This window comes from Shewanella sp. 1311, from assembly GCF_059338235.1.
The window spans coordinates 1,326,442-1,382,584 of sequence record NZ_CM181686.1 but is presented as its reverse complement, the minus strand read 5'-3'; the positions used below and the strand labels follow the sequence as shown (position 1 = coordinate 1,382,584).

61 protein-coding genes and 9 tRNA genes (2 of these 70 running past the window's edge) are annotated in these 56,143 nt (G+C 46.2%); 53 read left to right on the top strand and 17 right to left on the bottom strand.

Going from position 1 to position 56,143, the window contains the following annotated elements; translation table 11 throughout:
* Both AC5YB3_RS06275 and AC5YB3_RS06270 read left to right on the top strand, forming a co-directional pair.
* Positions 1-400, top strand: the end of a protein-coding gene (locus AC5YB3_RS06275; protein WP_494526760.1) for a hypothetical protein. 1,361 nt of this gene lie to the left of the window's left edge; only the last 400 of its 1,761 coding nucleotides appear in the window; the start codon falls outside the window, past its left edge; the stop codon is at positions 398-400.
* A gap of 25 nt (positions 401-425) precedes the next feature.
* Positions 426-638 carry a hypothetical protein gene (locus AC5YB3_RS06270; RefSeq protein WP_011847761.1) on the top strand — a complete coding sequence of 71 codons (213 nt, stop codon included), beginning with the start codon at positions 426-428 and terminating at the stop codon, positions 636-638.
* On the opposite strand, the gene AC5YB3_RS06265 is transcribed toward AC5YB3_RS06270, so the two are convergent.
* Positions 635-1,699: a site-specific integrase gene (locus tag AC5YB3_RS06265; RefSeq protein WP_494526759.1), complete on the bottom strand. Its 1,065-nt coding sequence runs from the start codon at positions 1,697-1,699 to the stop codon at positions 635-637. The two genes, AC5YB3_RS06270 and AC5YB3_RS06265, sit on opposite strands and share 4 nt — an antisense overlap.
* 555 nt (positions 1,700-2,254) lie before the next feature.
* Between AC5YB3_RS06265 and AC5YB3_RS06260 the strand changes: the two genes are divergently transcribed.
* From AC5YB3_RS06260 to AC5YB3_RS06210, 11 genes are all read left to right on the top strand, one after another.
* A complete protein-coding gene (locus tag AC5YB3_RS06260) occupies positions 2,255-3,517 on the top strand; it encodes an FAD-dependent monooxygenase (RefSeq protein WP_413494757.1) in 1,263 nt (420 codons plus the stop codon).
* A gap of 152 nt (positions 3,518-3,669) precedes the next feature.
* Positions 3,670-4,257 carry an aminoacyl-tRNA hydrolase gene (pth, locus tag AC5YB3_RS06255; RefSeq protein WP_006082736.1) on the top strand — a complete coding sequence of 196 codons (588 nt, stop codon included), beginning with the start codon at positions 3,670-3,672 and terminating at the stop codon, positions 4,255-4,257.
* A 128-nt stretch (positions 4,258-4,385) separates the two neighbouring features.
* Complete coding sequence (gene ychF / locus AC5YB3_RS06250) at positions 4,386-5,477, top strand: redox-regulated ATPase YchF (RefSeq protein WP_006082735.1); 1,092 nt, start codon at positions 4,386-4,388, stop codon at positions 5,475-5,477.
* Positions 5,478-5,685: 208 nt separating this feature from the next.
* A tRNA-Met gene (locus AC5YB3_RS06245) sits at positions 5,686-5,762 on the top strand.
* 95 nt (positions 5,763-5,857) lie between these two features.
* Positions 5,858-5,942 (top strand) — tRNA-Leu (locus AC5YB3_RS06240).
* 75 nt (positions 5,943-6,017) lie between these two features.
* Positions 6,018-6,092, top strand: a tRNA-Gln gene (locus AC5YB3_RS06235).
* Between the two features lie 24 nt (positions 6,093-6,116).
* A tRNA-Gln gene (locus AC5YB3_RS06230) sits at positions 6,117-6,191 on the top strand.
* 1 nt (position 6,192) lies between these two features.
* Positions 6,193-6,269, top strand: a tRNA-Met gene (locus tag AC5YB3_RS06225).
* Positions 6,270-6,344: 75 nt separating this feature from the next.
* Positions 6,345-6,429: transfer RNA gene (locus tag AC5YB3_RS06220), tRNA-Leu, on the top strand.
* Between the two features lie 39 nt (positions 6,430-6,468).
* Positions 6,469-6,543: transfer RNA gene (locus AC5YB3_RS06215), tRNA-Gln, on the top strand.
* Between the two features lie 328 nt (positions 6,544-6,871).
* A complete protein-coding gene (locus tag AC5YB3_RS06210) occupies positions 6,872-7,003 on the top strand; it encodes a hypothetical protein (protein ID WP_268649666.1) in 132 nt (43 codons plus the stop codon).
* 22 nt (positions 7,004-7,025) lie between these two features.
* Here AC5YB3_RS06210 and AC5YB3_RS06205 read toward each other — a convergent pair whose 3' ends face one another.
* Entirely contained in the window at positions 7,026-7,721 is a 696-nt protein-coding gene (locus tag AC5YB3_RS06205; RefSeq protein ID WP_494527170.1) for a hypothetical protein, read from the bottom strand.
* Positions 7,722-8,192: 471 nt separating this feature from the next.
* Between AC5YB3_RS06205 and AC5YB3_RS06200 the strand changes: the two genes are divergently transcribed.
* From AC5YB3_RS06200 to secF, 7 genes are all read left to right on the top strand, one after another.
* Positions 8,193-8,789: a PepSY-associated TM helix domain-containing protein gene (locus AC5YB3_RS06200; RefSeq protein WP_006086949.1), complete on the top strand. Its 597-nt coding sequence runs from the start codon at positions 8,193-8,195 to the stop codon at positions 8,787-8,789.
* Positions 8,790-8,805: 16 nt separating this feature from the next.
* On the top strand, positions 8,806-9,318 hold the full coding sequence (locus AC5YB3_RS06195; protein ID WP_006086948.1) for a DUF2271 domain-containing protein: 513 nt from the start codon (positions 8,806-8,808) through the stop codon (positions 9,316-9,318).
* 54 nt (positions 9,319-9,372) lie between these two features.
* Positions 9,373-10,191 (top strand): DUF4198 domain-containing protein, encoded by an 819-nt coding sequence (locus AC5YB3_RS06190; RefSeq protein ID WP_494526758.1) that lies wholly within the window; start codon positions 9,373-9,375, stop codon positions 10,189-10,191.
* A 371-nt stretch (positions 10,192-10,562) separates the two neighbouring features.
* A complete protein-coding gene (gene greA / locus AC5YB3_RS06185; protein WP_006082729.1) occupies positions 10,563-11,039 on the top strand; it encodes a transcription elongation factor GreA in 477 nt (158 codons plus the stop codon).
* 417 nt (positions 11,040-11,456) lie between these two features.
* Positions 11,457-12,080, top strand: coding sequence for a hypothetical protein (locus AC5YB3_RS06180; protein WP_494527169.1), 624 nt, complete (start codon positions 11,457-11,459; stop codon positions 12,078-12,080).
* A 227-nt stretch (positions 12,081-12,307) separates the two neighbouring features.
* Complete coding sequence (gene secD, locus AC5YB3_RS06175; protein ID WP_494526757.1) at positions 12,308-14,122, top strand: protein translocase subunit SecD; 1,815 nt, start codon at positions 12,308-12,310, stop codon at positions 14,120-14,122.
* A 2-nt stretch (positions 14,123-14,124) separates the two neighbouring features.
* A complete protein-coding gene (secF, locus tag AC5YB3_RS06170) occupies positions 14,125-15,027 on the top strand; it encodes a protein translocase subunit SecF (protein WP_494526756.1) in 903 nt (300 codons plus the stop codon).
* 83 nt (positions 15,028-15,110) lie between these two features.
* On the opposite strand, the gene yhbY is transcribed toward secF, so the two are convergent.
* Positions 15,111-15,410, bottom strand: a complete 300-nt coding sequence (gene yhbY / locus AC5YB3_RS06165; RefSeq protein ID WP_006082725.1) for a ribosome assembly RNA-binding protein YhbY — start codon at positions 15,408-15,410, stop codon at positions 15,111-15,113.
* 90 nt (positions 15,411-15,500) lie between these two features.
* Here yhbY and rlmE point away from each other — a divergent pair, with 90 nt between their 5' ends.
* The 14 genes from rlmE (at position 15,501) to rpsO (ending at position 28,891) form a co-directional block, all read left to right on the top strand.
* Positions 15,501-16,130 (top strand): 23S rRNA (uridine(2552)-2'-O)-methyltransferase RlmE, encoded by a 630-nt coding sequence (rlmE, locus tag AC5YB3_RS06160; RefSeq protein ID WP_006082724.1) that lies wholly within the window; start codon positions 15,501-15,503, stop codon positions 16,128-16,130.
* 29 nt (positions 16,131-16,159) lie between these two features.
* Positions 16,160-18,133, top strand: a complete 1,974-nt coding sequence (gene ftsH / locus AC5YB3_RS06155) for an ATP-dependent zinc metalloprotease FtsH (protein ID WP_011847519.1) — start codon at positions 16,160-16,162, stop codon at positions 18,131-18,133.
* 210 nt (positions 18,134-18,343) lie between these two features.
* Positions 18,344-19,177: a dihydropteroate synthase gene (gene folP, locus AC5YB3_RS06150; RefSeq protein WP_432362422.1), complete on the top strand. Its 834-nt coding sequence runs from the start codon at positions 18,344-18,346 to the stop codon at positions 19,175-19,177.
* An 80-nt stretch (positions 19,178-19,257) separates the two neighbouring features.
* On the top strand, positions 19,258-20,595 hold the full coding sequence (gene glmM, locus AC5YB3_RS06145; protein WP_011847518.1) for a phosphoglucosamine mutase: 1,338 nt from the start codon (positions 19,258-19,260) through the stop codon (positions 20,593-20,595).
* A gap of 194 nt (positions 20,596-20,789) precedes the next feature.
* A complete protein-coding gene (gene tpiA, locus AC5YB3_RS06140) occupies positions 20,790-21,572 on the top strand; it encodes a triose-phosphate isomerase (protein WP_006082720.1) in 783 nt (260 codons plus the stop codon).
* A 1-nt stretch (position 21,573) separates the two neighbouring features.
* On the top strand, positions 21,574-21,909 hold the full coding sequence (secG, locus tag AC5YB3_RS06135; RefSeq protein ID WP_006082719.1) for a preprotein translocase subunit SecG: 336 nt from the start codon (positions 21,574-21,576) through the stop codon (positions 21,907-21,909).
* An 11-nt stretch (positions 21,910-21,920) separates the two neighbouring features.
* Positions 21,921-22,007 (top strand) — tRNA-Leu (locus AC5YB3_RS06130).
* An 82-nt stretch (positions 22,008-22,089) separates the two neighbouring features.
* Positions 22,090-22,166: transfer RNA gene (locus tag AC5YB3_RS06125), tRNA-Met, on the top strand.
* Between the two features lie 173 nt (positions 22,167-22,339).
* Positions 22,340-22,795, top strand: coding sequence for a ribosome maturation factor RimP (gene rimP, locus AC5YB3_RS06120; protein ID WP_006082718.1), 456 nt, complete (start codon positions 22,340-22,342; stop codon positions 22,793-22,795).
* A gap of 29 nt (positions 22,796-22,824) precedes the next feature.
* The gene (gene nusA / locus AC5YB3_RS06115; RefSeq protein WP_006082717.1) at positions 22,825-24,324 is read left to right on the top strand and encodes a transcription termination factor NusA; all 1,500 of its coding nucleotides are present in this window, start codon (positions 22,825-22,827) and stop codon (positions 24,322-24,324) included.
* A gap of 25 nt (positions 24,325-24,349) precedes the next feature.
* Positions 24,350-26,992 carry a translation initiation factor IF-2 gene (gene infB / locus AC5YB3_RS06110; protein ID WP_006082716.1) on the top strand — a complete coding sequence of 881 codons (2,643 nt, stop codon included), beginning with the start codon at positions 24,350-24,352 and terminating at the stop codon, positions 26,990-26,992.
* A 57-nt stretch (positions 26,993-27,049) separates the two neighbouring features.
* The gene (rbfA, locus tag AC5YB3_RS06105; protein WP_226059925.1) at positions 27,050-27,508 is read left to right on the top strand and encodes a 30S ribosome-binding factor RbfA; all 459 of its coding nucleotides are present in this window, start codon (positions 27,050-27,052) and stop codon (positions 27,506-27,508) included.
* Positions 27,508-28,473, top strand: coding sequence for a tRNA pseudouridine(55) synthase TruB (gene truB / locus AC5YB3_RS06100; protein WP_006086939.1), 966 nt, complete (start codon positions 27,508-27,510; stop codon positions 28,471-28,473). The genes rbfA and truB overlap by 1 nt, the downstream gene beginning before the upstream one ends.
* Before the next feature lie 148 nt (positions 28,474-28,621).
* Positions 28,622-28,891 (top strand): 30S ribosomal protein S15, encoded by a 270-nt coding sequence (rpsO, locus tag AC5YB3_RS06095; protein ID WP_006082713.1) that lies wholly within the window; start codon positions 28,622-28,624, stop codon positions 28,889-28,891.
* Between the two features lie 169 nt (positions 28,892-29,060).
* On the opposite strand, the gene AC5YB3_RS06090 is transcribed toward rpsO, so the two are convergent.
* Complete coding sequence (locus AC5YB3_RS06090; protein WP_427613821.1) at positions 29,061-31,115, bottom strand: putative bifunctional diguanylate cyclase/phosphodiesterase; 2,055 nt, start codon at positions 31,113-31,115, stop codon at positions 29,061-29,063.
* A 195-nt stretch (positions 31,116-31,310) separates the two neighbouring features.
* Here AC5YB3_RS06090 and pnp point away from each other — a divergent pair, with 195 nt between their 5' ends.
* The 3 genes from pnp to AC5YB3_RS06075 all read left to right on the top strand — a co-directional run bounded on the left by pnp (position 31,311) and on the right by AC5YB3_RS06075 (position 36,074).
* Entirely contained in the window at positions 31,311-33,413 is a 2,103-nt protein-coding gene (gene pnp, locus AC5YB3_RS06085; RefSeq protein WP_006082711.1) for a polyribonucleotide nucleotidyltransferase, read from the top strand.
* A gap of 192 nt (positions 33,414-33,605) precedes the next feature.
* Positions 33,606-34,508: a lipoprotein NlpI gene (nlpI, locus tag AC5YB3_RS06080; protein WP_006086937.1), complete on the top strand. Its 903-nt coding sequence runs from the start codon at positions 33,606-33,608 to the stop codon at positions 34,506-34,508.
* A 360-nt stretch (positions 34,509-34,868) separates the two neighbouring features.
* Entirely contained in the window at positions 34,869-36,074 is a 1,206-nt protein-coding gene (locus AC5YB3_RS06075) for a tyrosine-type recombinase/integrase (RefSeq protein WP_173243273.1), read from the top strand.
* Positions 36,075-36,076: 2 nt separating this feature from the next.
* On the opposite strand, the gene AC5YB3_RS06070 is transcribed toward AC5YB3_RS06075, so the two are convergent.
* The 13 genes from AC5YB3_RS06070 to AC5YB3_RS06010 all read right to left on the bottom strand — a co-directional run bounded on the left by AC5YB3_RS06070 (position 36,077) and on the right by AC5YB3_RS06010 (position 41,913).
* Positions 36,077-36,307: a hypothetical protein gene (locus tag AC5YB3_RS06070; protein ID WP_254306298.1), complete on the bottom strand. Its 231-nt coding sequence runs from the start codon at positions 36,305-36,307 to the stop codon at positions 36,077-36,079.
* Entirely contained in the window at positions 36,304-36,429 is a 126-nt protein-coding gene (locus tag AC5YB3_RS06065; RefSeq protein WP_012089916.1) for a hypothetical protein, read from the bottom strand. The genes AC5YB3_RS06070 and AC5YB3_RS06065 overlap by 4 nt, the downstream gene beginning before the upstream one ends.
* A complete protein-coding gene (locus AC5YB3_RS06060; protein ID WP_311990680.1) occupies positions 36,426-36,746 on the bottom strand; it encodes a hypothetical protein in 321 nt (106 codons plus the stop codon). The genes AC5YB3_RS06065 and AC5YB3_RS06060 overlap by 4 nt, the downstream gene beginning before the upstream one ends.
* The gene (locus tag AC5YB3_RS06055; RefSeq protein ID WP_494526755.1) at positions 36,743-37,351 is read right to left on the bottom strand and encodes a hypothetical protein; all 609 of its coding nucleotides are present in this window, start codon (positions 37,349-37,351) and stop codon (positions 36,743-36,745) included. Before AC5YB3_RS06055 ends, AC5YB3_RS06060 begins: the two co-directional genes overlap by 4 nt.
* Entirely contained in the window at positions 37,348-37,578 is a 231-nt protein-coding gene (locus AC5YB3_RS06050; RefSeq protein WP_011847800.1) for a hypothetical protein, read from the bottom strand. Before AC5YB3_RS06050 ends, AC5YB3_RS06055 begins: the two co-directional genes overlap by 4 nt.
* The gene (locus tag AC5YB3_RS06045; RefSeq protein WP_263236788.1) at positions 37,575-37,853 is read right to left on the bottom strand and encodes a hypothetical protein; all 279 of its coding nucleotides are present in this window, start codon (positions 37,851-37,853) and stop codon (positions 37,575-37,577) included. Before AC5YB3_RS06045 ends, AC5YB3_RS06050 begins: the two co-directional genes overlap by 4 nt.
* Positions 37,854-38,147 (bottom strand): hypothetical protein, encoded by a 294-nt coding sequence (locus AC5YB3_RS06040; protein ID WP_494526754.1) that lies wholly within the window; start codon positions 38,145-38,147, stop codon positions 37,854-37,856.
* Positions 38,144-38,842, bottom strand: coding sequence for a hypothetical protein (locus tag AC5YB3_RS06035; RefSeq protein WP_494526753.1), 699 nt, complete (start codon positions 38,840-38,842; stop codon positions 38,144-38,146). The genes AC5YB3_RS06040 and AC5YB3_RS06035 overlap by 4 nt, the downstream gene beginning before the upstream one ends.
* The gene (locus AC5YB3_RS06030) at positions 38,839-39,429 is read right to left on the bottom strand and encodes an ead/Ea22-like family protein (protein ID WP_494526752.1); all 591 of its coding nucleotides are present in this window, start codon (positions 39,427-39,429) and stop codon (positions 38,839-38,841) included. Before AC5YB3_RS06030 ends, AC5YB3_RS06035 begins: the two co-directional genes overlap by 4 nt.
* A gap of 10 nt (positions 39,430-39,439) precedes the next feature.
* Positions 39,440-39,604 (bottom strand): hypothetical protein, encoded by a 165-nt coding sequence (locus tag AC5YB3_RS06025; RefSeq protein ID WP_006083880.1) that lies wholly within the window; start codon positions 39,602-39,604, stop codon positions 39,440-39,442.
* A 36-nt stretch (positions 39,605-39,640) separates the two neighbouring features.
* Positions 39,641-39,988 (bottom strand): hypothetical protein, encoded by a 348-nt coding sequence (locus tag AC5YB3_RS06020; protein WP_338727889.1) that lies wholly within the window; start codon positions 39,986-39,988, stop codon positions 39,641-39,643.
* A gap of 125 nt (positions 39,989-40,113) precedes the next feature.
* The gene (locus AC5YB3_RS06015; protein ID WP_494526751.1) at positions 40,114-40,476 is read right to left on the bottom strand and encodes a hypothetical protein; all 363 of its coding nucleotides are present in this window, start codon (positions 40,474-40,476) and stop codon (positions 40,114-40,116) included.
* A gap of 777 nt (positions 40,477-41,253) precedes the next feature.
* Positions 41,254-41,913, bottom strand: coding sequence for a LexA family protein (locus AC5YB3_RS06010; RefSeq protein ID WP_310803699.1), 660 nt, complete (start codon positions 41,911-41,913; stop codon positions 41,254-41,256).
* Between the two features lie 108 nt (positions 41,914-42,021).
* Between AC5YB3_RS06010 and AC5YB3_RS06005 the strand changes: the two genes are divergently transcribed.
* The 16 genes from AC5YB3_RS06005 to kdpB all read left to right on the top strand — a co-directional run.
* The gene (locus AC5YB3_RS06005) at positions 42,022-42,312 is read left to right on the top strand and encodes a helix-turn-helix domain-containing protein (RefSeq protein WP_310803700.1); all 291 of its coding nucleotides are present in this window, start codon (positions 42,022-42,024) and stop codon (positions 42,310-42,312) included.
* Between the two features lie 31 nt (positions 42,313-42,343).
* Complete coding sequence (locus AC5YB3_RS06000) at positions 42,344-42,967, top strand: toxin YdaT family protein (RefSeq protein ID WP_494526750.1); 624 nt, start codon at positions 42,344-42,346, stop codon at positions 42,965-42,967.
* 5 nt (positions 42,968-42,972) lie between these two features.
* Positions 42,973-43,299, top strand: coding sequence for a hypothetical protein (locus tag AC5YB3_RS05995; protein ID WP_310803702.1), 327 nt, complete (start codon positions 42,973-42,975; stop codon positions 43,297-43,299).
* 137 nt (positions 43,300-43,436) lie between these two features.
* Positions 43,437-44,159: a hypothetical protein gene (locus AC5YB3_RS05990; protein WP_494526749.1), complete on the top strand. Its 723-nt coding sequence runs from the start codon at positions 43,437-43,439 to the stop codon at positions 44,157-44,159.
* Positions 44,160-44,302: 143 nt separating this feature from the next.
* Positions 44,303-45,160: a helix-turn-helix domain-containing protein gene (locus tag AC5YB3_RS05985; protein ID WP_494526748.1), complete on the top strand. Its 858-nt coding sequence runs from the start codon at positions 44,303-44,305 to the stop codon at positions 45,158-45,160.
* Positions 45,157-45,840 carry a replication protein P gene (locus AC5YB3_RS05980; protein ID WP_494526747.1) on the top strand — a complete coding sequence of 228 codons (684 nt, stop codon included), beginning with the start codon at positions 45,157-45,159 and terminating at the stop codon, positions 45,838-45,840. The genes AC5YB3_RS05985 and AC5YB3_RS05980 overlap by 4 nt, the downstream gene beginning before the upstream one ends.
* The gene (locus tag AC5YB3_RS05975) at positions 45,830-46,054 is read left to right on the top strand and encodes a hypothetical protein (RefSeq protein ID WP_048908676.1); all 225 of its coding nucleotides are present in this window, start codon (positions 45,830-45,832) and stop codon (positions 46,052-46,054) included. The genes AC5YB3_RS05980 and AC5YB3_RS05975 overlap by 11 nt, the downstream gene beginning before the upstream one ends.
* The gene (locus tag AC5YB3_RS05970; protein WP_494526746.1) at positions 46,055-47,323 is read left to right on the top strand and encodes a tyrosine-type recombinase/integrase; all 1,269 of its coding nucleotides are present in this window, start codon (positions 46,055-46,057) and stop codon (positions 47,321-47,323) included.
* Positions 47,324-47,395: 72 nt separating this feature from the next.
* The gene (locus tag AC5YB3_RS05965; protein ID WP_006082023.1) at positions 47,396-47,611 is read left to right on the top strand and encodes a helix-turn-helix transcriptional regulator; all 216 of its coding nucleotides are present in this window, start codon (positions 47,396-47,398) and stop codon (positions 47,609-47,611) included.
* Entirely contained in the window at positions 47,601-47,960 is a 360-nt protein-coding gene (locus AC5YB3_RS05960) for a hypothetical protein (protein ID WP_006083861.1), read from the top strand. Before AC5YB3_RS05965 ends, AC5YB3_RS05960 begins: the two co-directional genes overlap by 11 nt.
* Before the next feature lie 513 nt (positions 47,961-48,473).
* Entirely contained in the window at positions 48,474-49,511 is a 1,038-nt protein-coding gene (locus AC5YB3_RS05955; RefSeq protein ID WP_494526745.1) for a sensor histidine kinase, read from the top strand.
* Positions 49,504-50,985 (top strand): TrkH family potassium uptake protein, encoded by a 1,482-nt coding sequence (locus tag AC5YB3_RS05950; protein ID WP_248280261.1) that lies wholly within the window; start codon positions 49,504-49,506, stop codon positions 50,983-50,985. The genes AC5YB3_RS05955 and AC5YB3_RS05950 overlap by 8 nt, the downstream gene beginning before the upstream one ends.
* Positions 50,986-51,037: 52 nt before the next feature.
* Positions 51,038-52,036, top strand: coding sequence for an FAD:protein FMN transferase (locus AC5YB3_RS05945; protein ID WP_169459009.1), 999 nt, complete (start codon positions 51,038-51,040; stop codon positions 52,034-52,036).
* Positions 52,037-52,464: 428 nt separating this feature from the next.
* Positions 52,465-52,545, top strand: coding sequence for a potassium-transporting ATPase subunit F (locus AC5YB3_RS05940; RefSeq protein WP_105252297.1), 81 nt, complete (start codon positions 52,465-52,467; stop codon positions 52,543-52,545).
* A gap of 8 nt (positions 52,546-52,553) precedes the next feature.
* Positions 52,554-54,278, top strand: coding sequence for a potassium-transporting ATPase subunit KdpA (gene kdpA / locus AC5YB3_RS05935; protein WP_169459008.1), 1,725 nt, complete (start codon positions 52,554-52,556; stop codon positions 54,276-54,278).
* 2 nt (positions 54,279-54,280) lie between these two features.
* Positions 54,281-56,143 carry the 5' portion of a potassium-transporting ATPase subunit KdpB gene (gene kdpB / locus AC5YB3_RS05930; RefSeq protein WP_169459007.1) on the top strand. 156 nt of this gene lie beyond the right edge of the window, so only the first 1,863 of its 2,019 coding nucleotides appear in the window; its start codon is at positions 54,281-54,283; its stop codon lies off the right edge, out of view.

Below are 56,143 nucleotides of genomic sequence, written 5' to 3'. Positions count from 1 at the left end.
GATCACCAATTACAGCGAATCAGTCTCCCGCAATCCTTTGTGTGATGTAGTGTGGCTGCGGGGTGAGCAACAGGGGATTAGCGCCAAGGTGAAACGCACCGGCAGCGCTGGCAATATTCCTGCCGCTGATATTAGCGCCCAGTTGATCGTAGATAACCAAGCGGCTCGCATCGCTGGCACCAATGCACTGGCAGATACAGGCGACAAGCTCAACGTCACGCTATCCTTGCCCGTTATGGTTGATTTGCCACCCGCAACGCCTGGCATGTTGATTGGTATCCGCGAAGGTGTCGAAGTCTTTAAAGGAACGTGTGACAGTTGGAGCATCCGCGCCAGCGTCAGTGATCGCGGTGATATCGATATCGAACAATCAATTACAGTGATCCGCTCAATCGCGTAACTCTGCTAACAGCCTGCGAGGCACCATGCTTAAACAACTTCAAACAGCGTTAGTATTGCCACGGATGATCATGACAGTAGCTGCCGTAAACGCCGATGGCACTGTCACCGCCAGCAGTGCCAGCGGTCACACTATCCGCGCCATTGGCTCAGGAACGGTTGGTGATCATATCTACGTACAAGATGGCAGGGTGCTAGGGACAGCACCCGACTTGCCATTTGTGGAGATAGAGGTTTAGACATCCTTATCATGCAATCGTTTAGGAAATAACTCGGTATACACTTGCCACAGAGTATTAATATTCCTATGCCCTGTCACCTGTGCCACTTCATCAATGCTATATCCCTTCTCAAATAGCCGGCTAGCACCTTCACGTCTCAGGTCGTGATAGCGTAAATCGGTTATCCCGAGTTCATTACGTACTTCTCTAAAGCCGAACGTAACACTTCGCTCGTTATAGGGGAAAATCCTCTCATCAATCCTCGGCTGCTTTTGCAGTATCTCCCAAGCCCCACCCAGCATAGGCACCAACATGTGATTACCTGCTTTTTTGCGCGGGTCCTTACGGTCACGAACTACCACTGACTTTTGTGCTTCATCTACATCTTCCCACCTGATTCTGCATACCTCACCAATACGCATGCAACTCAGTATCGAGAAATCAAGTAAGTCTAGATAAGGGATATGTGCACCACGTTTTTTTACTCTTTCTGCTAAACTGGCTTTCAATTTTTCAATTTCAATAGATGTTGGTCTACGTGAACGCTTCCCCGATTTAGCGATCAAGTCTTGGCTATACAGTGCATCGTAAGCCTCAATAACCGAAATTTGTGAAACCTCATGCCCAAAATTTGATTTAGCGATTCGTAGCAGCCAGCGGATTGCACTCACATCAATTGCCAAAGTTGAGGCGCCAGTACCTGAAGTTTTTCTCTGCTTGCAGTGTTCAACAATATGATGTGGCTTAATCTCATCTAGCTTTACTTTTGCTATGTCACAATCAGCAATTAGTTGCAAACAAAACCTTTTTGACCGGCCAATACTGCTACTAATATTTTCATCAGCAAATGATTTTGCAATGATATCTCCTAGTGTTACGACTGCCACCTCATCTTTCTCATATCCATTTACTTCTAGATGACTAACCCTTTGCTTACCCCATGCCTCGGCAGCGGCATTTTTGGTAAAAGTACGCTGCTCTGTGTATAATACTTTGCCACTTTTCTTTACGCGAATAAGACATCGATACCGAGTTTCCCCATCTGCTTTTTCACGTTTTTGGATGCTATATGATGCCATTTTTAAGGTTCCCCAATACGCCAAGTCCAATCTATTGTGGTTCCCTATTGGTTCCCTGATCAAGTTAAAATTAGTAAAAATATGCAAAAATTAGTAGAAATATGATTTTTTAAATAAATAGTTAATTTCAATGAAACCCTTTTACACCAAGGGTTGCATGCTAAATCAGTAAATAGAAAGTTTATCACTCGTCCAATACGGCTTAGGGCTAGGTGCTAGTTAAGTGATAGTGTTCAGCACGGATAACGCCAGCCAAATCACAAAATCTCGATTAAGTGATATTGGCTATGATGCCCGTGCCACTTGAGTTTAGTCAGTGTTGAAACGGGTAAGTTTTGTCTTTGTAAGCAACTGTGAGCAGACGGGCTGATAGCAACATTTGCTCACGTTTGAGTGCTAAGAGACATACTTTTGATACAAAGTTCGTGGCTTTCTCGTGCATCAGGTTTAGCCAATGCTATCTGGGTAAAATAGCTGGCGCATAGACTTGCGCATAGATAGTGTAAAGACGTCGCTTGGGTCGCAATAAACAAGGTAATAAAGGTGGTAAGTAAGATGAGCCAAATTGATGAAACAAGTGCACCGATGACATCCGATACAACTCATTCAGACGTCACTCATGTTAAAGGCACTCATGTTGAAGACGCTGAGTTCGATATCATTCTCGTCGGCGGCGGTATGGTCGGTGCGGCGACAGCAATTGGATTAGCCCAACAGGGCTTGCAAGTGGCGGTGATTGAATCATTTGCGCCAGAGGCTTATCAAGCCGAACAGCCGTTAGATGTGCGAGTCTCGGCCATCAGTGTGGCCTCTGAAACGCTGCTTGAACGTCTTGGCGCCTTGGACTCACTGCTGAAAATGCGCAATGTGCCTTATCTTGGCTTAGAAACTTGGGAACTCGATGGTTGCATCACCCAATTCCACTGCTCGCAAATTGGTGCTAGTCATTTAGGTCATATAGTTGAAAACCGTTTAATCCAACTTGCCCTGTGGCAACAGATGGCGCAATTGGCTGGCATCACCTTATATTGCCCAGATAAAGTGGTGGCATTTGCCCGTGATAGCGACGGTGTGAGTGTGCACTTACAATCGAATAGTAAACTTAACGCTAAGTTATTGGTCGGTGCCGATGGTGCGCACTCACAGGTACGCCAATGGGCGGGGATTGGGATTTCAGGTTGGGATTACGCTCAATCGGCGATGCTGATCAATATCAGCACCGCACAGGGCCAGCAAGATGTCACTTGGCAGCAGTTTACGCCCAAAGGACCGCGTTCATTATTACCTCTTCCCGGCAATAATGCTTCGCTGGTGTGGTACGACGATGCCAACCGAATAAAACAGTTAATGCAGCTTAACAACAAACAGTTGGCCGAACAGATACGTTTGCATTTCCCTGCGCGCTTAGATGCCGATTTCACCGTTGAGAATAAAGGCAGTTTTGGCCTCACTCGTCGCCATGCCCAGCGTTACTATAGTCAGAACGTGGTGATTTTAGGGGATGCCGCCCACACCATTAATCCGCTCGCTGGCCAAGGGGTGAACCTTGGGTTTAAGGATGTTGAAGCGTTTTTGGCGGTTATCAAGGATGCATTAGCCCAAGATAATATCTGGTGGTCGAATGAAGTGCTGGCCCAATATCAGCGCAAGCGCTATCGCGATAACAAACTGATGATGACGGCGATGGATTTGTTTTATGCAGGTTTTAGTAACGATATCCTGCCGCTTAAGCTGCTGCGTAATGGCGCGTTAAAGTTGGCAAACATCAATTCTCCGATCAAAAAGACCGTTCTTAAATATGCAATGGGGCTTAATTAATCCTGTGTTGTTCTGCGTTCTGACTCAGTGCGATGACGTGGCATTTGTTGACTTGGGCTTTGAGTGCTAAAATGCCGCGTTTTTAGCAGCTATGGTCAGTTCAGTCGGCGCTTTGCGCGGCTGCCATCGACGAAATAACGATATTGAGTGTCATGAGCGAAATAAAATTAATAGTTGGTCTGGCAAACCCTGGTGCTGAATATGCGCACACTCGCCATAATGCGGGGGCTTGGTACGTACTAGAGTTGGCTCGAATTTGCGGCGTGACTTTAGTGGCCGACAGTAAGTATTTTGGCTTGACCGCTAGAGCTGTATTGCACGGAAAAGATGTCCGCTTATTGATCCCGACGACTTATATGAATTTAAGTGGTAAAGCCGTGGGTGCTTTGGCGAACTTTTTTCGTATCACACCGGAAGAGATTCTGGTCGCTCACGATGAACTCGATCTGCCGCCTGGCGTGGCCAAGTTCAAGCTCGGTGGGGGTCATGGCGGCCACAATGGTTTGAAAGATATTATTGCTAAACTGGCTAACGATAAAAATTTCTACCGTTTACGCTTAGGTATCGGTCATCCCGGTGATAAAAACCAAGTGAGTGGTTACGTACTGGGAAAAGCGCCAGCTAAAGAGCAAGAGCTTATCGACGCGGCGATAGATGAAGCCGTGCGTTCTACCGAGATTTTGTTTAAGCAAGACATGGTGAAAGCCATGAACAGATTACACTCCTTTAAAGCGGAGTAGGTTTTGCCTTTGGCGAGACTCAAGTTAATTAACTAATTAATTCAGTAATGTGCTGCCATAGGGCAGGACGACTAAACCTCGCTGATGAGTGTGACTTGTCAGCCAATAATCGAGAGAAAGGTAAGCATATGGGTTTTAAATGCGGCATTGTTGGTCTTCCTAACGTAGGTAAATCAACGCTTTTTAATGCGTTAACTAAGGCTGGCATCGAAGCGGCTAACTTCCCGTTTTGTACCATTGAACCTAACACAGGTGTTGTACCTGTGCCGGATCCACGTCTGGATGCGTTAGCTGCGATTGTGAATCCACAACGTGTGTTACCGACCACTATGGAGTTCGTAGATATCGCAGGCCTCGTGGCTGGCGCATCTAAAGGTGAAGGCTTAGGTAACAAGTTCTTAGCTAACATCCGTGAAACCGATGCTATTGGTCACGTAGTGCGTTGTTTTGATGATGACAACATTGTTCACGTTGCTAACAAGGTTGATCCAGCTGGCGATATCGAAGTCATCAACACGGAATTAGCCTTAGCTGACTTAGACAGCTTAGAGCGAGCGGTTCAACGCCAGCAGAAACGTGCTAAAGGCGGCGATAAAGACGCTAAGTTTGAAGTGGAAGTATTAGAAAAAATGCGTCCAATTCTAGACGAAGCGAAAATGCTGCGTTCAATGGAATTATCTAAAGAAGAACTGGAAGCCGTTGCTTACCTTAACTTCTTAACCTTAAAACCGACCATGTATATTGCTAACGTGGCGGAAGATGGTTTTGAGAACAACCCACACTTAGACGCTGTTCGCGCTATTGCCGCCACAGAAAACGCTATCGTTGTTGCTGTGTGTGCCGCGATTGAATCTGAACTGGCTGAGATGGAAATCTCCGATCGCGATGAGTTTATGGCAGATCTGGGTATCGAAGAGCCAGGTTTAGATCGCGTTATTCGTGCTGGTTACCAATTACTGAATCTGCAAACTTATTTCACCGCAGGCGTGAAAGAAGTGCGTGCTTGGACTGTGCCAGTAGGTGCAAGTGCTCCACAAGCGGCGGGTGTTATCCATACCGATTTTGAACGCGGCTTTATTCGTGCACAAGTCATGTCCTATGAAGATTTTATTGCCCACAAAGGTGAAGCTGGCGCGAAAGAAGCCGGTAAGTTACGTGTGGAAGGTAAAACCTATATCGTTAAAGATGGCGATGTGATGCATTTCTTGTTTAACGTATAACAAGGATTATCCAAGTAGTCAGTCTCGATAAATTAAGCTAAGTACGAGCAATAGTGTGTTATTTAGCACATCTGTTGCTCACTTTGGTGAAGTAATAGCCGAACAGCTTGGCCCAAGGGAAATAGCGAAAAAAAGCTGTTGACCTAGATACCTCGAATAAGCATAATACGCCCCGTTCCTCGCTGAGAGGGGCGCGTAATATCGAAGTGGCAATGTAGCTCAGCTGGTTAGAGCACAGCACTCATAATGCTGGGGTCGCAGGTTCAAGTCCCGCCATTGCTACCATTTTATTTAAGAAGCATATTCTTATATAAAATAGACGTCGATTTTACTCTAGCATTGATTGCTAGCATCTGTTCAAGATGTAAACATGAAGCTGTGCGGGAATGGTGAAATTGGTAGACACGCCAGATTTAGGTTCTGGTGCCGCAAGGTGTGAGAGTTCAAGTCTCTCTTCCCGTACCATTATATTTAAAATATAAGTTTGATATATGAATTTAGAAACATCTGCGATAAGCGGATGTTTGAAACAGAGTTAGTTGGGGTATCGCCAAGTGGTAAGGCACCGGGTTTTGATCTCGGCATTCCAAGGTTCGAATCCTTGTACCCCAGCCATTTTTTCTCAGTTTCCAAGTTGATTGGGGTATCGCCAAGTGGTAAGGCACCGGGTTTTGATCTCGGCATTCCAAGGTTCGAATCCTTGTACCCCAGCCATGGCAATGTAGCTCAGCTGGTTAGAGCACAGCACTCATAATGCTGGGGTCGCAGGTTCAAGTCCCGCCATTGCTACCATATTTAACTCTGTTAAAGTGATTTATCAGAGAAAAATCCAAAGCTGTTGAATAGACAATTTTGGTACATTTTGATGCGGGAATGGTGAAATTGGTAGACACGCCAGATTTAGGTTCTGGTGCCGCGAGGTGTGAGAGTTCAAGTCTCTCTTCCCGTACCATCAAAATGCAATCTTCGATAGAAGATTAAACAAGTTTATTGGGGTATCGCCAAGTGGTAAGGCACTGGGTTTTGATCTCAGCATTCCAAGGTTCGAATCCTTGTACCCCAGCCAAAAGTTAAAAAGCCTGTCTTCAGACAGGCTTTTTGCTTTCTAGCTTTTCACTATATCCTTACTATTCGTTTTCACTCTCTATCTTCTTTCGCATTATTCGCAGTTTGGTTTCTTTCGTTTTCTTCGTTTAGCATTTCCCTTTTCTATCAATGTCCTTGCTATAGCTGGCTTGAATTTCTGTCGTTTGTTTTTATCTAGCCGTTTATAGAGCGGCTCAATAATGATGTATTGGATTTTAAGTCGTCAGCAAGCTGAATAAGCCTTATCCGTTTAGTTCTGGGATGCAGAGCGTCGAGTGAGGCTTAGAGTTAGCAGGCACAACTAATCTATGAGTGAGTATAAGAGTCAACATAAGCACCAGCATAATAGCAGGCATAAGAAGCAGGGCTTGAATCAGGATATCGAAGAAGGGGAGTTTGCACTGCTATATAACGACAGTGAATACCACAGTGCCAGTTGATTAGGCACTGTGGTGAGCTGTGTTATTGCTTTTTGACTTCTGGCACGACAGGCAGCGATTTTATTTCCGCTGGAACTGCTGGCATTGCTGGTGTGGCTACTTTTACTGCCGCATCAGTGATAGTTGCTGGCAATACAGCATGCTCAGTGACAGCACTTTGAACCGCGTTAACCTCACCCGTGGCAACCGCTTTGACGGCATTAGGCACAGCTAACTGTTGCTGCACTTGGTTCGCGCCCGCATCTAAGGCTTTTTGTTGTAACTTCTGTGGATCGGTATAGTCGGCTAATTCCTTCGGCCAGCTTGGGACTAGCTTTTCTGTCTGATTACTGAATTGCTCAGAGATCACTAAGGGCGCGCCGCCCTTCATTAGCATCACTGCCATTTGGTTGGTGTCTGAGTTCCACACTAGACCCGCTTTTTCTGCCATCTCAGGTACAGGAGTATAAGTTGACACTAAATAGATAAGTGGACCTTCCTGCTGGATCTTATCGGCCGTTTTAAGCAGCGACAGAGTAGTATCGTAATTTTTACCCAGCAATTCCTGCATACGGTTTTTGATGAGTGGCTGTTCGAATAAGCCGACATCATTTGGATCTAAACCGACAAGGGGTTTGAGCAGGGCCCACATTAGTTGACCTTGGGGTGACATTAATAAGAGTGGAGCAACACAGGCGTTGAGCATTAACGCGAGCCACAGAATATGCAGGCAGCGCATTTTTTTGAGCAGAGATGTACTCAAGATGATATTTCCTTGGGAGTACCAGCAAGTCGCCGGCGGCGGATTGTAGCCGATTGTAATGAGGTAAACGAGAGGGGGCCTAAAGTAAATTTTATGCCAAAAAGTTAGCGTGAATGTTGGATTTTATCCCTATGAATCCAATGAGTATTTACAGATGATACCGTAAATGACTTGCTGCTAATATAATCAAAGATAATGGCTTTTGAGTGTTAAATGCAGATTTGTCTTTAAGCGGTTTATTTTTCAGTCTTATTCTTCAATCCTATATTTCAGCTTCTTTTGCAGTATTGAATATGTAAAGTTTGTAAACTTTGTTCTATTTGATAATCGATCTCATTTAATCTCGCACATTAAATTAGTTTAATGCAGCTCATTTCAGTCTTAGGCTGCATAGGGAAAGCCGATTCTGGAGGCATTTCTCTTCGGGTTGCTTTTGAGAGTGCACCATTGAAATTAAGAGTCAGTAAGTCGTCTTTGTCCTTTGCTCGAATTATCCATGTATATGTGTCTATGGCGTTGTTGTTGCTGATGTTGTTTTTTGCGGTGACAGGCATAACGTTAAATCACCCTAATTGGTTTTCTCAAGCGGATCAGGAACCTAAACGGGAACAAGTGCCCATCCCTGCCTATTTATTACCCGTCGATACACAAGATGCCCAGTGGCGCTTGGCAACGGGCCATTGGCTGAAAAGTGAATGGGCTATGGATATGGCCACTGCCGACATAGATGAAGACGAAATTAGCTTAGTCAGCAAAGGGCCCGGCACTTACCGCAGCCTGACGTTGGACCTGCTCGACGGCCAAGCCTATGTCGAAACCTTAGAGTACGGTGTCGTAGCCGTAGTGAATGATTTGCACAAGGGGCGCAACACAGGCACTGCATGGGCTTGGATACTCGATCTTAGCGCCGTGCTGATTATTTTATTTTCGCTTACTGGGGCTTACTTATTATTGCCTCAAACCAAGCGCCTCAAAAAGTCATTGTTATACATGGTACTTGTCAGCGGTAGTTGCGGACTTGTGTATGTTTATTTCGTTCCATAAGGAGTGTAGACCGAGTATGCGTCATCTTATTCGTACCATTGCGGTGAGTGCTTTGTTTGTGAGTTCTGCTGCATTTGCGGCGCCACAAATGACTGTTGATTTAACTTTACCTGAAATTACCGAAGGCCAATATCACAGACCCTATGTGGCCGTGTGGGTTGAAAATACCCAAGGGCAACCGGTAAAAACCTTAAGCCTTTGGGTTTGGGATGAAGGCCATAAATGGCTTAAAGACATCCGTCGTTGGTGGCGTAAAGCGGGTCGTGACGATATGAGTTTTGTTGATGGTATTGCATCAGCCACACGTCCTGCGGGTCATTACAAAATCGATTGGGATTTAAAAGATGAAGCGGGAAAAGCGCTCGAGCCTGCTCGTTACACTGTGTTTATAGAAGTGGTGCGTGAGCATGGCGGTCGCGATCTCGTGCGACAAAACATCGATTTAGCTGCGGGGGACTTCTCAGTGCAGTTACCCGCCACCACCGAAACTGGCGTTATCGACATACGCTTAAGCGGCATGGCTCGCTGAGCCTGCTACTGAATATATTGCCCGTACATTACTCGTTAAACTTAAGGAAAAGGCATGAAATTACGTCTTATTGCATTACTTAGCACACTTTGTATTAGCCCGTTGGCAAGCAGCCACGATAGATGGATTTTACCTAGCCACTTTAACGTTTCGGCCGAAAGCCAAGAAGCCGTGTGGATCACCTCTGATGTGTCTGCCAGCAATCAAGTGTTTATGATGGATAAACCTTTTAGCGCCAGTGACGTACGTGTGTTACTGCCTAATGGCGACTTAAGTTCTCCAAGCTCAAGTTATACCGGCGGCCGTAAATCGGTATTTGATGTGCAGTTAATGCAAGATGGCACCTATAAGTTCGAGAAAGAAGTCACGCCGCGTTATTTCTCCCGCTATAAAGTGAAAGGCAAAGAAGGCTTTGTCCGCAGTCGTTTAGATAAAAAAGCGACCGCCGCTGTCATGCCAAAGGGCGCCTCTGAATTAGAAGGTTCTTTAAATGTGTCGCGGGTGGAAACCTACGTAACCCGAAATAAGCCAACGGATAAGGTTTTGGCTCCTAAGGGCGAGTACTTGGAACTAGTCCCTGTAACCCATCCTGCTGATATCGTTGAAAACGAACCTGCAATACTGCAGTTTGTTTATGATGGTAAACCCGTTGCAGGAGTGAGTGTTGCGATTATGAAAGACGGCAGCCTATACCGAAACAAGCCTGAAGAAATCGCTTTAACCTCAGATAAAGACGGTAAAGTGGCCATGACCTTGCCTGCGGCGGGACGTTATCTTTTGCATGCATCTATTGAACGTCCAAGCTCAGACACATCCCTTGCCGATAAAACCGTCAGTGAGATTTTCCTTACGTTTGAAGCTGGGCTTGAATAGGATTCAGTCTTCCGCTCAAGTGAGTAAGCGTTATAAGTGACTGAGTGTTAAAAATGATTTAGCGTTTATAAATGACGTAGCGTTCACCGTTAAATGCCCACAACCTCTACGGCGAGTGGGCATTTTTATATTCAAAACCCTTTATCTATACGGCTATTAATCAATGCAGCCACTATGATTCTATTTGGCTCGCGGATTTAGATTTCATTGCTGGTAACTCTGCTTAAGGTTGGGTAAGCTGCGTCAATGCATTGTTCTTGATGCATCAAAGGCGCATAACGATTAGAATAGCGCAATTCCACCCTCATTTGACTGTGTTGACCTTAGCGTTGGCACGGGTTGCTTTTGTTTTAAAGGAGACGAAAGAAGTTATGACTAAGGTTCCTATGACAGTTGTCGGTGCAGAACAGCTGCGTAAAGAGTTAGATATTCTCAAGTTTGACCGTCGCCCTAAGATCACTGAAGCGATTGCCTCTGCGAGAGAGCTAGGCGACCTGAAAGAAAACGCGGAATACCATGCGGCTCGTGAAGACCAAGGTATTTGTGAAGCACGTATCCGTGATATTGAAGGTAAGTTATCTAACGCGCAAATTATCGACGTCACTAAGATGGTGAACAACGGTCGTATTATTTTTGGCGCCACTGTGACTATTTTAAATCTCGATACCGACGTTGAAGTGACTTATCGCATAGTCGGCGATGATGAAGCGAATATTAAAGAAAACCTGATTTCAGTGAACTCACCGATAGCCCGTGGCTTAGTGGGTAAAAATGAAGGTGATGAAGTGTCGATTACCACGCCAGGTGGCATGACAGATTACGAAATCATCTCAGTACAGTATTTATAATCAGCGAATCGATTTAGCTATCGAGTCTGCTAAATCGTACCGAGAGTGTGATTCTCACTCGTTCTAAAACCGCCCTAGGGCGGTTTTTTGTTATTTGCTCATTGAGTTTGTATACGTGTCTAGGATTTGTGTTTTGCTTTCGAATTTAAGGTTTAGCCAAGGATGGAGAAGGCGCTTCAGGGTTGAACTCGAAAGATGGATAAAGATTAATTTGTCTCTTGGTGCACTTTTACTTAAGCTGCAACTCTAGAGCTTCATCAGAAAGTTTTATCAGAATTAACTCAGTATTGTGTAATTGATTTAGCGCGAGTTTCGCTTTATAAACCCACAGTTATGTAGCAAAAACTAAGTATGACTGGGTTTATCTTTCGTTTTATAAGAGGGCACGCTTTGGTAAAACATTGGCGTACAGGATTGATGTTAGTTTGCGTGGCGATCATGTTGATCGCGCACTCGGCTAGCTATACGCCAAAAACCTCAGTACAACGCAGTGATGCCACTCGTCATTATGTTCAGAAACACACAGCTCTGAAGCAAACGGCTCAGATACACACTGTGGGACTTGATAGCTCGACTCCCGATGCACAGCCAAGCGCTGAGCCTCAAAGCTTGTCCGATGCCGATGCTATCACCCAAGACAATGCACTGCTCAATGCCCAATCTAATATACAGTCTGATGCGCAAACCGTTGAAAGTTGCGGCTCATTGCATACTCATGATGCCAATCGCATCAATTCAGACTCAGCATCCCAGCCAGCACCTTGTCCAAGCTCCGATTACGTGAGTCATTCGGACGACTTAAATTTTGCCCCAATAAATTCGCCGCGCTTTATCAGTCTTGCCCAGCACGATGTGCGTGAGGTGAAACCGGTATATCTACTCGCGTTAGACTTCACCGCCGAACCGACACCCAATGTCGTTGAACCGACCGATCTGGATATCGCATCAGATTGGACGCTTTCAGCTGTATCTTCCCCCGCCCGAATTTCGGGTTGGAAAGTCTCAAATCTTCAATATCGATTTAGCCAACAAGCCGCTTAACCCACCTATTTAGGTGTGCTATCTACTGGAGTCTGCTCCCGTAGAACTTGCATGCCATTGTATTTTTGTTCTCACCGAAACCATCTCTATCGCGGCTACATTCGCTGTGATGACTTGAGTCTAACTGGCTAGATTTGCTGGTGCTCAATGATAGGTTTCGGACTGATATCAATATGTTCGCTTAGCTTTTGACTTAAAAGTTAGGTGATAAATAGCGAGTTAATCCCATGGAAAGAAAACCCAATAAACGGCTGCTAAATCACTATTCAGCTTGGAAATATATAGTTCTTATCGTCACCATCATAGTGATGTTATTCAGTGCCTTGCCAACATTTTATGGTGAGAATGCCGCGGTGCAAGTGGGCGCGAAGGCGGGGTTAACACTCACGCCCGTAGCCCTTAGAGATAAGCTGCAAGCTGAAGGCGTGACGGTAAAACGCATCGACCAAAAGAATGGCGAAACCCTGATTGTCCTCGATGCGGATAACCAACAAACCTTAGTCAAAACCTTGGTTTCGTCTATGGTGACAGAGCCAAAAGAGTTGACCTTATCCCTTGCCAGTGCCGCGCCGAGTTGGTTGCAAAACTTAGGTTTTCAGCCGATTAAACTAGGGCTCGACTTACGTGGTGGGGTGCAGTTTCTACTCGATGTGGATGTTGACCCTGTGTACCAAACTCAGGGTGAGGCGTTAGTTGATTCGCTACGCCAATTCATCCGTGAGCAGAAGATCCGTGGCGCCAGCGTCTATTTGGATCAAACTAACCAGTTAAACCTGACGCTGCCCGATAATGACGCCCGCGCTGCCGTGCGTCAGATGATGAAACAGTCCTATCCAAATTGGCAATTATCCAATACCGATGGCGCGGGTTTACAGATTAAGTTGAGCCAAGAGGAACAAACTAAACTGCGTAATTTGACTGTGCAGCAAAACTTGCAAGTTATGCGCAGTCGTATTGAAGAACTTGGCATCACAGAAGCCTTAGTACAGCGCCAAGGCGATCATCGAATTCGGATTGAGTTGCCTGGCGTGCAAGATCCTGCAGCCGCGAAAAACGTCATTGGTGCTACAGCGAGTCTGGCTTTCTTTGAGGTGAAAGAGTCAGGTTCTGTGAATGCCATGGTGCTTAACGACAAGTCGGGTAAGCCTATTTATGTGAGCCGCACGCCTGTGCTGGGTGGCGATCACATTGTCGATGCCAGAGCGAGTTTAGGTGAGATGGGCATGGCCGAGGTGAACATTAACCTCGACCGTGTCGGCGGGCAGAAAATGTCTGAGTTTTCCCGTACCAATATTGGCAAACCTATGGCGACGTCTTACAGCGAATACAGCCGCGATGAACAAGGTAAGGCTAAGCAAACTCAAGAGATTATCAGCGTTGCGACCATTCAATCCCAGCTTGGAGACCGTTTCCGCATCACTGGTGCGGGCACCTATCAAGAAGCGCAGCAATTAGCCCTGTTACTGAGAGCGGGCTCTATGACGGCGCCAGTAACGATTGTAGAAGAGCGCACTATTGGCCCGACGTTAGGCGCTGAAAACATTGAAAACGGTTTTGCTGCGCTTGGTCTAGGTATGGGTATTACCTTGTTGTTCATGGCGCTTTGGTATCGTCGTCTCGGTTGGGTGGCGAATATCGCGCTGATCTCTAACATGGTGATCTTGTTTGGCCTACTGGCGCTTATCCCTGGTGCTGTGCTGACCTTACCCGGTATTGCTGGCCTAGTGTTAACCGTGGGTATGGCTGTCGATACCAACGTGCTGATTTTTGAGCGAATAAAAGATAAGTTAAAAGAAGGTCGCAGTTTTGCGCTGGCAATTGATACAGGGTTTGATAGTGCGTTTTCGACCATTTTCGACGCTAACTTCACCACTATGATCACGGCTGTCGTGCTGTATTCCATCGGTAATGGCCCAATTCAAGGTTTCGCCTTGACCTTAGGTCTAGGTCTGTTGACCAGCATGTTTACCGGTATCTTTGCTTCAAGAGCCTTGATTAACTTAGTTTACGGACGTGATGTTAGTCGTCATGTGAGGGTATAACCATGAAAAATATCAATCTAACAAAATGGCGTTATGTCTCCAGTGCTATCTCAATTTTATTGATGATAACGTCATTAGCCATCATAGGTGTAAAGGGTTTTAACTGGGGATTAGACTTTACCGGTGGTGTGGTGACTGAAGTTCAGCTCGATAGAAAAATCACCAGCAGTGAGTTACAACCTTTGCTTAACGCTGCCTATCAGCAGGAGGTCTCTGTGATCTCGGCCAGTGAGCCGGGCCGTTGGGTATTACGCTATGGTGATATAAAGAGTGCTGATACTGAGCAAAGCAATGTCGATATTCAGCAGGCATTAGCGCCACTTAACTCTGAAGTGCAAGTCCTTAACAGCAGCGTTGTTGGGCCGCAGATTGGTCAAGAACTGGCGGAGCAGGGTGGGTTAGCGCTGTTAGTCGCTATGCTGTGTATTTTAGGCTATTTAAGTTATCGCTTCGAGTGGCGACTCGCATCGGGCGCTTTGTTTGCGCTGGTACACGACGTTGTGTTCGTACTTGCGTTTTTTGCGCTGACGCAGATGGAGTTTAATTTAACGGTACTGGCGGCTGTGCTGGCGATTTTAGGCTATTCGTTAAATGACTCGATCATCATTGCCGACCGTATTCGTGAATTATTGATTGCTAAGCCAAAGCTTGCGATTCAAGAAATTAATAACCAAGCGATTGTGGCGACATTCTCCCGTACTATGGTGACGTCAGGGACAACCTTAATGACGGTCGGTGCGCTGTGGAGCATGGGCGGCGGGCCGCTGGAAGGATTCTCGATTGCGATGTTTATCGGTATTTTAACCGGTACATTCTCATCGATTTCTGTTGGCACCTCATTGCCTGAGTTGTTAGGTTTAACGCCTGAGCATTATAAGGAACAAGTGATTTCTGATACGCCTTAGTGCTTTATTTTAATTTATAGCAAAAACAAAGAGGCCACTCAATTGAGTGGCCTCTTTGTTAACACAATAAAAATCAAGAAAAATTACTTTGCCTTTGGCAAAGCAATCTTCATTTCTGGTGATTGACGATAAATCACCAGAATATGACCAATAAGTTGCACTTTTGCGGATTGAGTTTCACGTACTATGGCATCAACGATGGCATTTTTTAGCTCTCTGTCAGCAGAGGCTACTTTCACTTTAATCAATTCATGATAAGCGAGTGCGCTTTCAATTTCAGCGAGTACACCTTCAGTCAATCCATTGGCACCAAGCAGCACCACTGGCTTTAGCGGATGCGCTAGACCTTTTAAATGCTGTTTTTGTTTGGTTGTTAAGTTCATTTCTACCAACTTTTGCTGAGTTACTGTTGAAAAACGGCTATTCTACCCTTATATAGCCTTTGTGTAACTCTCAATTGTTGCGGATTTTAAATGTCAGGTATAAAACGTACGGCCAGTTCTAATCGCTGGATGCTAGAACACTTTGATGATCACTATGTCAAACTCGCTCAAAAAATGGGCTTGCGATCTCGCGCTGCGTTTAAGCTTGAGGAGATCCAGCAAAAGGATCAATTGATTCGCCCAGGCATGACTGTGGTTGATCTCGGTGCTGCTCCAGGAGGTTGGTCTCAAGTGGCAGTTAAATTAGCGGGAGATAGAGGTAAAGTCATCGCCTGTGACATTTTGCCTATGGATCCCATCGTCGGGGTAGATTTTTTGCAAGGGGATTTTCGTGAAGATAAAGTCCTTCAAGCATTACTTACTCGCGTCGGTGATGCTAAGGTTGACGTTGTGTTGTCTGATATGGCGCCCAACATGAGTGGTTCAGATAGTGTTGATCAACCCCGTGCCATGTATTTAGTGGAGTTGGCGTTAGATATGTGCCATCAAGTATTGGCTCCTAATGGCTGTTTTGCGGTAAAAGTCTTTCAGGGGGAGGGCTTTGACGAATACATGAAAGCGGTAAAAGCAGTGTTTAAAGTCGTTAAAACACGTAAACCAGACTCTTCACGGGCGCGTTCCCGTGAAGTCTATCTTGTGGCGACTGGGTACAAGTTGTAGTAACCTAGCGTTAATAATCGCAAGACTTAATGAGGTCTAGTAATTTGAGTGACATGGCAAAAAATCTAATACTCTGGGTTGTCATCGCCGTTGTGCTGATGTCAGTGTTTCAGGGTTACTCCCCCTCTTCTTCGTCATCGCAGAAGATGGATTATTCTACCTTCTTAGATAATGTCCGTGATGGGCAGGTCGCAACTGTTGAAGTTAAAAGCGACCAACGTACTATTGAAGGTGCTAAGCGAACGGGTGAAAAGTTCACGACTATCATGCCGTTATATGACCAAGATTTAATTAATGATCTTGATCGTAAGGGCATCACCATGAAGGGCCAAGAAGCCGAAGAATCTGGGTTCCTAACCCAAATCTTCATCTCTTGGTTCCCTATGTTATTGCTTATCGGGGTATGGATTTTCTTCATGCGCCAGATGCAAGGCGGCGGTGGCAAAGGCGCTATGTCCTTTGGTAAGAGCAAAGCCAAGCTGATGAGCGAAGATCAGATTAAAACGACGTTTGCCGATGTTGCTGGTTGTGACGAAGCAAAAGAAGAAGTCAAAGAGTTAGTTGATTATCTGCGTGACCCAACTAAATTCCAAAAATTGGGCGGCCGTATTCCAACGGGCGTGTTGATGGTGGGTCCTCCAGGTACAGGTAAAACCTTGCTGGCGAAAGCCATTGCGGGAGAATCTAAAGTACCTTTCTTCACTATCTCGGGTTCTGATTTCGTTGAAATGTTCGTTGGTGTTGGTGCATCCCGTGTGCGTGACATGTTCGAACAGGCGAAAAAGTCTGCGCCCTGTATCATCTTTATCGATGAAATCGATGCGGTCGGTCGTCAACGCGGCGCGGGTTTAGGTGGTGGTCATGATGAACGTGAGCAAACACTGAACCAAATGCTGGTTGAGATGGACGGCTTCGAAGGTAATGAAGGCGTTATCGTTATCGCGGCAACTAACCGTCCAGACGTACTCGATTCTGCACTGCTGCGTCCAGGTCGTTTTGACCGTCAAGTGGTCGTTGGCTTACCAGACGTGCGTGGTCGTGAGCAGATTTTGAAAGTGCATATGCGTAAAGTACCGCTTTCTGAAGATGTGAAGGCGAGTGTAATTGCCCGTGGTACCCCAGGTTTCTCTGGTGCTGACTTAGCTAACTTAGTGAACGAAGCGGCCCTGTTTGCGGCTCGTGGAAATCGCCGAGTAGTGGGCATGGAAGAATTTGAGCGTGCAAAAGATAAAATAATGATGGGTGCTGAGCGCCGTTCTATGGTGATGTCTGAAGCTGAAAAAGAAATGACTGCATACCACGAAGCGGGCCATGCAATTGTAGGTTGTTTAGTACCAGAGCACGATCCTGTGCACAAGGTCACTATCATTCCTCGCGGCCGTGCGCTGGGTGTCACTTTCTTCTTACCCGAAGCGGACTCAGTGAGTCAGAGCCGTCGTAAGTTAGAAAGCCAAATTTCAGTCGCATACGGCGGTCGTTTAGCTGAAGAGCTTATCTACGGTACAGAAAAAGTGTCGACTGGCGCATCACAGGACATCAAATACGCGACCTCTATTGCGCGTAACATGGTGACTCAGTGGGGCTTCTCGGACAAGCTAGGTCCATTATTGTATGCCGAAGAAGACGGTGAAGTGTTCTTAGGTCGCAGCATGGGTAAAGCCAAAGCCATGTCCGATGAAACTGCAACTATCATCGACGCGGAAGTGAAAGTCTTTATCGACAAGAACTACGCGAGAGCGAGACAGATATTGACGGATAACCTCGATATTCTTCACTCGATGAAAGAAGCCTTAATGAAGTATGAAACCATTGATTCACTTCAAATTGACGATTTAATGAAGCGTCGTGAAGTGCGCCAACCTGCCGATTGGCAAGTGGATGACCATGGTTCTAACGACAAAGGTAGCGGTCATGGTGAGCCTGCTGAAAAAGCTGAAGATACTGTGACTACAGCATCTGCTGAACCAGACTTGAAAGAGCCTGATGAATCACCTGCTAAGTAATTTGTTGTGAGATAAAAGAAAACCCCGTAAAGGGGTTTTCTTGTTTTATCTTGTTAGCAATTTGACTGCGCTGTCATTTATCCACTTTGCCATTACTGATATTTCTCCTCTGACATCAGTCACCTCAGATAGAAAGTGAAGGCTAAAACTAATGACGCAAGTTATGCCTATAGGTAAAATCGTAAGTGTTCGTATTACTGGAGTAAATGCGTGTTTGAACTGATTGCTGGCACTAAACGCCTCGCGTTATCTTCGCCCATTGTGATGGGCATTCTGAATGTCACTCCCGATTCCTTTTCCGACGGTGGTCAATATTCTTCTTATGAACTTGCCTGTCAGCATGCCGATGACATGGTGGCTCAAGGCGCGGGGATGATTGATATTGGTGGGGAGTCGACAAGGCCCGGCGCCGCCGAGGTGAGCCTAGCCGATGAACTTGCGCGGGTGATCCCGTTAGTAAAATATGTGGCGACGCACCATGATGTGTGGATTTCGGTCGATACCAGTAAAGCTGAAGTGATGCGTCAAGCTGTCGCTGCGGGTGCACACCTGATTAATGATGTGCGTGCCTTGATGGAACCCGGTGCGCTCGAAGCTGCCGCAGAGTTGCACGTCCCGATATGTCTAATGCATATGCAGGGCGAGCCGAAGAGCATGCAGTCTTCGCCGACGTATTATGATGTTATTGAAGAAGTGTCTACCTTTTTAATCGAGCGGATTGACGCTTGTATACAAGCTGGGATCCCCCGTGAATTACTCATACTTGATCCGGGATTTGGCTTTGGTAAAAGCTTAGAGCATAACTATGAATTACTGGCAAAACTCGACGCTTTTACCAAGTTTGATTTACCCGTATTGATAGGCTTGTCTCGTAAGAGCATGATAGGGAACCTCTTAGCAAAACCGACCTCAGAGCGTCTTGCTGGGAGCCTTGCTGGCGCTATGATAGCGGCCCAAAAGGGAGCTCATATCATTCGCGTACATGACGTTGCTGAAACTGTGGATATGCTCAAAGTGTTACAAGCGACACAAGCGTATTTTTAAGCATCGTTATGCTCTCGTTAAGCATTTAATTAATATTATGATCCCAAATCATTGGGACACATTTGAGTTTGTGGGGCGATATGAAAGAACGTAAATTTTTTGGAACTGACGGTATTCGGGGAAAGGTCGGTTCAGGTCAAATGACGCCTGAGCTTGCACTGAAATTAGGTTGGGCAGCGGGTCGCGTATTATCCCGCAGTGGTACCAAAAAGGTGATCATAGGTAAAGATACCCGTATTTCGGGTTATATGTTTGAGTCGGCATTAGAAGCGGGTCTTTCTGCCGCAGGTCTTAATGTGATGTTAATGGGGCCTATGCCCACGCCTGCAGTCGCCTATTTGACGCGTACGTTTCGCGCCGAAGCAGGGGTGGTGATCAGCGCATCACACAATCCTTATTACGATAACGGCATTAAATTTTTCTCGACCGACGGCAGTAAGTTAGACGATAACTTAGAGCTAGAAATCGAAGCTGAGCTTGAAAAGCCCCTCGTTTGTGTTGAATCACATCTGCTTGGCAAAGTGTCGCGTATTGAAGATGCCCGTGGCCGTTATATCGAGTATTGCAAAGGTAACTTCCCTGCAGAACACACGTTAACTGGGTTAAAAATTGTGGTCGATTGTGCCCATGGCGCAACTTATCATATAGCGCCTGCCGTGTTCCGTGAGTTAGGCGCTGAGGTGATTGCCATTGGTGATAAACCCAACGGGATGAACATTAATGACAAAGTGGGCGCAACGTCCATGGGTAAGATTTGCGAAACAGTTATTGCCGAAAGTGCCGATTTAGGTATCGCGCTCGACGGCGATGGCGACCGCATTATGATGGTCAACAGTAAAGGCGAAGTTATCGACGGCGATCAGATTTTATATATTCTGGCCTGTGATGCGAAATCTCGCGGCGTATTGCGCGGCGGAGTGGTCGGCACCTTGATGTCGAATCTTGGGCTTGATTTAGCCTTGCAAGCATTAGATATTCCCTTTGCACGTTCAAAGGTGGGCGACCGCTATGTGATGGAATTACTGAAAGAACTCGATTGGCGTATCGGTGGCGAGAATTCAGGGCATATCCTTAATCTTGACCACGGCACAACCGGTGACGGTATTGTCGCGGGGATTTTAGTGTTAGCGGCCATGCGTCGCCAAAATGCCACACTAGAAGAACTGACTTCTGCGATGGAAATGTTGCCACAGGTGTTAGTCAATGTGCGCTTTGAGGGCGAGCATGACCCACTTAAGTCAGATAAAGTAAAAGCGGCGCAGGCACAGGTTGAATCTGAGCTTGGCGTGCGTGGTCGAGTACTATTACGTAAGTCAGGTACTGAACCTTTGATCCGCGTCATGGTAGAAGGTGACGATCATAGTGCAGTATTGGCGCACGCAAATTTGATTGCGGATGCCGTAAAATCGGCAAGCTAATATTTGCCTATTTTGTAATGAGTGCGGCTGATACCAATTTAAAATTAAGGTGTTAGCTGCACAAATGAACAGAAATTAGCTTTGGTGTGTAAAAAATAAGCATTCCAACCTGGTATCTGAAAAAAATCGAATTTAGCTATTGTAACTTAATAAGTGGTTCGCTATTATTCACGCCGCTTTCAGAGGAGACAGTGATGGCACTCAGACGTCCTATGGTAGCTGGCAATTGGAAGATGAACGGCAGTGCGGCATTAGCCCAAGAGTTGTTCAAAAAATTTGCCTCTAAGCTCCAAAATGATTCAGCTGAAGTGGTTTTATGCCCGCCTTCTATCTATCTAGAGAGCGTTAGGCAACTGCTAGAAGCAAACAAGGAAGCGTTAGACGGTTCACTTGTTAGGATGGGCGCACAAAACCTTAGTCAACATGACTTTGGCGCTTATACCGGAGAAGTTTCAGGTCAGATGCTCAAAGATTCAGGATGTCGATATGTGATTATCGGGCATTCAGAACGTCGCCGTATGTACGGAGAGACGAGTAATATCGTAGCGGAGAAATTCGCCGCTGCACAAAAGCATGGCTTAACTCCCATTTTATGTGTGGGTGAGTCAGGTCCAGCACGTGAAGCAAGACGCACCTTTGAGGTGATTGCGGAAGAGTTGGATATAGTGATCCAGAAAAATGGCACTATGGCTTTTGATAACGCCATTATCGCCTACGAGCCACTTTGGGCTGTAGGGACAGGTAAAAGCGCTACACCAGAGCAGGCACAAGAAGTTCATGCGTTTATTCGCAAACGCCTCTCTGAAGTGTCTCCGTTTATCGGAGAAAATATCAGGATTCTCTACGGTGGTAGTGTAACACCTAGTAATGCTGCAGATTTATTTGCCCAACCTGATGTTGATGGTGGACTGATTGGCGGTGCTAGCTTAAACTCTAGCGAGTTTTTAAGTCTGTGTACCATAGCGATGAGCGCATAATATGTATGAAGTTCTAGTAGTTATTTACTTGTTGGTTGCATTAGGTCTGATCGGCCTAGTATTAATTCAGCAAGGTAAGGGAGCTGACATGGGGGCCTCTTTTGGCGCCGGTGCATCAGGTACTCTGTTTGGTTCAAGCGGTTCAGGTAACTTCCTGACACGCACTACGGCGATTCTTGCCATTGCGTTTTTTACTTTAAGTCTGTTGATTGGCAACTTAAGTGCAAACCACGCAAAAAACGAAGATTCATGGAAAAATTTAGGTTCAGACACTGAACAGGTAACACAACCTGTTGAGCAAGGAACCCAAAAGTCAGAAACGAAAATTCCTGACTAGTAAAAGGTGTCGCCGAGGTGGCGAAATTGGTAGACGCGCAGCCTTGAGGTGGCTGTGACCTAACGGTCGTGCGGGTTCAAGTCCCGCTCTCGGCACCAAATATAACTAAGATAGACGATATAAGTTCTCTCTTAGTTATTGCAAGAAATGACGATAGTCAATATACTTGCACACAGTTGACGCGGGGTGGAGCAGCATGGTAGCTCGTCGGGCTCATAACCCGAAGGTCGTCGGTTCAAATCCGGCCCCCGCAACCAGCTCCTAGTAACGAATAGTGTTTGAATTCGTTATGGTTTACAGGTTCTTGAAATTAATGACCTCGTGATTACGGGGTTTTTTGTTATCTGGGACTTTTAAATTTGTCGCATGCTTCGTATGTGGCGTTGTACTAGGGCTATTAAGCCCTTTTTTGTTTTTTCGGGGGTCAATCTTGGCAACGTTAGAATTCAGACTGGCAGAAATGCTCAAAGTACCTGTGGAAGCATTAGGCTTTCAGCTATGGGGCATTGAATATGTTCAAGCGGGTAAGCATTCCACACTGCGAGTGTTCATTGATGGTGAGAATGGTATCAATATTGAAGATTGTGCCAATGCAAGTCGCCAAGTCAGTGCTGTACTCGATGTTGAAGATCCTATTTCTACAGAATATACCCTAGAGGTTTCTTCGCCAGGCGTTGATAGACCCTTATTTACTGCTGAGCAGTATGCGGGCTATGTGGGCGAGGATGTAAAGCTTCAATTGACTATGCCGGTTGACGGCAGTCGTAATTTAAAAGGCGCCATCACTGCGGTCGACGGGCAAATGCTCTCACTGAAAGTGAATGGTAAAGAGTTAGTTGTCGCATTGGATAATATCCGCAAAGGCAACTTAATCGCTAAGTTTTGATGGTTTCAAGGTGAACGAGGCAAGACGAGATGAATAAAGAGATTCTGCTAGTCGCTGAGGCGGTTTCAAATGAAAAGGCCGTTCCACGCGAGAAAATTTTTGAAGCGCTAGAGATTGCTCTGGCCACAGCAACCAAGAAAAAATACGAAGGTGATATTGACGTTCGTGTTGCTATCGACCGTAAAACCGGTGGTTATGATACTTTCCGTCGTTGGATGGTGGTTGATGATCACGGTGAAGCGTTAGAAAATCCTTACCGCGAAATCACGTTAGAAGCGGCACGATACGAAAATCCAGACATCCAACCTGGCGAGTTTATCGAAGACGATATCGAGTCCGTGGTGTTTGACCGTATTACCACTCAAACCGCTAAGCAAGTGATCGTACAGAAAGTACGTGAAGCTGAACGTGCTCAAGTGGTTGAACAGTTCCAAGATCAAGAAGGTGAGTTAATCACTGGTATAGTCAAAAAAGCAACTCGCGAAAGCGTAGTGGTTGACTTAGGTAATAACGCTGACGGCGTGTTGTTCCGTGAAGATTTAATTTCACGTGAATCTTTCCGTCCAGGCGACCGCGTACGTGCATTATTGTACTCAGTACGTCCAGAAGCTCGCGGCGCGCAGTTATTCTTAAGCCGTACTAAACCTGAAATGCTGATCGAGCTTTTCCGTGTTGAAGTACCTGAAATTGCTGACGAACTGATTGAAATCATGGGCGCAGCTCGTGATCCAGGCGCGCGCGCTAAAATCGCCGTTAAGTCGAATGACCGTCGTATCGATCCAATCGGTGCGTGTGTGGGTATGCGTGGTGCACGTGTACAAGCCGTGTCGAATGAACTGGGTGGCGAACGTGTTGATATCGTGTTGTGGGATGATAATCCAGCACAATACGTGATCAATGCCATGGCGCCAGCCGATGTTGCCTCTATCATAGTTGACGAAGATAACCATTCTATGGATATCGCCGTTGAAGCCGATAGTTTGGCACAAGCCATTGGACGTAATGGCCAGAACGTACGTTTAGCGACACAACTGACAGGTTGGGTTCTGAACGTTATGACAGTGGAAGATATGAATAAGAAACACCAGGCAGAAAGTGCCAAGGTGGTTGAATTATTCGTTAACTCACTGGATGTCGATGAAGATTTTGCACAAGTACTGGCGGACGAGGGCTTTACGTCGCTCGAAGAAGTTGCCTATGTACCTGTGTCTGAACTATTGGCGATTGACGGTTTTGACGAAGATCTCGTTGAAGCCTTACGTGAACGTGCAAAAGCGGCGATCTCAACTCGAGCTCTCGCTACTGAAGAAGCACTGGATGGTGTGGAGCCAAGTGAAGAGTTACTAGCACTTGAAGGTGTTGACAGACACTTAGCCTATGTTTTCGCTAGCAAAGGTATTGTGACTCTAGAAGACTTGGCTGAACAAGGCATTGATGATTTGATCGAAATTGAAGAATTGACAGAAGAAAAAGCAGGTGAGCTCATCATGGCAGCCCGCAATATCTGTTGGTTTGGCGAAGAAGCATAAGTCGATCAACAGGGGGATTTAACTGATGGCAGATACTACCGTAGAGAAATTGGCCACGGAAGTGGGTAAAAGTGTTGAACGTCTGATTGAGCAATTCTCTCAGGCTGGAATTAAGAAAGGCCAAGCTGATAACGTGACTGAAGCTGAAAAGCAGCAGTTACTGGATTATCTGAAAAAGCAGCACGGTGGCGAAAATGCGCCAACGAAAATGACGCTGCAGCGTAAAACCGTATCGACCCTGAGTGTGGCCGGTAATGGTGGTCAATCTAAAGATGTTAAAGTTGAAGTTCGTAAAACACGAACTTTCGTCAAGCGTGATGCTAATGAGGCTACTCTGAAGGCTGAAGAAGAAGCGAAAGTCGAAGCAGAAGCTTTGGCAAAAGCAAAGGCCGAAGCAGAAGCTGCTGCGGCAGTAAAAGCGAAAGCTGAAGCAGATGCGAAAGCAAAAGCGGATGCAGAAGCCAAGGCGAAAGCCAAAGCAGCAGCCGAAGTAAAAGTGGTTAAAGATATGTCACCTGAAGCAGAAGCGGCTCGTCTAGAAGCTGAACGTTTAAAAGCAGCACAAGAAGCGGCGACAAAACGTAAGCAAGACGAAGAAGCGGCTAAAGCGGCAGAAACTGCTCGTCTATTGGCTGAAGAACATTCTAAGCGTTGGGCCGAAGAAGAGCGCCAACGTCTAGAAGCCGAGAAAAACGGTGATCACCACATCACGACTTCTAAAGTGGCACGTGCTGCTGAAGATACTTCTGATCTGGATGAAGAAAAACGCGGACGTCGTGCTCGTAACAAGAGCAACGCCAAAAAACGTGGCGGCAAAGATGCCCGTGACGGCCGTGAAAAACACATGCGTAACCGCAGTACAGCACCTGAGTCTATGGCGCACGGCTTCAACAAGCCAGTTGCAGCGGTAAGCCGTGATGTGCGTATCGGTGAAACTGTTACTGTTTCTGAACTTGCGCATTTAATGGCAGTTAAAGCGACTGAAATCATCAAACAGATGATGAAAATGGGTTCTATGGTCACGATCAACCAAGTGTTGGATCAAGAGACTGCCCAAATGGTTGCCGAAGAAATGGGCCACAAAGTTGTGCTTATCCGTGAAAACGAACTTGAGCACCAAGTGCTTAAAGATCGTGACGATGAAGATGGCATCAAGCAAGAGTCTCGTGCTCCTGTTGTGACTATCATGGGTCACGTTGACCACGGTAAGACGTCATTACTCGACTATATTCGCCGCGCTAAAGTGGCTGCTGGCGAAGCCGGTGGTATTACTCAGCATATCGGTGCATACCATGTTGAAACTGAAAACGGCATGATCACTTTCCTTGATACTCCTGGTCACGCCGCGTTTACCGCAATGCGTGCCCGTGGTGCCAAGGCAACGGATATCGTTGTGTTAGTTGTTGCTGCCGATGACGGTGTAATGCCGCAAACTATCGAAGCAATTCAACATGCTAAAGCCGGTAACGTGCCATTAATCGTGGCTGTGAACAAGATGGATAAGCCGGAAGCGGATATCGATCGCGTTAAGAGCGAATTGTCACAACACGGTGTTATGTCTGAAGATTGGGGTGGAGACAACATGTTTGCCTTCGTTTCAGCTAAGACAGGTGAAGGCGTTGACGAACTGTTAGAAGGTATCTTACTGCAGGCTGAAGTTCTCGAACTGAAAGCGGTACGTGATGGTATGGCTGCCGGTGTGGTCATTGAATCACAATTGGACAAAGGTCGCGGCCCAGTTGCTACGATTTTGGTTCAAGAAGGTACGCTACGCCAAGGTGATATCGTTCTGTGTGGTCTTGAGTACGGTAAAATCCGTGCAATGAAAGACGAGAACGGTCGTTCAATCACTGAAGCGGGTCCATCTATTCCTGTTGAAATTCTGGGTCTGTCAGGCGTTCCGTCTGCAGGTGATGAAGCAACAGTAGTACGTGATGAGCGTAAAGCGCGTGAAGTTGCCCTGTATCGTCAAGGCAAGTTCCGTGATGTGAAACTGGCACGCCAGCAAAAATCTAAGCTAGAAAACATGTTCGCGAACATGACTGAAGGCGAAGTGAAAGAACTGAACATCGTTCTTAAAGCTGACGTACAAGGTTCACTCGAAGCGATTACTGACTCGTTAACCGGTCTGTCTACCGACGAAGTGAAAGTGAACATCATCGCTCGCGGTGTGGGTGCTCTTACTGAAACGGATGCAACCTTAGCGGCAGCGTCTAACGCTATCCTGGTTGGCTTTAACGTGCGTGCCGATGCACAAGCGCGTAAGACAATCGACAGCGAAAGTGTTGATTTACGTTACTACAGCGTTATCTATAATTTGATTGATGAAGTTCGTGCAGCGATGACAGGTATGCTGTCTCCTGAATTCAAACAACAAATTATCGGTCTGGCTGAAGTTCGTGACGTGTTCAAATCACCTAAGCTGGGTGCAATTGCTGGCTGTATGGTTACCGAAGGTACTATCAAGCGTAGCGCACCAATTCGCGTACTACGTGATAACGTTGTTATCTACGAAGGTGAACTTGAATCGCTACGTCGCTTTAAAGACGACGTTGCTGAAGTTCGCAATGGTATGGAATGTGGTATTGGCGTTAAGAACTACAACGATGTTCGCGTAGGCGACCAAATCGAAGTATTCGAAACCGTCGAGATTGCTCGTACTCTGTAACGATAATAAGGGCGGCTTTAGCCGCCCTTATCAATTTAAGCTATGGTAAGAAATATTATGGCAAAAGAATTCAGTCGTACTCGTCGAATCGCTCAGCAGCTTCAGCAAGAACTTGCTCAAGTGCTACAGCGCGACATGAAAGATCCTCGTATTGGCTTTGTAACCGTGAATGACGTCGATGTCTCACGCGACCTTAGCTATGCCAAAGTTTTCGTGACTTTCTTTGAGGAAGACAAAGCCGTTGTTCAAGAAAAGCTAAACGCTTTGATCAGCGCCGCTCCTTATATCCGCACTTTAGTGGCGGGCCGTATGAAGCTGCGTGTGATGCCTGAACTGCGTTTTATCTATGATAGCTCGCTCGTTGAAGGTATGCGCATGTCTAACTTAGTTAGCCAAGTGATCAACCAAGACAAAGCGAAGCAGCAGCAATTTGGCAGCGAAGACGCTTCGGTTGAAGATGAAGTCTTAGGTGATGATGTTGCCGATGAAGCAGATGAAACGGAAGGTAAAGATTAATGGCTCGTCGTCCAAAAGGTCGTTTTATTGATGGGATAGTGCTGCTGGATAAATCCACTGGCATGAGTTCTAACTTTGCATTGCAAAGGGTAAAGCGCTTTTTTAATGCGAACAAAGCAGGGCATACGGGCGCACTTGATCCGTTAGCAACAGGTATGTTACCTGTGTGCTTAGGCGAAGGGACTAAGTTTTCCCAGCATCTGTTAGATGCCGATAAACGTTATTTGGTCACCGCAAAGCTGGGCGAGCGAACGGATACCAGTGATTCCGATGGCGAAGTGGTGCAAACCCGCGCCATTGATTTTACTGAGGCGCAGTTATTAACCGCGCTTGATTTCTTCCGTGGTGAGACTCAGCAAGTGCCTTCTATGTATTCCGCGCTTAAATATCAGGGCCAGCCCCTGTATAAATATGCCCGTGAAGGTATTGAAGTGCCGCGCGAATCTCGCCCTATTACGGTATTTGAGCTTAATTTCATCGGTCTTGAAGGCGATGAGCTGACCTTAGACATTCATTGTTCTAAGGGCACTTATATTCGCACTATCATAGACGACCTCGGTGAAATGCTCGGTTGTGGCGCCCATGTCATCATGTTGCGTCGCACTCAAGTTGCACAATATCCCTATGCAAGAATGGTTTCCTTAGAACAACTTGAAGCGCTTGTTGCTCAAGCACATGAACAACAGATAGATCCGAGTGTACTTCTTGATCCGCTGTTATTACCTATGGATACGGCTGTGGCCGATTTCCCTGAGGTGAATGTGCCAGATGCAATCGCCCCTTACTTAATGCAAGGTCAGGCTGTTCGGGTCCCTGTTAATGCAGACTTGAAAACCGATGAACTGGTGCGTATCACTTTAGGTGACATTCGCCGATTTGTGGGGATTGGAACTATGAACGAAGACGGCCTACTCGCGCCAAAACGACTCATAGTGATCCATGACGAGCCTGCAGAAACTGATTAGCCCGCTATCCATGAACAAATTAATTACTTAGTTCATGGATTAGTCTCCACCTTTTATTGCGCTAGGGTGGGTTTCTGGGTAGAATAGCGCGCCCTCTGGCTGAGTTAGTGATCGGCTAGAGATTCATATTATTTATTTGGAGATATACATGTCACTAAGTACTGAAGTAAAAGCAAAAATTTTGGCTGATTTTGGCCGTTGTGAAAACGACACTGGTTCAACTGAAGTTCAAGTTGCTTTATTAACTGCGCAAATCAACCATTTGCAAGCTCACTTCAAAGAGCACATTCACGATCATCACTCACGTCGTGGTCTGTTACGTATGGTTAGCTCACGTCGTAAGTTAACTGCTTACCTGAAACGTACTGACGTAGCACGTTACACTGCACTGATCCAAAAGTTAGGTCTACGTCGTTAATTTCACGTCGACTAACGCAAAAAAGGAGGCTTAGCCTCCTTTTTTATTGCCTAAAATTCAGTAGATGATTGCGTAAGCTATGTAGAATTTAGGCCTGAGCATGTCGATAGTATTAAGCCTATTACGCTGGCCTTAACACCGCCTAAACCTTAGCGCTGATTAAAGTAACCTAAGCTCCACGTAAGCCATCCAGAGTGCTTATCGTTGCTGTCTGTGTTGCTATATACAGGGCTTCAAATTCCGCTTGGGGCAGGGGTTGGCTAAAATAGAAACCTTGGCCGACTTGGCACTGATTCTCCTTCAACCAATCCAATTGCTGCTCGTTTTCAATTCCTTCGGCCACAATGGTCAAATTAAGCTGCTTACCCAACATCAAAATGGTCGATGCGATTGCGCTATCCCCAGGTAAATCGGACACGAAACAGCGGTCGATTTTCATGGTGGTAATGGGCAAATGGCGTAGGTAAGAAAGTGATGAATATCCGGTGCCGAAGTCATCGACGGCAATACCAAACCCTGCTGATTTAAGTTGTTCAAGCTTAGCGATGGCGAGCTCAATGTCGTTCATCAGCGAGGTTTCAGTGATTTCAATTTCCAGTAGCTCAGGCTGAATTTGATAACGCAATGCCATCTGTTTGATATCGGGTACTAAACTGGCATCGGCGAATTGCTGTGAGGCGACATTAATCGCAATCGGGATGGCATAGTTATATTTCTTCTGCCACTCCCTTAAGACTTTGCAGCTTTGCTCTATCACCCAGCGGCCGATCGGAATGATGATCCCCGTTTCTTCGGCGACGGGGATAAAAGAAACCGGACTGATGAGTCGGCCGTCTTTTTGCCAGCGGATCAGAGCTTCACAAGCAATCACTTTGCCGGTTTGCAGATCGAGTTTAGGTTGGAAATACAGCAAAAATTCGTTGTTTTTTAACGCATCATGCAAGGATGCTTCAGTGCGTAAACGCACAGCGGCGCGCTCTGTCATCTGTTGTTTAAAGAAAGCCCACTGATTCGAACCTGCAGCTTTGGCGCTGTACATGGCAATATCGGCATGACGTATCAAATCTTCTGCGCTGTTACCGTCTTCGGGATAAATGGATATCCCAATTGAGGCCGCAGGATGAATCGCATGTTCATTTAATTGGATAGGGACATTAAGCTGGGTAAGTAACTTATCAACAAAGTCAGCGGCTTGATCTGGGGTGTGTACTGTGTCGGCTAAAATCACAAACTCATCGCCACCTAAGCGAGAGACTGTGCCTTTATCGCCAACGAAGCGTTCAAGAATACGGGCGATACGGGCGAGGAATTGATCGCCCAATGCGTGGCCAAGGGAATCGTTAATATTCTTAAATCGATCTAAGTCGATAAACATCAAGGCAAAGCTGCGCTTGTGTACACGCGAACGTTGGATAGTGACTGCGATGGTTTCGAGCAATAATGTGCGGTTCGGTAAACCCGTTAGCGGATCTCGGGTCGCCATTTTGCGCAGTTTGGATTGGGTTTGGCTAAATTGGATAAGAATTTGGTTGAATTTCGAGGTCACTAGGCCGAGTTCATCATCCTTATGCGCATTGGACATAGGTAAGAGGTTTTCGTCCGGTGAGTCGGGTTCAATCTTATCTATGGCCTCACTAATACGCGCGATAGGTTGAGTTAAGAAACGATGGAAAACCACTGAAAGCACTAAGGTGAGTAAGAGTGCGCGGGCAAGAGTGGCGAAAAAACTAAATCTTAACTGCGAGAAAAGGGTGTTTGTCAGCTCTTGGGTATCGTAGAAAACCGTTAATGTGCCAATGAGTTGCTGTTGTTGGGTGCCTTCGAAATAAAAAGGTCGGTACAGCGGGCGAGAGATTTCTTTAAGATCATCAAATAATTTGTTACTTAAGCTGATAAATGTCTGCGAGTTATTCTTTTTATTATTGCTGACTGACACAAACATGGAACCATCGTCCAGCTCAATCACTGCTGAGCCGACATGCTCAACCTTAATGGCACCTTCTAAGGTTTGACGGGCTAAATTATCATCCAATGCCCAGACAGCATTTGCTGCAGGTTGTTCAACTGAATCAAGGAGTTCTTGCTGGGTAGTCGTGAGTTGTTGTTTGGTTGAGACGACGACTAAAGCGATTTCAACAATAAAAATAGCAATGGCAAAAAATAGGGCAGTAAATACGACTAGGTTAGTTTGTTTCCACGTCAGTGACTTAAAACGGCCTGTCATCGGGCGCATCCTTTATGATAATTATTCACCATCTGCGAGAATTTCCGTATCAATGTAAACCGCAACTCTTTGTTGATTTAACCACTTTAGTGAAAAGTTGCGTATTTGTCATCATTATCTGCTCTTTATCTATTGATCCGATTTGCAGTATACTTACGCGCGTAATTCAAGGTCATTAATTAAGGAATGGGTCACGTGAATCCTATTGTAAAGAGTTTTGAGTATGGTCAACATACAGTCACCCTGGAAACAGGTGTTATAGCGCGTCAAGCAGATGCAGCCGTTTTAGCGAGTATGGGTGACACGACTGTGTTGGTCACTGTTGTCGGTAAAAAAGAAGCAGATGCAGGTCGTGACTTTTTCCCTCTGACTGTTAACTATCAAGAAAAAACCTACGCAGCAGGTAAAATTCCTGGTGGTTTCTTTAAGCGTGAAGGCCGTCCTTCAGAAGATGAGACATTAATCGCTCGTCTGATCGACCGTCCAATTCGCCCTCTTTTCCCTAATGGTTTCAAAAACGAAGTTCAAGTTATCATTACTGTAGTATCTGTCGATCCACAAATCGAGCCAGATATCATCTCTATGATCGGTACTTCTGCGGCACTGGCTATTTCTGGTATTCCATTCAGCGGTCCTTTAGGTGCTGCACGTGTGGGTTACATTGATGGCGAATACGTGTTGAACCCAAGTGTTGCGCAACTTGCAACCAGCCAACTGAACTTAGTGGTTGCTGGTACTGCTGGTGCAGTATTAATGGTGGAATCAGAAGCCCAAGCATTGCCAGAAGAAGTGATGTTAGGTTCTGTTGTTTACGGTCACGATCAACAACAAGTGGTTATCAAAGCGATTGCTGAATTTAAAGCAGAAGCCGGTAAACCAACTTGGGATTGGACTGCACCAACGCAAGATGCCGATTTAGTTGCCCAAATCAAAGAGCTTGCTGAAGCTGGTTTAGGCGATGCATATAAAATCCAAGTTAAACAAGATCGTTATGCTCAAGTTTCTGTTGTTAAAGCAGCAACAAAAGAAGCCTTGTTAGCCAGCAATCCAAGCATTGATTTACGTGAAGTAGACAACTTGCTGGGTAGCTTAGAGAAGAAAGTGGTTCGTGGTCGCATCATCCGTGGTGAGCCACGTATCGATGGTCGTGAACCAGACATGATCCGTGCATTAAGCGTGTTAGCGGGCGTATTGCCACGTACTCACGGTAGCGCATTGTTCACTCGCGGCGAAACTCAAGCGTTAGTGACTTGTACTTTAGGTACTGAACGTGATGCACAGAAGATTGACAGCATCATGGGCGAGCGCACTAACCGTTTCATGCTGCACTATAACTTCCCTCCATACTCTGTTGGTGAAACAGGCATGGTGGGTTCACCTAAGCGCCGCGAAATCGGTCATGGTAAGTTAGCATGGCGCGGTATCAATGCTGTTATGCCTTCAGCTGCTGAATTCCCATACAGCGTGCGCGTTGTATCTGAAATCACTGAATCTAACGGTTCAAGCTCTATGGCGTCAGTATGTGGTACTTCACTAGCGCTGATGGATGCTGGTGTGCCTATCAAAACTTCTGTAGCGGGTATCGCTATGGGTCTAGTGAAAGAAGGCGATGATTTCGTTGTTCTTTCTGACATCTTAGGTGATGAAGATCATTTAGGTGACATGGACTTTAAAGTGGCGGGTACGCGTGATGGTATTACTGCACTGCAGATGGATATCAAGATCGAAGGTATCACCAAAGAAATCATGGATATCGCACTGCAACAAGCCTATGGCGCACGTGTACATATCCTGAACGTGATGGATCAAGCGATTGGTTCACACCGTGATGATATTTCTGATCACGCTCCACGTATCACTGTTATCAAGATCAACCCAGAAAAAATCCGTGACGTTATCGGTAAAGGCGGCGCAGTTATCCGTGCTCTTACTGAAGAAACCGGCACTACGATTGAACTGGAAGATGATGGTACTGTGAAGATCGCTTCTTCAAACGGCGAAGCAACCAAAGAAGCTATCCGTCGTATCGAAGAAATCACTTCAGAAGTTGAAGTGGGTCGTATCTACAACGGTAAAGTTATCCGTATCGTTGATTTCGGTGCGTTCGTGAACATTCTGCCGGGCAAAGACGGTTTAGTACACATTTCACAAATCAGTGATGAGCGTGTTGCTAACGTGTCTGATCACCTTGAACTGAACCAAGAAGTTGCTGTTAAAGTAATGGAAGTGGATCGTCAAGGCCGCGTACGTCTGTCAATTAAAGAAGCACAAACTAAAGAAACTGCCGCTGCTGAATAATGAGTCTTTGACTTATTATTGGCACACACTTTCTAAGTGATTGCATCAAAAGGAGATCAAATGATCTCCTTTTTTGTTTTTGGCATTAAGAAAGTCAGTATTAATCTTAATTCCCCAATAGCAGTCCTGTGGTGGGATTGCTATCATGAAGATTCTTCTGCGTATGTTGGGAATCTAAAAAGGTAGAAATGGATGAGTCTTAAAATTAGAACCGCTGTCGTTGCTGTGCTGGCGGGCGCCAGTCTGTTGTTAGCCGGATGCGCTACCACCCAGTCTCCTTTAGATAACCATAATGATGTTGAAGGTAAGTTGGTTATCGCACCTGTCATGCCCGATTATAAAGTGGAAGTGACGTTAGCGAAGCTCAACGAGATTTTGGCTACGGTCGAATTAACCAATGAGCAGAGAGCCAGATTTCATTACGATCGCGGTGTGATATACGACAGTGTGGGCTTAAGACTGCTCGCGCGCATCGATTTTATGCAAGCGCTGAAGCTGCAACCCGATCTAGCCGATGCTTATAATTTCCTTGGGATTTATTACACCCAAGAAGGCGAATACGCTAGCGCCTATGAAGCATTCGATGGCGTGTTAGAACTCGCCCCTAATTACGATTATGCCTATTTGAATCGCGGTATTGCCTTGTACTATGGCGACCGTAACGATTTAGCCACTAAAGATATGCAGGCATTTTATGCTGGTGATAATAAAGATGGTTATCGCGCATTGTGGCTGTATTTGATTGATTTTAAAGATGATGCAGTTGAAGCTAAAAAACAGTTAGCTGAAAACCGTAAGAATTTAGATAATGATGCTTGGGCGACCGTTATCGTTGATTATTATTTAGGTACAAAGAGCCATGATGAGGTGTTTGCTGCTGCGAAAGTTGGCTTAACTCATCCAAAAGAATATGCCGAACGTTTATGTGAAGCTTATTTTTACCTGGCGAAAATGGCAATAGAAAACAAGCAATATCAAGATGCTGCTAATTATTTCCGCCTCGCACTGGCGACCAATATTTATGATTTTGTTGAACATAGATATGCGCGTATTGAGCTCGCTAAAGTCAAAGGTTTGCTCGAAGCCACAAAATAACCCTCATCTGCCCGAGCTCATCTCGGGCTTTGCCTAGCCAAGCTCGAACTGAGGCGCTATAATTTGCGCCTTTTTAGCGATACTAGTGCATAGGTTAACATGTCAGGCAATAAAGTAGAGGTCGATAAACGTCGCACCTTCGCGATCATATCGCACCCAAAAGATGCCCCTACTGACTCGATATGACAAACAGTTAATTTTTATTTAATTTAGCTATAATTATCAATAGTTAAGAATATCCACACTAGACACCTCATGACGTCCTCCCTTCTCTTTAGACACCAAAAACTTGTACAAATTTGCGTACAAATTTAGACTGTACACACTCGGTTTAAAAACTTTGTACACAGTGAGTTTAAAATGTCCTTATCTGACACATGGTTAAAGGCTAATTTATCTAAAAGTTACCCCAAGTCTTTTGAACGCGCAGACCGTGATGGCCTGAGTGTTAGGGTGTCTCCGAAAGGTAAGATTACTTTCCAAATCAGATACCGCTATGTTGGCAAAGCCTGCCGAGTTGACTTAGGCTCTTACCCACTTATGTCACTTAAGGATGCAAGAACTGAATGCGTTAGATTGCGTGCAGAGCTTGAGCAAGGCAATAACCCGAAGACCGTAAAGGAACTTGAGCACAAAGCTGTTTCTACAGCGCTAACAATGTCTGAGTTGTTCATGCAGTGGTATGAGAGTTATTGTGTGGCTAATAAAACCAGTCACGCTGAAATTTTAAGGTCCTTCAAATTACACGTTCTGCCAAAGATAGGTCACTTGCCTGCAGATAAAGTCTCGCTACATATTTGGCTTGATGTTATCGAGACCAAAGCAAAAACCTCACCTTCAATTGCCGATAGATTACTCACAAATGGAAAGCAATTACTTAAGTGGGGCGTCAAGCGGCAATTACTTAAGTCAAACGTATTGGTTGATATCAGCGCCAAGAGTGACCTACAAATAACTAAGAATGTGGGTGATCGCTCACTTAACAATGATGAAATTCGGTTGTTTTGGTTAGCGATAGAAGGGTCCAGAATTGCACAAAAAAATAAAATCTTTCTCAAGCTCAATCTTATCTATGGCTGCCGTAATGGTGAATTGAGGCTAAGCAAAAAATCAGACTTTGACTTCAATACTATGGTGTGGACTGTACCTCCTGAAAATCATAAAACAGGTAAGGTAACTAAAAAACCATTGCTCAGGCCAATCATTCCAGAGACAAAAGAGTTGATTGAAGAAGCCGTGCTTTTGAGTGGTGACGGTGAGTTTTTATTTAATAATGAAGGCACAGATCAGCCAATGGGGCGTTCTTCATCGCTTTCTCTGCCATACAATATTATCCAATGGCTTAAGAAGAACATGAGCTATGAAATGGAACACTGGTCAATACACGATTTGCGTAAAACGGCTCGGACAAACTTTTCAACTTTAACCGAGCCGCATGTCGCCGAGATCATGTTGGGCCATAAACTGCCAGGGCAATGGCAAGTTTATGACCACTATGAATATCTAGAAGAACAAGCTAACGCATATAGTGGATGGGTAGAAAGACTACGTAAAATCACGGCCTAGCATTAGGCTGCATGCTGTGATGTATCGACTCCGGCTGCTTCCCATTCCTCTACATCATCAATTGCCCATCGGTTATAACTTCCAATGGCTAATATTCTGGGTAGTGGGAAAGGATGTTTTTCTCGCTGCATCCACCGAACAATTGTGCGGCTTGAACATCTATAGCGCGCAGTTAAATCCTTAGTGGTCCAATAGCCTTTAATTACGGGTTTAGCAGTAGACTTAATCATCATTTACCTTCCTTTGCCAATTCCTCGGCGAGTCGTTTTAAAAATTGTTGGCAGCTGCCGGCTTGTTTGCGGGGCAGGGTGTACCACTGGCGCAAAGCGTCTTTGATTACTGCAGATTGCTTCATGCTGCTTCCTTATCCTTAGGTGCGAAAAACAGCGCGACGGGGCCATCTTCGGTGTCGTGAATACTCAGCAAGAATGAGCCGGCCTTGTCGCAAACGGGGTGCCAGTCACTGATATCGGTATCGCCCTCGTCAAAGTAACGCTCGATGAGGTTTTCAGGCGCATCGAGTTCAAACCAAATCGCTACAAACTCGCCGCCTTGGCGTGCCGCCCATGCTTCACACTCCACACGGGTCACACCTTCATCCCACTCGGGCAAATCTGGATGGGTCCAATAACCTTCTTCACGTTCTACAGTTGCTGCTTGTATCGACTTCATGCTGCTTCTCCTTGGCGCTGGGCTTGATATGTTTGCCATGCGGGCAAATCAGTGTTTGATACTCGCCAATCAAGCTCGCCAGCCTTGTCATAGGCCACTGAGCCGCCATATTGAGCACCCTCAAAAGTAAATGTCGCAGTGCAATACAGCTGTGGATATGCACCGTTAAACGCCGTGAAGGTCAGATCAGGGCGCAGTGATAACAGCTGTTGCTTAAAGGCTTCGGCCTTGGCATTGTGCTGCGCAATGTCAGCTTGCTTTTTTGAATGGCACGCCGCGTTGCAATAAAACGCCTCGCCGATGCAGATCACCGCTTCAATGTCCGTCGCATTGCCTTCATCGTCTTCGGCTTTAATTGGGTTGCCGCAGTGGTAACAGGTAAAACACCAACCATCCGCCAGTAACACTTGATAAGGCACGTTGCCTTGCTCAGCGTATTGGTCATATTCAGGGCAGCGAGTCACTGACATATCATCTTCAAAGGTCAGATTGAGTTCGCCCGCACCTATGCGGCGAGCGGCGGCAGCATGTTGATGAAACACAATGCACGCGGCGCCCTCGCAATGTTCTTGTACTTGAAACGCTTTTATCTTGGGTGTGCTCATGCTGCTTCTCCTTTTATCCTGAGTTTTGATTCTGCGTTGAGTGCGAATACTTCGGCGTCGGCTTGGCCGAAGTCGCTGCACTCGATGGCGTTAAAAGACTTACAAATGCCCCAGCCGTGATAGTTGTTGGGGGTGTACTTCACTTCGATTTGTTGCTGATCGCACATCAAGGTGAAGTAGGGCTTAGATAATGTGACCACGCCCGCTTTAGTGCTAAACGTATTCATGCCGCCTCCTTGTTTTGGCTGTCGCTGGTTTGGCTGACTGGCGAATGGCAGGGTAGGCGCATTGGGTGATATCGGTACGAATACACTATGGTGCGGCTAATGCCCTTGGCGAGGTTGGTTAAGCCGTTGCCCAATGCTTGCCAGTAGAGGCAATCTAACGCGCCGAGCGCCAGTGCGATTTTGATGCTGTCGCCCGTTGTGGCCTTGAGTAACAGGCTTAACTTATGGCTGCGGTAATGATTTAACAGATGGCGAAACGCCGCTGATTGAGTCATTTAGGCCACCTGCTTCGGTTGCAAAGGGCTTGTTAGCAAAGGGGGGGGTTGCAGCTTGGCCCAGTCGATGGCTTTAATGGCCTCGACCGTGGCGGCGATTTGCTCTAGCTTCTTTTGCCCGCGCATAAAGTTTGAAAGCTCAATACCGTGGCGAGCCGCCGCGCGTTCGGCGGGCAGGGCGCTGGTGTAATGCAGCGTTAACGCGGCAATCACCTCGGGCGAACTAATGCGGGTAAGCGACAGCAATAACGCAACGCGCTCTTGTGATTCAAAGCCTGGGAGTAAGTGGTTCATGCTGCCTTTCTCCTTGCCTTCAATTCTTCGCAGCTTATGGATACCGTGAAATCAAGCTCCATGCGTTCGCTATATTGATCAGCACAGCTATAGGCTTCGTAAGGATTTAATCCCCAAGTAATGCAGCCACAATGTGGGCAATTGCCACGCGTTTTACCTGTGGTTCGGCGGGTGCGTGGTCGCTTGGGTTTACGAATGCCAGCAGCAGTGATCATGCTGCGCTCGTTGATGTTGGCTGCTTGAAAAGTGCGGCGTGCGATGGCGTCTATGTCGGTTTTGGCATAGATAGTGGCAACGATACCTTGTGTCTTGAGTTCGTTTACTCTGACTAGCGCAACTTGGTATGCAAACACGGCAGATGCCTTGTAACTTACAGAGCTAAAATCGACTGTTAGCCAATAAACATCATTGCCATCAGTGCGATCCCCAATGCGAATAACGTATTCATCACAGCCTGACTTTTCACCCTCATCGCCAAGATACTGGTGATCAACGCGCACGGTTGATTGCTCATCGACAAGATCCTTGCTAAGTGGAGCGTCAGTGTGACGGCTATTAAATTGGCGCTGTGCTTCTTCAAGGGTAAAAACCTCAGCTAGTTCTAAGTTGCTGGTGTAGCCGCCACGGTCTGCCCAAAACATGCAAGTAGTGCCAACATTGCCGCGCGAATCACGCAGGTAGAATAATGGGTTCATGCTTTCACCTTTGCCTGAGTCAGTGACAGGATCCAGTTGCGTAACTCAATCATTTGAGGGCACAAATACATTGACGCGACATAGGTGTATAGATGTGGGTAATCATGCTGTTTACGCCTGATAAACCAATTTGCATCAGCTTCGGTGAGGCAGGATTTAATGACCTCTTCAATTTCTTGAAAGTGAAGTTTGGTGAGGCATGATGGCAAATCGTAATGATCTGAATCAACATCAAAATCTTCGATAAACGCTTGAGTGAATACGTCGGCAAATGATTCGATTTCATCGTGATAAGATTCGATCTTGTCGTTCTCGAATAACCACGTTTTGCACCATTCGGCATCATGCTCTAGCAACCATTCAGCAAGGTTGCTTTTATCGCCATCATCCGAGCGATAGAGCGTTGAATAATCGCCGTCTTCACCGTAAAAAATCTCCCAGTGATGATCGTTGTAGCCTTCTTGAGTCACTAAGTAGCGCTTGCAGCGCACTTGCCAGATTGGCTCCGCAGTAATGCGATTATCTTGTTGGTGCATTTGCTGAGACATTTCAAGCAAGAATGCGGGGATTTCGTTGTGTTGGCTCATGTTGATTTCCTTATCTTCTAACCAAGAAACGGTGCAGACCTTTGGCGGCACGAATGGCGACAGTGCGGTCGGTGGTAAACTTGCCACCGGGCAACATCCAACCTTCCTTAAACGCGACGATATGGCCAACGCCGATTTTGATATCGCTGTGTAGCGGTTTGTCATCAGTTAACATGCTGCTTTCCTTCTCTCGTCATCACACTCAGCCGAGCTAAGCTGCGGCTTCGCCGTTAAACACCACCAGATTGATGATGGGTTTCTTGGTTTTGGGGTTCACCTTGTCCGACAGCTTGTGATAGCGAATATGCACATCGCGGTGGGCTTCTTGGGTCATGGCTAACACGATATATTGCTGGCACAGCGCGGGTGTCGATAACGAATGCGACAGGCGTTGTGGCTTCATGGTGTCAAACAAGTGCTGCGCCATATCATCCAACTTAGCTTGGTACTCGGCAGGGCTCAGTTGACGGCGGTTAGGGTGCGCTCCTACAGAGGTGCTGCACTTTTTGGCCGCTTGTTTTTTCGCTAAGGTCATGGACACGCCGTAAACAAAAAACATAAATGCCTCCAACAAGGTGAAACTGTCGCCGTAATCGTTACAGGGATATGGACCATCACCCCTTGCTTACTTTGCCTTAGCTGCCTAGCTCGTGAATGTTCGCGGCGGCTTAGCGGCTCTACTGCTTAGCGGCCGACGGGCGCGGCTGGCGTCATAATGTGCAGCGGATGCACATTCGTGACGGCTTGCGAGTCGTTACGCCACACCATCACCTTGCCGTACAAACCTTGTAGGGGCTCAGTGAAGCGCAGGCTGAAATTGAGCCCGAGTTCACCCGTGTGGCGAATAAACTGGCGGTAAAACGCAGGGCTGGGGTGGTGATAGGCAAAATGCTTGACCAACTCGGCGCAACGGGCTTGCACTCGTGGGCAATTCATTGGGTCGGAGTGGCCCTTGGCCAGCGCCATCAAGCAGGCAAAACGTATTGCAACCAGTAGACGAAACTCATCGCGTTGCTTAGGTGTGGTGTGAACTTTCGCTAGAATCATTTCCTTGTCCTCGGTAGTGCCCATTGGGAGTAAATCTCGAAAGATTTATCAGTCGTTCATTAGCCAGATTGTAAAGACCTGGCATGTCGCCGATGAAACGAATATACCGATATGGTATCTTTTGGTCAATACCAAAATGGAATTAATTTTTCGTGTTGGTATATTATTACTTAAGGAATTAGTGCTGATATTTAGATGAGCTGTAATGAATGGGTAGTAAGATGGATAGATTTTGATGTTTTCAACAAGGCGAACAGCGTTTATCAAGCAGAATATTGGAGGGAATGATCGCGGATAATGATCAATGCACCACTATTAAGTTGTCGGACTCGCTAGCCAAAAGTTTGACCGTGAGCATAAACGCTTTTTAGATACAGGTGCAGGTGGTGTTATTCAAATGCTCTCACCGTTGGCGAAGGGACTTAACGGTTGTAGGCGGCGGAGAACGCCCTAAGTTATGCTTTTGGCAGCGCTATTACTATTATCAGTGCAGGGATTTATATCTGAAGATATCTCAACAACAAAGCGGCCAATACAAACGGGCGAAGGCGAAGGCAATGGTAATGGACTACAAGAGTCATAGCCTATTGCTGTTAGGCGAAGTATAAAAAACCCGCTTTCGCGGGTTTTGGCTGCTATTTAAGATAAAAGTGGACTAGGTTAACTGGTAAGGCTTTTCTACAGTAAACAGCATGTGTCTAACTTGTACTGTCTCATTGTTGAGCTGTCGCTGCTAGTTCCATCCACTTTTTCTTTATTATTCAAAATCCTAACTAATTAGAAAATCTTAATTTTAGCATCCACAACAACACCAATAATCTTACAATTTCCATTAATTGCCAGCGTAGGGTATGCGTTGTTTAGCGGTTTAAGAAATTTTTGTCCTGCATCCATCACCAGTTTTTTAAAGGTGGCCTCGTTAACGTCAGTTAATTTTGCAACTACAAAGGAGCCACTTTGGTGATCGCGTTCAGTATCAATAAGGATTAAAGTTCCCTCAGGGAAACTAATACCAGATGTCGCTGTCATTGAGTCGCCAGAAACTCTCAGCCAAAAACACTTCTCACCGGTTCGTTCTGTGGTTTCATACCATTCATCTGAAGCAAGCGCAGGAACTGATTCAATCGCTTCTGCCCAAGCTCCTGCTTGTACATAGCTGATTACTGGAAATGCGCGTTGATATGACATATTTCTTTCGACAACTCTGGTGTTTTCAATAGCAGAATCAGGGTACTCGACTAATCCGTCTGATGTTAAAACCATATGACTAAGATCTACATGCTTCATTATAGATGCAATGGTTTCCAAATCTGGTTCTCGTTTTTTATTTAGATATCTAGCAATAGTTGGCTGAGCCATATTCATGCGCTCTGCCAGCACATCTTGCGTAATACCAATCTCTTTCATTCTGGACTTAACCAGATCATACCAATTCATTTTCATATCCAAATTATGCCATATCGGCATGTTATAAAAACAACCGATACGGTATATTTTCGTTGCACCAAAAATACCGTAATGGTATATATTGCTCCGGAGGTTCATATGAACAAACTAAAACATTACAGAAATGCCATTAACGCAACTCAAAAAGACGTCGGTGACATTGTAGGCGTCAGCCAGAGTTCTATTGACCGATATGAAAGCGGAATCCGTAAATTGAATACATCAAAAGCTTGGGAAATGGTTAATGCTCTCAATCGATTAGGCTCCTCATGCTCGTTTACTGATGTTTTTCCTGATCCGTTGGAATGTGTTCCATATGCTGTAAATCAATCAAACGATAAACAGGATAACTCAGTTTTAGACAATCCTAAGTCGGCGAGTGTGGCTTAGGTTCACTTTAGGTTGAAGGAGGTAAGTACACATGAAAACCCATTCACATAAAAAAGATAGTCGTTTGAATTTGTTGATGAAAACGATTCATCGGGTGTTGGAGTTACCCAAGATGACGCGCTTTGCGCTGGCGATTGATTTTGTTGCGGCAGTTGAGCGCCTTGGGCTGAGTGAGGTGTTAGCGGCAGAGGGCATTAGCTTTGCGAGCAGTCAAGACGTGCACAACGATGCGCGGATAAATGCGCAAAAGCTGTTCCGTTGGCTTGGCCAGTACGAGGGGCAGCATCCGCAAGCTGATCGCTTGTTTCATGTTGAGCAAGCATTGGTGGCGGCACTGCCCGAGCATTTGCGGGTGCAGTATCTCAACGATGTGTTTGGTTGCACTGGGGTGACGGTCATTGCGGATCGCATGAGTGACGGCCATGTGTTGCATGTGGCCGATATGGCGGCGTCGATCACCAAAGAGAACGCCGAGGCGCAAGTGGCGGTGATCCATTTGGGCTGTGAGCCCAAGCGCGAGCAGTTAGTGGCGGCGCACCGCGAGTTAAAAGAGTCGGCGGCGACCACGCAAGCGAGCATGGCGGCGTTAGAGCTGGCGTACCCGTATTTAGCGAGTCACGGTGGTAAGGCGGCGCAATTCGCGGCCGAGAAGTGATAGCGATGCCGCAATCGAACCTAAACATCAATGTTATCGCCAGTGCTAAACCTGAGCTGCATCAGCAGTTGATCCGCTTGGGCGACATGATCGGCGACGGTTTGCATTTAGAACCCGATGGCAAATGGATTACGAAAGAGTATGTAAAAGTGGCGCGGGCGTTAGGGTATCGGCCTAAACGGGCTAATCACAGTACACAGATTAATGCGGTGATGCTTAAGCGGGTGGCTGATGTGCCGTGTGGCCAGTGCGGTTTGGCTTTAAAGCAAACCAAGTCGGGCTCAAAACGCGCCGTGTGTGCCAATGGGCATAAATGGCAGTTGTTGAAATGAAAGAAGGAGTGAATGGCATGTTCACAAATCAGTTAAGTGATAACTGGGCGCGTAAAAAACGCCGTTATCAAATTGCCCGCCACAGTTTGGCGACGAATGCGGGCTTGATACCTAAGTGGCAGTGAGGAGGATAAACGATGTTTGATCCTGAATGTTTAATTTGTTGTTTGGAGGGCGGCGCCGCGTGTTCGGTGCATGGGCAAGTTAGCCGTGCTGATGGGCCCGTCGTAACCGCGCTTACCGAGATGGAAACCGCGCAAGTGACATTACTCATGATGCAAGCAAGGCAGTTAATGCTTAAGGCGATGGCGCTTAAATCTAAGTCGAACATGCCTAATAGCACTGAGCCTAATGCCAAAGATCTTAGCGCGGCGACCTCTGAACGGGCAGCGTTAAGTGGCGTGAACATGGGCAAAGACATTGCCTGTTTTCATGGGCATACCACGGCGGAGTTGTTTAAGCGAACGCAGGTGGGCCGAATGGTTGAGGTGTTAAGGCGCTGCGATGAATTGCAGCATAGTCGCCCCGAGCGTTGGGCGGTTATCGCGACCGACATCGTGGATAAGGCGTTGCTGGGCAGTAGCAAGCAGTTGTTGCTACCGACGGTGAGTATCGATTGGATTATGAATTATCTGCTGATGGAAGAACAACGCGCGGAACGTTCTATTGCGCTATTGGCGGAGGATGTAGGCGCGGCTGATGCGAGTGCGGCTGATATGAGTGCAATCGCGAAAAGCCGCAACGTGCACATTAAACGGCGTGATTTTTTTAGCCAGTTGCGCAGTAACTTGGCGCACGAGGTTTACTTGCTTGGCAGTGAAGGCGAGCGAGCGGAGGGCAACGGGGCGCATTGCAGTTGACCCGTTGCTGTAGACATAAGAAAGCCCGCTGAAGTTTTGGCGACGGATGCGGGCTTAATACCTAAGTGAGGCAATATCATGTTACTGAAGCATGGGGGTTGCGTCAATTCGAGTTTGTGGGTTGCTCCGTTTGGGGGTGACTTATGAGTATGGAATTGATGGTAAAAGCGATGAAGGCCAAGGTGGGTAATCCACTGCGCAAGCTGGTGTTGATCAAGCTTGCCGATAACGCCAATGACCAAGGCGAATGCTGGCCGAGTTACGAGTATATTTCGCAGGCTTGTGAGATAAGCGAGCGGTCGGCGATTAACCACATTAACGCGCTGGTTGACGTCGGACTGGTGCGCAAAATTACCCGCAAGAGTGAGCATAAACGCAATACATCCAACCTGTATATTTTGGACTTTTCATCGTGTGTTCTGAGTGATAAACCTGCTCAACCCCTACCTTTTACTGAGGGTGCAGCAAATTCACCCCTAGAAAATACTGAGGGTGCAGCATATTCACCCCTAGAAAATACTGGGGGTGCAGCAGATTCACCCTTAGCCAATTTTGAGGGTGCAGCAAATGCACCCATGGGTGCAGGAGATTCACCCTCTGAGGGTGCAGGAGCTGCACCCAGAATCTGTCACTCTTTTGAACCTATCAATGAATCTTTAAAAGACTCTTGTCCAGCAACGAGTGCTAAGTCGGTTTTCAATGCGTTTTTCAAAGCCTATCCCGCCCATCGCAAAGGCGGCTCGGATTCGGCTGCGTGGAAAGCGTGGAAGGCCGAAAAGCTAACCGACGCCGATTGCGTGTTGGCGGTGACGTGGTTGAAGGACGCTGCGGCGCTGGATGCAAGTTGGGGCTTTAGCGCGAACGGCCAGTTTGTGCTCGGTATTACCAAGTTTATCCGCGAACGCCACTGGTTAACACCGTTGCCAAGACCGATGGCAACCGCCGTTGGGCAAGTGGATTGGAGCTACGCGGTGTATGACCCAGAGGACCCCTTGATATGACTGCCAACCAAAATGCGAGCATGAAATCACTGCAGACCTTGATGCGCCAGCCGCTGGTTGGGCAGGGGCGTGTTAGTCAACCTGAGCCCACGGCAATGGACATGGCAATTGTGGACAGCGTGTTTAGTAAGTTGCGGGTGTTGTTTCCGGTGAGTGCGCCGCGGCCTGAGGACGAAGCGACCCACAAAGCCGAGTGGCTAAAAACCTTGGCCGCGCAGGGCATTGTCAGCCGCGAGCAAGTGCAAGCGGGGCTGAATCGCGCTAGACGCGAGCAGGGCGATAGGCAATTTTGGCCGACACCGCGCCAGTTTGCGCTTTGGTGCCAACCGACAGCCTGTGATTTGGGGCTGCCCAAGTTAGAGGCGGCGTTTAAGGAGGCAACGCGCCATTACCATCACCCTGATAAGCATACGTGGAGCCATGATGTGGTGCGCTTAGCAGTGCGTGAAACAGGCAGTTGGATGTTTGCAACAGGGCTTGAAAAGGACGTGTTAATGACCTTTGAGCGCAATTACACAGTGTTATGCAGGCGCTTTAGCCGTGGCGAGTTGACCGATATTGAATTGCCAAAGGCACTACCTGAAACAGTGACGCGGCCCACTGAGGCGGCCAAGGCCAAATCAATTATTGCCAATTTACGAACCAACCTTGGGCTTAAGGGGGCAAACGATGGCGAATAAACCTCTGACACAGCGCGAACGTTTGATGCGCATCATCACAGGCAAACGGTTTTGGACCCTGTTTGAAATCCAGCAAGAGAGCTTTAACCGCTTTGGGGTTCACGACAGCGAGACGGCCTTAAGTGCGCGGTTTCGGGATATGCCGATTAACCAGCGGGTAAAACGCATACGCTCGGGTACCCATCACACCTTTGAATATCGGTTGGAGGGTTAGATGGCGCAGGTGATGACAGCAACAGGCGTGGAGCAAGGCAAGTTAAACGATGCAGTATTGCGCCGTTGGTTGCGGGCAGGGATAACGCGGGACTTTCGGGACACGCAGTTTCCGGCAGTGCGCTTACGGGCCTCGACCGATAGACGCCAAGCCTCGGTGTATTTAGTGATGAACGAAGCAGGCAAAACCGTGTGGCAAAAGCAGGGTGTGTGGCCAGTGATGTGCTTGAAGACCTTTCTAGCAGAGTTACCCAGTTTGCTCGCCAAACGCAGCATGGGCCAAGCGGTAATCAGCAACGAGTTTGCCACTGTTTCGCAATTACTTGCGTGGTTTGTCACCCATGTGGAATGCAACCGCACCTTAAGCAACAGCTGGCGCAGTAACTGTAAGTCGTTAGTGAGTAAACATCTCAGTGGCTGCTTTGGTGAGTTACCACTCAATGAGCTGAACTTTATCGCAGTGGACAGTTATTTAATCAAACCCATGTTGGCGCAGGGATACTCGGCCAATTACATCAAAGCGGCGGTGAAAGTGTTAAAGCGGGCGTTATCGGTTGCGGCCGATTTACGGGTGTTAGACAGCAATAGCTTGGCGGGGTATCGGGTGCAAATGAGTTTGAAGATGCCGCCTTTGGTGGGCACGCAATTAAGCGAGTCGGACGTGGGCCCGTTATTCAGCGCATTGCGAAATGCTGCAAGACCGGTGGCCATGTTGTTTGTGCTGATGCTGATGTTCGGTACCCGCATAGGTGAAACCCGTTTAGCACGTTGGGACCACTTTGCCGGCGATTACTGGTTTATTCCGGCCGAGAATGCCAAGAACCGCCAAGAGCATCGACTGCCCATGACGCCCACAGCCAAGAAGCTAATAACCCATTACGCCCAGTGGCAATACACCCATGTGGGCAAGCGGGCGTTTTTGTTCCCAGGCGAAGTGGGGCCGGTGAGCATTCGCACCGCGCAGTATTGGAGTGAGACGATTCGGTTTAAGGCGTTTACATCGCATGCACTGCGCAAACTGTGCCGCACCATTATTGCCGACATGGGCGTAGATACCATGGTGGGTGAGCGGATTTTGAATCACACCTTGCCATTATTGCTGCGCACTTACGTCAACAGCACCCTAGATAAGGGCATGTTGATGGCGTTGGATGCCTACCATGCGCACTTAATCACGCTGGGGTTTGATGATGTGGCGCCCGAGATTATGCGCCAATCGACCACTGAGACGAGTGAGCCGGACGAGCCAATGTTAGTGGGGTGGTTATGACGATAACAATGACAATCACAAAAACAATCACAAATAAAACGAGTGGGTTATGGACTTCACGCAGGAGGATTTATGGCTAATCGCGCCGCGGATGTATTGAAAGTAGGGCGCCGTTTACGGGGCATGACCCAAGACGAAGTGGCTGAGATTTACGGCATTAGCCGCAACACTTACCAACGTTGGGAAAATGGCCGTACTACTGCGCCCTATGACGATGTGACATCGATATGCCTTGATGTGTTTAAGCTTTCGATTGAGAAGATAAATGAGGTGGCCAATGGGCTTTAGCGATGAACCCGAGCAGAGGATGAACATTAAGGCGTTGCGGTTAGGGTTATATCGCTGGGGCCGTTATTGGGTGCACCAAGAATTGGGCAAGGGGTTTTCAAACCGCAGCGCCTGCGACCGTTTAGGCGAAGCACTGGGCGGCGGCAACTTAAAGCACGAACTCAACGTGCCTGCCCACGTCGCCCATTTTGACCACCTCGTTGAGCAGTTATCCATTAACTGCAAACGTGCCATTCGCGCCCATTACCTGTGCAAAGAGCAGTGGGCCTTAATGGGATTTGACAGCAAAAAGTCTTACATCTTCTGGCTAAGAAAAGCCGAAATGGCACTGCTAGATAGGATGAATTAAAAGGAACGCCCTCTTGCGAGGGCTGGCGGGTTAGACGGTTGTCCACCAAGACTGCTAACCCGTTGATCGGATTTTATCAAAGGTTCAGACAGATACCTATGCAAAATAATTTGTTATTAAAATACAAACATATTTGCATCACTACCTATCGAAATTGATGGACTGCCTTTGGTTATAGAGTTAGTAATCTAGCTCATTAATGCCACAAAGTGAGTCAAGTTATGATAATTCAAATATACCAAGATGATTTTTCCGCATTAGATTTTCTAAATCATTACCTCCACCTTTAGGGATGCCCACAATAGCCTTAAGACGTTTTAGCGGGCTTTGTAATAAAATCATGCGTTCAACTATAAACTTAAATCGTACATGGTAGCTTATTTGTTGGCACTCTAAGCTTCTGTTTTAAATGTTTATTTTGTTTGTCTCTAAAAGATTTTACGCTTTTTTTACACGTATTAATCGCATTCAACTGTTACTGTGAGGGTATGTATAACAAAAAGACGTGTTTTGATGGGCAGAGCAAAAAAAATTAAGTCTTTTATTAGATTGTCCTTTATTCTAGGGCTCGCGCTTGCGATTTGTTTTCCCTTAGACCACTTGATGGCATCATCTACAGCGATTCTTCTTGTACTTCAACTTGCTGTTATCATGATTTCGTTTCAGTGTGGTACTCAATACGCGTACATGGCGGCATTTTTAGTTGCGGTTAGTTTTAATTTTTTATTTACTCACCCTCGATATTCTCTCCATGTAATACATGCTGCTGATATTATAAATCTGACTGTTTTCATTCTTGTTGCATTAATTGCAAGTAAACTTGCCGACCATTATAAAAACCAGCAAAGGTCATTGGAGCAAGTTCAACTCCGTAACCGCATACTACTATCGGTTTCACATGATTTTAGAACACCTTTGGCGACTATTATTGGTACGTTAACAACACTAAAGGCATACAGAGAAAAACTCTCAGAGGTTCAAGTCAGGGAGTTGCTTGATAGCGCCATAATGGAAAGTCATCGTCTTCACCAGTATATAGAAAATTTACTGCAAGCAACGAAAATACAGTATGGAATATTACAGTTTAAGAAGGTTGAATTGTCGATTGCACAAGTCATCTATCGAGTCATGGAACGTTTTCCTGATAGTCGGCACCGAATTTTATTCGAAAATAATAATTCCATACCTTTGCTGATGATGAGTCAGAATCTAATCGAACAGGCAGTATTTAATATTATAGATAATGCATTGCGATATTCTCCAAGCGATAAAAATGTAAGTGTGACTGTTTATTGCATAAATAACAGAGTGTTTATTGATATTTATGATGAGAGTGAAGCACTTACAATCGAACAATCTAAGTACATTTTTGAGTTATTTTATTCCACTCAGGCTTTGAATCAAAATGATAGTGGAATGGGCTTGGGGTTTGCTGTGGCAAAGGGAATTATCAAAGCTCATCGAGGCACGATAGAAGCCATTCCTGATGGTACAGGTTGCCAATATAGGATCACGTTACCGCTAGAACAAGAAGGACATTGGAATGATTGATGCGAATCGAATGAATCAAACTAGCTCTCGGTTTAATACAATAATTCATTTGTGTAGCTTTTTGATAGTGATATACAGCTTTACTATGTTGATGCCAATAGCTGTTTCTCTTTTTTATAAGGATGGCTATATCACTCCATTTTTAACGACGTTTTTACTTTCCCTTACGATTGGTTTTTCCGGCTGGAGGATGACAAGTAAGGAAGATAAAAATCTGCAAAAGCGTGATGGTTTCATGGTTGCTTGTTTGTTTTGGCTGATATTCTCCTTAATGAGTGCATTACCTTTTCTTCTTGATAGGCGGTTGGATTTAAGCTTAACCGATGCCATGTTTGAAGGGGTATCAGGAATAACTACCACTGGCGCTTCTATTTTTTCAGATATTGATGGTCTGCCAAAGTCCATTTTATTCTATCGTGCGCAGCTCAATTTTCTCGGTGGTTTAGGAATTATTGTATTGGCAGTAGCTATTATGCCATTCCTTGGTATCGGTGGCGCAAAATTGTATCAATCTGAGATGCCTGGCCCCATGAAAGAAGAGAAGATGACTCCTCGTCTTGCTGATACTGCTAGAAATTTGTGGGGGCTTTATAGCGTGCTAGCTTTAGGCTGCGCTGTTGCTTATAAACTTGCTGGGATGAATTGGTTTGATGCAATATGCCATAGTTTATCAACAGTTTCATTAGGTGGATTTTCTACTCATAGTGACAGTTTGGGATATTATAACAGTGCTGGTATAGAGCTCGTTGGCGGTGTTTTTTCAATACTTGCTGCAATAAACTTTGCTCTATATTACATCGTCTTAGTGCGGAGAAGTATAAAACCTATTTGGAATAATGCAGAGGTTAGGTTTTTTATTCTCATATTATCTATTGTTGTTGCAATTGCTTGTATGGAGCTGGCTCGTACCCAAACCTTCGATATCCAAGATTCACTGGTTCATGGTTTTTTTCAAACTGTTTCAGTTATGACTGATAATGGATTAGGTTCTGCGGGTTATCCGAATTGGCCTAGCCATATCGTACTTTTACTTTTAGGTGCGAGCTTTTTTGGTGGATGCTTTGGCTCTACCTGTGGGGGCATTAAAGCCGTCAGATTTTTACTCTTGTATCGTCAAGGGAGCCGCGAAATCCATCAATTGATCCATCCCAATGCCATTTTAACGACGAAGATAAGTGGCCAAGTCGTTTCTGATAGAGTAATTCGTTCAGTATGGGGCTTATTTTTCCTCTATATCTTTTTTACTTGCGTTTTTGTATGGGGATTAGTCGCAATTGGGCATGATTTTGTCACCGCTTTTGGAACTGTAGCCGCGTGTATTAATAATATGGGGATTGGTTACGGTGATACTGCATCTGGATTTGGCACTTTAAAAGATGCGGCCAAATGGCTGATGTGTGTGGCTATGCTTTTTGGACGATTAGAAATATTTCCAGTATTGATTATTTTCTCTCGGGCATTTTGGCGATTTTAAACCTAATTTTAGTTCACGGCTATTATGCCGAATTGATTGGAAGGATCATTAAATGAAGTGGCTATTAACATTTATATTACTCATTATGCTGGAAGGATGTCAGAACCCTCCAAATTACGTCAAATTAGAAGGCCTTGCACAGGGTACTAGTTGGCATGTTACATTTTGGAGCAAAGAGAATATTAATAATGCTGAGATTAATCGTGAGATTGATCAGCAATTAGCAGAAATAGATCTTCATATGTCTACTTATCGTCCTGATTCAGTTATCTCTCGTTTTAACACTATGAACTCTACTATGGCAGTAGGGGATGATATTTTAGGACTTATCCAGATAGCTAAAGACGTGACTAAGAAAACTGATGGTTGCTATGATTTAACCATCAAACCATTATTCGATTTGTGGGGATTCACCAATAACCAACTAACCATACCGACAGAAAGTGCGCTTCAACAGACATTAACCTATGTGGGCCTACACCATTTAACCATTGCTAATCAAACGTTGAGTAAAGATTCACCTGAAGTACACCTTGATTTGTCATCGATTGGACAGGGGTACAGTGTTGGCAAAGTTGCAGATGTGCTAAAGCGATACAATATCGATAATTACTTAGTGGAGATTGGCGGCGAAATGGTCGTGCACGGTACTAAACTTGATGGCTCTGCTTGGAAAATTGCGATTGAAAAACCGCTTCCTGAACAACGTACAATGCAAAAAGTTTTACTTATTGATTTCCCTCAAGCGATCATGACTTCTGGCACATATCGTCATTATTTTGATCATCAAGGGCAGCGTTATTCACATATTATTGATGCTCGAACTGGCAAGCCCGTAACACACAACACGGTATCTGTAACTGTGTTAGCAAGCGATCCTTCTTGGGCTGATGCTTGGTCAACTGCCCTGTTATGTTTAGGAAGCCAAGAAGGGATAGCTGTCGCAAATGGTAATGGAATAAAAGCATTATTTATTGATGATAATAAAGGCGTGCTTAAAGAAATTAAGACGGATAGCTATAAAAAAATGAAAAATATAGAGCTCAACTAACCTAAGATATAATGAAGTTTTCATAATGTGCGAGCGCTCATTATGCTGAATGCTAAGTGTATTAAATAAGTGAACGTCGTCCAATGCCAGTTAGTATCTCTAGCTGGCTTTTTATTTAACTTTTACAGTTAATCCTATGGTTGTAGTCGCATTATTTTCGCAGTATATGACGATTTTATTGGCCTCCTCAAATTTAGCGTAACACTATGTAAATTATGGTTAAAGTTACAAGTTTATTTTCATCTAATGAATCTGTTACTTAGTCATCCGCAAGATTCACCTGTTTTGCATGTTGCTAATCACGTTGGCTCTCTGAGTATTTATGATTTTTACGTATTCTTTACGGGATTAGTCATTTGAGCTCTAGAGACTTTACGCCGTTAATTCATATATTTGTGCTGTTACTCACTTTCTTAAGGACAAATTATATGGACTGGATATTTCTAATACTTTCCATAGCACTTTTCATTTACTTAGCAGTGGCAATGTTTGCCCCTAATAAGTTTTAGGAGTCGTTATGTTTGAAATTACCCTTATTTTTACTACTGCGCTTGGGCTCGCATGGTTGTTGGGATCATATATGACAGGGATTTTCTCTGGTCAGTCCCATTTTTCAGATCGTTTATTTAATCCCATTGAAAAGTGGGTTTATCGGGCAATCGGTGTAAATGCCAATTCGGGGATGACATGGAAATCCTACGGTGCGGCTTTTCTTATCAGTAACTTAGTGCTTGGAATTTTGGCGTTCCTTATCCTTAAATTCCAACATCTGTTGCCACTAAACCCTGATGGTATAGGGCCATTATCTTGGGATCTGGCTTTGCACACTGCGGTGTCATTCCTCACCAATACCAATCAACAGCACTATTCCGGGCAGGCTCAGCTCAGTTATCTATCCCAAGGATTTTTAATTGTCACGCTGCAATTTGTCACTCCAGCCATGGCGCTGGCGGTTTGTGTGGCGATTTTGCGGGGAATGTTAGGCGGGTTGAATAATGACAGCGCCAAAGAAGGCGAGGCTCGAAATCTGGGTAACTATTATGTTGACCTAGTGCGCGGTGTACTCAGACTTATGCTGCCATTAGCGGCTATTGTTGCGCTATTGCTCACTTGGCAAGGCGTACCGAGTAGTTTTGATGGTGCGCAAAAAGTGAACACCTTAGATTCAGCATCGCCTATCACTGAGCAAATTGTTCCGATCGGCCCCGTCGCCTCTATGGTGGCCATCAAGCAGTTAGGCACTAATGGCGGCGGGTGGTATGGCCCCAACAGTAGTAACCCGCTTGAAAACCCAACGCCAGTAAGTAATGCAATCGAGACCATTGCCTTGGTGCTGATCCCTATGGCCGTCGTCTTTATGGCTGGCGGAATGCTAAGACGCAAAAAATTTACCCTGATGGCTCTGGTTGCTATGGGCCTATTGAGTGTTAGTTTCCTGGGTGCGACAGTGTACAGCGAGTTGCAACCTAACGCCGCCTTTGCGGGATTAAGCGCCCAAGGGCCGAATATGGAGGGTAAAGAAGTTCGCTTTGGACCTGAGCTTTCGGCGCTATGGGCTTCTTTTACCACGCAAACCTCTAACGGTTCGGTCAATGCCATGCACGATTCCTTCAATCCAATAGGGGGATTGATGACGCGATCAGGCATGTTACTCAATGCGATATGGGGCGGTATTGGCTGCGGTTTTGTTAACTTTATCGTTTATGTGTGGATTGCTGTGTTCTTATCGGGATTGATGATTGGCCGTACGCCAGAGATATTTGGTCGTAAGCTCGAAACCCGTGAAATCACCCTTTTGGGAAGTCTATTAGTTTTACCTACCTTGTGCGTCTTAGGTTTGACGGCGATCACTGTGGCTATTCCGAGTATTACGGGCAACAGCAACCCCGGCTTTCACGGGATTTCGCAAGTCTTTTACGAATACACCTCCGCTTTTGCTAATAACGGTTCGGGTTTTGAAGGTTTAGGTGATAACACGCCTTGGTGGAATATCAGCTGCGTTATCGCCTTACTGCTTGGTCGATACCTGCCACTGTTTTTACCGCTGGCGATTGCGGGGATGATGTCGAGTAAAAGGGTTAGCCCCGACAGTAACGCGAGCCTGAAGCTTGAAAGTCCCACCTTCTGTTTCACCCTCATTGCCGTGATTTTGATCATTAACTTCCTATCTTTCTTACCTGCGGCAGTATTAGGGCCTATTGGCGAAGCATTACAACTTGCCACTATGAGTCTGGAGAAATAGTCATGCATAAACCTGCTCAAATATTAGATAGCGCCGGCGTGAAGCAAGCTGCCTTTGGTGCTGTAAAAAAAATGTCCTTAGTGAGCATGGCTGGTAACCCAGTGATGTTTGTGGTCCTCGTTGGTGCTTTGCTCGCTGGACTGATCACCGTGCAAAGGTTCCTTAACGGAGATACCGTCGGATTTGAGTTAGCCACGACCCTTATCCTTTTGCTTACTGTGTGGTTTTCTAACTTTGCTGAATCTGTGGCAGAGGCAAAAGGTCGCGGGCAAGCGGCCAGTTTAAAGTCTGCAAAAGAGGCATTACAAGCTAGGCGAATACGCCATGGTGAGTTGGAGTTAATATCCGCCACTCAGCTTGCTAAAGGCGATAAGGTGAAGGTTTTACAGGGTGACTATATTCCTGCCGATGGTGAAATCATCGAAGGGATAGCCACTATCAACGAATCGGCGATTACCGGTGAATCTGCGGCTGTGCTGCGCGAAGCTGGCACAGACCATTCCGGTGTGATTGGCGGCACTAAGGTACTTACGGGTGAAATTACCGTACTGGTTGCTAATGATCCCGGTAATAGCTTTTTAGACCGAATGATAGGGCTCGTCGAAGGGGCTAAACGTCAAAAGACACCGAACGAAACGGCATTAACCGTACTACTTGCGTCATTGACTGCGGTTTTCCTACTCGTGGTGGTTACTTTGCCGCCGCTAGCAAGTTTTGTCGGTGCAAGCCTTGATTACACTATGTTAATTGCACTATTAGTGTGTTTGATCCCAACCACGATTGGTGGCTTGTTACCTGCCATTGGTATTGCAGGCATGAACCGCGCCTTAGCCGCCAATGTGGTCGCTAAATCGGGTAAAGCCGTGGAAGTTGCGGGGGATATCGATACGTTACTGCTAGATAAAACGGGCACTATCACTTTTGGTGATCGCCAAGCAACTGCGTTTTTACCCGTGAAAGGCATTGCACCTGAGATGCTGCGTGATGCGGCAGTGCTTTCCTCGCTAGATGACCCCACCCCTGAAGGGAAATCTGTACTCAAATTGGCTGTTGATTTGGGAGCGGTATTACCTGTTAAGCCTACGGATGCGACTTTTATTCCTTTTACGCCAGAGACTCGGGTTTCTGGGGTGATTTTAAAGGATGGTATTCAAGGCATAAAAGGCGCGGGCGATGCGATGCAGTTTTGGGCGCAGCAGCATCAAATGCAATGGCCTGAATCTGTTAATGCGCTTATCCGTAAAGTGGCTTTGCAGGGGGGAACTCCCTTAGTCGTCGCCAGTGGCACGCACATTTTAGGGGTTATAGCCTTAAGTGACGTGATTAAGCCTGGCGTTGCGGAGCGGTTTGCCCGTTTAAGGGCGCTCGGTGTAAGGACCATCATGGTGACAGGGGATAATCCGCTAACGGCTGGCGTGATTGCCGCCGAAGCTGGGGTCGATGATTTTGTCGCTGAAGCTAAACCTGAGGATAAACTTGCCCTTATTCGCGCAGAGCAGGCCAAAGGTCGATTAGTGGCTATGGTGGGGGATGGCACTAACGATGCGCCAGCATTAGCGCAGGCCGATGTGGGTCTTGCGATGAACTCAGGTACCCAAGCCGCTAAAGAAGCTGGCAATATGGTGGATTTGGATTCAGATCCCACTAAATTACTGGCTATCGTTGAAGTCGGTAAACAATTGCTGATCACCCGCGGCGCCTTGACTACATTTTCCCTTTCCAATGATGTGGCTAAGTATTTTGCCATTATTCCTGCGGTATTTGCGGGGGCTTTGCCTGCGATTGGCGCACTGGATCTGATGCAGCTTCACAGCCCAACCTCAGCCGTACTCGCAGCGCTCGTATTCAACGCTCTTATCATTCCC

Bases quoted from the DNA above. Each gene is read 5' to 3' on its own strand.
- rlmE (WP_006082724.1), top strand. From the start codon at position 15,501: ATGTCAGGTATAAAACGTACGGCCAGTTCTAATCGCTGGATGCTAGAA.
- AC5YB3_RS06025 (WP_006083880.1), bottom strand. From the start codon at position 39,604: ATGTTAACTGATGACAAACCGCTACACAGCGATATCAAAATCGGCGTT.
- AC5YB3_RS06270 (WP_011847761.1), top strand. From the start codon at position 426: ATGCTTAAACAACTTCAAACAGCGTTAGTATTGCCACGGATGATCATG.
- AC5YB3_RS05945 (WP_169459009.1), top strand. From the start codon at position 51,038: ATGAAGTGGCTATTAACATTTATATTACTCATTATGCTGGAAGGATGT.
- yhbY (WP_006082725.1), bottom strand. From the start codon at position 15,410: ATGAACTTAACAACCAAACAAAAACAGCATTTAAAAGGTCTAGCGCAT.
- AC5YB3_RS06000 (WP_494526750.1), top strand. From the start codon at position 42,344: ATGAAAACCCATTCACATAAAAAAGATAGTCGTTTGAATTTGTTGATG.
- infB (WP_006082716.1), top strand. From the start codon at position 24,350: ATGGCAGATACTACCGTAGAGAAATTGGCCACGGAAGTGGGTAAAAGT.
- AC5YB3_RS05960 (WP_006083861.1), top strand. From the start codon at position 47,601: ATGGGCTTTAGCGATGAACCCGAGCAGAGGATGAACATTAAGGCGTTG.
- rbfA (WP_226059925.1), top strand. From the start codon at position 27,050: ATGGCAAAAGAATTCAGTCGTACTCGTCGAATCGCTCAGCAGCTTCAG.
- AC5YB3_RS06055 (WP_494526755.1), bottom strand. From the start codon at position 37,351: ATGAGCACACCCAAGATAAAAGCGTTTCAAGTACAAGAACATTGCGAG.
- ftsH (WP_011847519.1), top strand. From the start codon at position 16,160: ATGAGGTCTAGTAATTTGAGTGACATGGCAAAAAATCTAATACTCTGG.
- AC5YB3_RS05990 (WP_494526749.1), top strand. From the start codon at position 43,437: ATGTTTGATCCTGAATGTTTAATTTGTTGTTTGGAGGGCGGCGCCGCG.
- secG (WP_006082719.1), top strand. From the start codon at position 21,574: ATGTATGAAGTTCTAGTAGTTATTTACTTGTTGGTTGCATTAGGTCTG.
- pth (WP_006082736.1), top strand. From the start codon at position 3,670: ATGAGCGAAATAAAATTAATAGTTGGTCTGGCAAACCCTGGTGCTGAA.
- AC5YB3_RS06035 (WP_494526753.1), bottom strand. From the start codon at position 38,842: ATGAACCCATTATTCTACCTGCGTGATTCGCGCGGCAATGTTGGCACT.
- nlpI (WP_006086937.1), top strand. From the start codon at position 33,606: ATGAGTCTTAAAATTAGAACCGCTGTCGTTGCTGTGCTGGCGGGCGCC.
- AC5YB3_RS05995 (WP_310803702.1), top strand. From the start codon at position 42,973: ATGCCGCAATCGAACCTAAACATCAATGTTATCGCCAGTGCTAAACCT.
- AC5YB3_RS06040 (WP_494526754.1), bottom strand. From the start codon at position 38,147: ATGAACCACTTACTCCCAGGCTTTGAATCACAAGAGCGCGTTGCGTTA.
- AC5YB3_RS05965 (WP_006082023.1), top strand. From the start codon at position 47,396: ATGGCTAATCGCGCCGCGGATGTATTGAAAGTAGGGCGCCGTTTACGG.
- ychF (WP_006082735.1), top strand. From the start codon at position 4,386: ATGGGTTTTAAATGCGGCATTGTTGGTCTTCCTAACGTAGGTAAATCA.
- AC5YB3_RS05980 (WP_494526747.1), top strand. From the start codon at position 45,157: ATGACTGCCAACCAAAATGCGAGCATGAAATCACTGCAGACCTTGATG.
- AC5YB3_RS06050 (WP_011847800.1), bottom strand. From the start codon at position 37,578: ATGAATACGTTTAGCACTAAAGCGGGCGTGGTCACATTATCTAAGCCC.
- AC5YB3_RS05970 (WP_494526746.1), top strand. From the start codon at position 46,055: ATGGCGCAGGTGATGACAGCAACAGGCGTGGAGCAAGGCAAGTTAAAC.
- secD (WP_494526757.1), top strand. From the start codon at position 12,308: ATGGAAAGAAAACCCAATAAACGGCTGCTAAATCACTATTCAGCTTGG.
- AC5YB3_RS06075 (WP_173243273.1), top strand. From the start codon at position 34,869: ATGTCCTTATCTGACACATGGTTAAAGGCTAATTTATCTAAAAGTTAC.
- AC5YB3_RS06070 (WP_254306298.1), bottom strand. From the start codon at position 36,307: ATGATGATTAAGTCTACTGCTAAACCCGTAATTAAAGGCTATTGGACC.
- glmM (WP_011847518.1), top strand. From the start codon at position 19,258: ATGAAAGAACGTAAATTTTTTGGAACTGACGGTATTCGGGGAAAGGTC.
- AC5YB3_RS06190 (WP_494526758.1), top strand. From the start codon at position 9,373: ATGAAATTACGTCTTATTGCATTACTTAGCACACTTTGTATTAGCCCG.
- AC5YB3_RS06060 (WP_311990680.1), bottom strand. From the start codon at position 36,746: ATGAAGTCGATACAAGCAGCAACTGTAGAACGTGAAGAAGGTTATTGG.
- AC5YB3_RS05985 (WP_494526748.1), top strand. From the start codon at position 44,303: ATGAGTATGGAATTGATGGTAAAAGCGATGAAGGCCAAGGTGGGTAAT.
- rpsO (WP_006082713.1), top strand. From the start codon at position 28,622: ATGTCACTAAGTACTGAAGTAAAAGCAAAAATTTTGGCTGATTTTGGC.
- AC5YB3_RS06090 (WP_427613821.1), bottom strand. From the start codon at position 31,115: ATGACAGGCCGTTTTAAGTCACTGACGTGGAAACAAACTAACCTAGTC.
- AC5YB3_RS06195 (WP_006086948.1), top strand. From the start codon at position 8,806: ATGCGTCATCTTATTCGTACCATTGCGGTGAGTGCTTTGTTTGTGAGT.
- AC5YB3_RS06205 (WP_494527170.1), bottom strand. From the start codon at position 7,721: ATGCGCTGCCTGCATATTCTGTGGCTCGCGTTAATGCTCAACGCCTGT.
- greA (WP_006082729.1), top strand. From the start codon at position 10,563: ATGACTAAGGTTCCTATGACAGTTGTCGGTGCAGAACAGCTGCGTAAA.
- AC5YB3_RS06065 (WP_012089916.1), bottom strand. From the start codon at position 36,429: ATGAAGCAATCTGCAGTAATCAAAGACGCTTTGCGCCAGTGGTACACC.
- AC5YB3_RS06005 (WP_310803700.1), top strand. From the start codon at position 42,022: ATGAACAAACTAAAACATTACAGAAATGCCATTAACGCAACTCAAAAA.
- secF (WP_494526756.1), top strand. From the start codon at position 14,125: ATGAAAAATATCAATCTAACAAAATGGCGTTATGTCTCCAGTGCTATC.
- kdpA (WP_169459008.1), top strand. From the start codon at position 52,554: ATGTTTGAAATTACCCTTATTTTTACTACTGCGCTTGGGCTCGCATGG.
- AC5YB3_RS06015 (WP_494526751.1), bottom strand. From the start codon at position 40,476: ATGATTCTAGCGAAAGTTCACACCACACCTAAGCAACGCGATGAGTTT.
- AC5YB3_RS06260 (WP_413494757.1), top strand. From the start codon at position 2,255: ATGAGCCAAATTGATGAAACAAGTGCACCGATGACATCCGATACAACT.
- AC5YB3_RS05940 (WP_105252297.1), top strand. From the start codon at position 52,465: ATGGACTGGATATTTCTAATACTTTCCATAGCACTTTTCATTTACTTA.
- AC5YB3_RS05975 (WP_048908676.1), top strand. From the start codon at position 45,830: ATGGCGAATAAACCTCTGACACAGCGCGAACGTTTGATGCGCATCATC.
- AC5YB3_RS06210 (WP_268649666.1), top strand. From the start codon at position 6,872: ATGAGTGAGTATAAGAGTCAACATAAGCACCAGCATAATAGCAGGCAT.
- AC5YB3_RS05950 (WP_248280261.1), top strand. From the start codon at position 49,504: ATGATTGATGCGAATCGAATGAATCAAACTAGCTCTCGGTTTAATACA.
- AC5YB3_RS06030 (WP_494526752.1), bottom strand. From the start codon at position 39,429: ATGAGCCAACACAACGAAATCCCCGCATTCTTGCTTGAAATGTCTCAG.
- nusA (WP_006082717.1), top strand. From the start codon at position 22,825: ATGAATAAAGAGATTCTGCTAGTCGCTGAGGCGGTTTCAAATGAAAAG.
- AC5YB3_RS06020 (WP_338727889.1), bottom strand. From the start codon at position 39,988: ATGTTTTTTGTTTACGGCGTGTCCATGACCTTAGCGAAAAAACAAGCG.
- AC5YB3_RS06265 (WP_494526759.1), bottom strand. From the start codon at position 1,699: ATGGCATCATATAGCATCCAAAAACGTGAAAAAGCAGATGGGGAAACT.
- AC5YB3_RS06180 (WP_494527169.1), top strand. From the start codon at position 11,457: ATGTTAGTTTGCGTGGCGATCATGTTGATCGCGCACTCGGCTAGCTAT.
- AC5YB3_RS06010 (WP_310803699.1), bottom strand. From the start codon at position 41,913: ATGAATTGGTATGATCTGGTTAAGTCCAGAATGAAAGAGATTGGTATT.
- tpiA (WP_006082720.1), top strand. From the start codon at position 20,790: ATGGCACTCAGACGTCCTATGGTAGCTGGCAATTGGAAGATGAACGGC.
- truB (WP_006086939.1), top strand. From the start codon at position 27,508: ATGGCTCGTCGTCCAAAAGGTCGTTTTATTGATGGGATAGTGCTGCTG.
- AC5YB3_RS05955 (WP_494526745.1), top strand. From the start codon at position 48,474: ATGGGCAGAGCAAAAAAAATTAAGTCTTTTATTAGATTGTCCTTTATT.
- AC5YB3_RS06045 (WP_263236788.1), bottom strand. From the start codon at position 37,853: ATGACTCAATCAGCGGCGTTTCGCCATCTGTTAAATCATTACCGCAGC.